Annotated in this window: 52 protein-coding genes (1 of these 52 only partly in view); 22 read left to right on the top strand and 30 right to left on the bottom strand. The window is 74.0% G+C overall.

The genetic code is table 11. The features are described from left to right. The first annotated feature begins 363 nt into the window (after positions 1–363). Complete coding sequence (locus tag AB0O11_RS18895) at positions 364–1,977, top strand: ABC-F family ATP-binding cassette domain-containing protein (protein ID WP_363387879.1); 1,614 nt, start codon at positions 364–366, stop codon at positions 1,975–1,977. Positions 1,978–1,989: 12 nt separating this feature from the next. Here the strand turns inward: AB0O11_RS18895 and AB0O11_RS18890 are convergent, their stop codons facing one another. After that, positions 1,990–3,462: a S41 family peptidase gene (locus AB0O11_RS18890; RefSeq protein ID WP_363387876.1), complete on the bottom strand. Its 1,473-nt coding sequence runs from the start codon at positions 3,460–3,462 to the stop codon at positions 1,990–1,992. Between the two features lie 242 nt (positions 3,463–3,704). Here AB0O11_RS18890 and AB0O11_RS18885 point away from each other — a divergent pair, with 242 nt between their 5' ends. Together AB0O11_RS18885 and AB0O11_RS18880 are read left to right on the top strand one after the other, a co-directional pair. Next, positions 3,705–3,917: a hypothetical protein gene (locus AB0O11_RS18885; RefSeq protein WP_363387873.1), complete on the top strand. Its 213-nt coding sequence runs from the start codon at positions 3,705–3,707 to the stop codon at positions 3,915–3,917. 34 nt (positions 3,918–3,951) lie between these two features. Then, a complete protein-coding gene (locus AB0O11_RS18880) occupies positions 3,952–4,326 on the top strand; it encodes a toxin Doc (protein WP_224280449.1) in 375 nt (124 codons plus the stop codon). 187 nt (positions 4,327–4,513) lie between these two features. Here the strand turns inward: AB0O11_RS18880 and AB0O11_RS18875 are convergent, their stop codons facing one another. The 7 genes from AB0O11_RS18875 to AB0O11_RS18845 all read right to left on the bottom strand — a co-directional run bounded on the left by AB0O11_RS18875 (position 4,514) and on the right by AB0O11_RS18845 (position 11,901). Beyond that, positions 4,514–5,194 carry a response regulator transcription factor gene (locus AB0O11_RS18875; protein WP_363388080.1) on the bottom strand — a complete coding sequence of 227 codons (681 nt, stop codon included), beginning with the start codon at positions 5,192–5,194 and terminating at the stop codon, positions 4,514–4,516. 95 nt (positions 5,195–5,289) lie between these two features. Continuing rightward, on the bottom strand, positions 5,290–6,558 hold the full coding sequence (locus AB0O11_RS18870; RefSeq protein WP_363387870.1) for a histidine kinase: 1,269 nt from the start codon (positions 6,556–6,558) through the stop codon (positions 5,290–5,292). Next, entirely contained in the window at positions 6,555–7,532 is a 978-nt protein-coding gene (locus AB0O11_RS18865; RefSeq protein WP_363387868.1) for a hypothetical protein, read from the bottom strand. The genes AB0O11_RS18870 and AB0O11_RS18865 overlap by 4 nt, the downstream gene beginning before the upstream one ends. Positions 7,533–7,613: 81 nt before the next feature. Continuing rightward, the gene (locus AB0O11_RS18860) at positions 7,614–8,165 is read right to left on the bottom strand and encodes a GNAT family N-acetyltransferase (protein ID WP_363387865.1); all 552 of its coding nucleotides are present in this window, start codon (positions 8,163–8,165) and stop codon (positions 7,614–7,616) included. An 81-nt stretch (positions 8,166–8,246) separates the two neighbouring features. Continuing rightward, positions 8,247–9,275 (bottom strand): hypothetical protein, encoded by a 1,029-nt coding sequence (locus tag AB0O11_RS18855; protein ID WP_363387862.1) that lies wholly within the window; start codon positions 9,273–9,275, stop codon positions 8,247–8,249. Between the two features lie 37 nt (positions 9,276–9,312). Then, the gene (locus AB0O11_RS18850; protein WP_363387859.1) at positions 9,313–11,424 is read right to left on the bottom strand and encodes a hypothetical protein; all 2,112 of its coding nucleotides are present in this window, start codon (positions 11,422–11,424) and stop codon (positions 9,313–9,315) included. Positions 11,425–11,445: 21 nt separating this feature from the next. Beyond that, on the bottom strand, positions 11,446–11,901 hold the full coding sequence (locus tag AB0O11_RS18845; RefSeq protein WP_363387856.1) for a hypothetical protein: 456 nt from the start codon (positions 11,899–11,901) through the stop codon (positions 11,446–11,448). A gap of 262 nt (positions 11,902–12,163) precedes the next feature. Here AB0O11_RS18845 and AB0O11_RS18840 point away from each other — a divergent pair, with 262 nt between their 5' ends. The 4 genes from AB0O11_RS18840 to AB0O11_RS18825 all read left to right on the top strand — a co-directional run bounded on the left by AB0O11_RS18840 (position 12,164) and on the right by AB0O11_RS18825 (position 18,007). Further along, positions 12,164–13,324 carry a CaiB/BaiF CoA-transferase family protein gene (locus AB0O11_RS18840; RefSeq protein ID WP_363387853.1) on the top strand — a complete coding sequence of 387 codons (1,161 nt, stop codon included), beginning with the start codon at positions 12,164–12,166 and terminating at the stop codon, positions 13,322–13,324. 2 nt (positions 13,325–13,326) lie between these two features. After that, positions 13,327–14,469 carry an acyl-CoA dehydrogenase family protein gene (locus AB0O11_RS18835; protein WP_363387850.1) on the top strand — a complete coding sequence of 381 codons (1,143 nt, stop codon included), beginning with the start codon at positions 13,327–13,329 and terminating at the stop codon, positions 14,467–14,469. A gap of 42 nt (positions 14,470–14,511) precedes the next feature. Further along, positions 14,512–15,726 carry an acetyl-CoA C-acetyltransferase gene (locus AB0O11_RS18830; RefSeq protein ID WP_224279338.1) on the top strand — a complete coding sequence of 405 codons (1,215 nt, stop codon included), beginning with the start codon at positions 14,512–14,514 and terminating at the stop codon, positions 15,724–15,726. A 109-nt stretch (positions 15,727–15,835) separates the two neighbouring features. Next, the gene (locus AB0O11_RS18825; RefSeq protein ID WP_363387848.1) at positions 15,836–18,007 is read left to right on the top strand and encodes a 3-hydroxyacyl-CoA dehydrogenase NAD-binding domain-containing protein; all 2,172 of its coding nucleotides are present in this window, start codon (positions 15,836–15,838) and stop codon (positions 18,005–18,007) included. A 9-nt stretch (positions 18,008–18,016) separates the two neighbouring features. Here the strand turns inward: AB0O11_RS18825 and AB0O11_RS18820 are convergent, their stop codons facing one another. The 4 genes from AB0O11_RS18820 to AB0O11_RS18805 all read right to left on the bottom strand — a co-directional run bounded on the left by AB0O11_RS18820 (position 18,017) and on the right by AB0O11_RS18805 (position 22,571). Next, positions 18,017–18,847 (bottom strand): MerR family transcriptional regulator, encoded by an 831-nt coding sequence (locus AB0O11_RS18820; RefSeq protein ID WP_363387845.1) that lies wholly within the window; start codon positions 18,845–18,847, stop codon positions 18,017–18,019. A 224-nt stretch (positions 18,848–19,071) separates the two neighbouring features. Continuing rightward, positions 19,072–20,115 carry a 2-oxoglutarate and iron-dependent oxygenase domain-containing protein gene (locus AB0O11_RS18815; RefSeq protein ID WP_363387842.1) on the bottom strand — a complete coding sequence of 348 codons (1,044 nt, stop codon included), beginning with the start codon at positions 20,113–20,115 and terminating at the stop codon, positions 19,072–19,074. Between the two features lie 408 nt (positions 20,116–20,523). After that, the gene (locus tag AB0O11_RS18810; protein WP_363387839.1) at positions 20,524–21,171 is read right to left on the bottom strand and encodes a response regulator transcription factor; all 648 of its coding nucleotides are present in this window, start codon (positions 21,169–21,171) and stop codon (positions 20,524–20,526) included. Continuing rightward, positions 21,123–22,571, bottom strand: coding sequence for a histidine kinase (locus tag AB0O11_RS18805; RefSeq protein ID WP_363387836.1), 1,449 nt, complete (start codon positions 22,569–22,571; stop codon positions 21,123–21,125). The genes AB0O11_RS18810 and AB0O11_RS18805 overlap by 49 nt, the downstream gene beginning before the upstream one ends. A 305-nt stretch (positions 22,572–22,876) precedes the next feature. Here AB0O11_RS18805 and AB0O11_RS18800 point away from each other — a divergent pair, with 305 nt between their 5' ends. Together AB0O11_RS18800 and AB0O11_RS18795 are read left to right on the top strand one after the other, a co-directional pair. Next, positions 22,877–23,590 carry an ABC transporter ATP-binding protein gene (locus tag AB0O11_RS18800; protein WP_363387833.1) on the top strand — a complete coding sequence of 238 codons (714 nt, stop codon included), beginning with the start codon at positions 22,877–22,879 and terminating at the stop codon, positions 23,588–23,590. Next, entirely contained in the window at positions 23,587–25,980 is a 2,394-nt protein-coding gene (locus AB0O11_RS18795) for an FtsX-like permease family protein (RefSeq protein WP_363387830.1), read from the top strand. The genes AB0O11_RS18800 and AB0O11_RS18795 overlap by 4 nt, the downstream gene beginning before the upstream one ends. A gap of 205 nt (positions 25,981–26,185) precedes the next feature. Here the strand turns inward: AB0O11_RS18795 and AB0O11_RS18790 are convergent, their stop codons facing one another. From AB0O11_RS18790 to AB0O11_RS18775, 4 genes are all read right to left on the bottom strand, one after another. Continuing rightward, on the bottom strand, positions 26,186–26,944 hold the full coding sequence (locus AB0O11_RS18790) for a MerR family transcriptional regulator (protein ID WP_363387827.1): 759 nt from the start codon (positions 26,942–26,944) through the stop codon (positions 26,186–26,188). Between the two features lie 143 nt (positions 26,945–27,087). Next, positions 27,088–28,137 (bottom strand): DUF2332 domain-containing protein, encoded by a 1,050-nt coding sequence (locus tag AB0O11_RS18785; protein ID WP_363387824.1) that lies wholly within the window; start codon positions 28,135–28,137, stop codon positions 27,088–27,090. A 447-nt stretch (positions 28,138–28,584) separates the two neighbouring features. Next, complete coding sequence (locus AB0O11_RS18780; protein ID WP_363387821.1) at positions 28,585–29,721, bottom strand: SUKH-4 family immunity protein; 1,137 nt, start codon at positions 29,719–29,721, stop codon at positions 28,585–28,587. A gap of 284 nt (positions 29,722–30,005) precedes the next feature. Beyond that, the gene (locus AB0O11_RS18775; RefSeq protein ID WP_363387818.1) at positions 30,006–30,596 is read right to left on the bottom strand and encodes a DinB family protein; all 591 of its coding nucleotides are present in this window, start codon (positions 30,594–30,596) and stop codon (positions 30,006–30,008) included. Positions 30,597–30,722: 126 nt separating this feature from the next. On the opposite strand from AB0O11_RS18775, the gene AB0O11_RS18770 reads away from it, so the two are divergent. Beyond that, a complete protein-coding gene (locus AB0O11_RS18770) occupies positions 30,723–31,562 on the top strand; it encodes a class I SAM-dependent methyltransferase (protein WP_363387815.1) in 840 nt (279 codons plus the stop codon). Positions 31,563–31,622: 60 nt separating this feature from the next. On the opposite strand, the gene AB0O11_RS18765 is transcribed toward AB0O11_RS18770, so the two are convergent. From AB0O11_RS18765 to AB0O11_RS18755, 3 genes are all read right to left on the bottom strand, one after another. Further along, entirely contained in the window at positions 31,623–32,195 is a 573-nt protein-coding gene (locus AB0O11_RS18765) for a dihydrofolate reductase family protein (protein WP_363387813.1), read from the bottom strand. A gap of 158 nt (positions 32,196–32,353) precedes the next feature. Next, positions 32,354–33,091 (bottom strand): SRPBCC domain-containing protein, encoded by a 738-nt coding sequence (locus AB0O11_RS18760; RefSeq protein WP_363387810.1) that lies wholly within the window; start codon positions 33,089–33,091, stop codon positions 32,354–32,356. Beyond that, positions 33,088–33,795 carry a helix-turn-helix domain-containing protein gene (locus AB0O11_RS18755; protein WP_363387807.1) on the bottom strand — a complete coding sequence of 236 codons (708 nt, stop codon included), beginning with the start codon at positions 33,793–33,795 and terminating at the stop codon, positions 33,088–33,090. The genes AB0O11_RS18760 and AB0O11_RS18755 overlap by 4 nt, the downstream gene beginning before the upstream one ends. A 220-nt stretch (positions 33,796–34,015) precedes the next feature. Here AB0O11_RS18755 and AB0O11_RS18750 point away from each other — a divergent pair, with 220 nt between their 5' ends. The 3 genes from AB0O11_RS18750 (at position 34,016) to AB0O11_RS18740 (ending at position 39,778) form a co-directional block, all read left to right on the top strand. Further along, positions 34,016–34,783 carry a hypothetical protein gene (locus AB0O11_RS18750; protein WP_363387804.1) on the top strand — a complete coding sequence of 256 codons (768 nt, stop codon included), beginning with the start codon at positions 34,016–34,018 and terminating at the stop codon, positions 34,781–34,783. Between the two features lies 1 nt (position 34,784). Then, positions 34,785–36,455, top strand: a complete 1,671-nt coding sequence (locus AB0O11_RS18745) for a DNA polymerase Y family protein (RefSeq protein WP_363387801.1) — start codon at positions 34,785–34,787, stop codon at positions 36,453–36,455. 77 nt (positions 36,456–36,532) lie between these two features. Next, positions 36,533–39,778 carry an error-prone DNA polymerase gene (locus AB0O11_RS18740; RefSeq protein ID WP_363387798.1) on the top strand — a complete coding sequence of 1,082 codons (3,246 nt, stop codon included), beginning with the start codon at positions 36,533–36,535 and terminating at the stop codon, positions 39,776–39,778. Between the two features lie 118 nt (positions 39,779–39,896). Here AB0O11_RS18740 and AB0O11_RS18735 read toward each other — a convergent pair whose 3' ends face one another. Together AB0O11_RS18735 and AB0O11_RS18730 are read right to left on the bottom strand one after the other, a co-directional pair. Beyond that, complete coding sequence (locus AB0O11_RS18735) at positions 39,897–40,508, bottom strand: hypothetical protein (RefSeq protein WP_363387796.1); 612 nt, start codon at positions 40,506–40,508, stop codon at positions 39,897–39,899. A gap of 57 nt (positions 40,509–40,565) precedes the next feature. After that, positions 40,566–41,384, bottom strand: coding sequence for a TIGR03084 family metal-binding protein (locus AB0O11_RS18730; protein ID WP_363387793.1), 819 nt, complete (start codon positions 41,382–41,384; stop codon positions 40,566–40,568). A gap of 161 nt (positions 41,385–41,545) precedes the next feature. On the opposite strand from AB0O11_RS18730, the gene AB0O11_RS18725 reads away from it, so the two are divergent. Next, on the top strand, positions 41,546–42,322 hold the full coding sequence (locus AB0O11_RS18725; RefSeq protein ID WP_363387790.1) for a LuxR C-terminal-related transcriptional regulator: 777 nt from the start codon (positions 41,546–41,548) through the stop codon (positions 42,320–42,322). On the opposite strand, the gene AB0O11_RS18720 is transcribed toward AB0O11_RS18725, so the two are convergent. Beyond that, entirely contained in the window at positions 42,315–43,850 is a 1,536-nt protein-coding gene (locus AB0O11_RS18720; RefSeq protein WP_363387787.1) for an AMP-binding protein, read from the bottom strand. The two genes, AB0O11_RS18725 and AB0O11_RS18720, sit on opposite strands and share 8 nt — an antisense overlap. Positions 43,851–44,125: 275 nt before the next feature. Between AB0O11_RS18720 and AB0O11_RS18715 the strand changes: the two genes are divergently transcribed. The 3 genes from AB0O11_RS18715 to AB0O11_RS18705 are packed head-to-tail and all read left to right on the top strand — an operon-like array spanning position 44,126 to position 45,223. After that, positions 44,126–44,266, top strand: a complete 141-nt coding sequence (locus tag AB0O11_RS18715) for a hypothetical protein (protein ID WP_363387784.1) — start codon at positions 44,126–44,128, stop codon at positions 44,264–44,266. Continuing rightward, positions 44,263–44,811 carry a GNAT family N-acetyltransferase gene (locus AB0O11_RS18710; RefSeq protein ID WP_363387781.1) on the top strand — a complete coding sequence of 183 codons (549 nt, stop codon included), beginning with the start codon at positions 44,263–44,265 and terminating at the stop codon, positions 44,809–44,811. Before AB0O11_RS18715 ends, AB0O11_RS18710 begins: the two co-directional genes overlap by 4 nt. Before the next feature lie 10 nt (positions 44,812–44,821). After that, entirely contained in the window at positions 44,822–45,223 is a 402-nt protein-coding gene (locus AB0O11_RS18705; protein ID WP_363387778.1) for a VOC family protein, read from the top strand. A gap of 9 nt (positions 45,224–45,232) precedes the next feature. Here AB0O11_RS18705 and AB0O11_RS18700 read toward each other — a convergent pair whose 3' ends face one another. Then, complete coding sequence (locus AB0O11_RS18700) at positions 45,233–45,826, bottom strand: maleylpyruvate isomerase N-terminal domain-containing protein (protein ID WP_363387775.1); 594 nt, start codon at positions 45,824–45,826, stop codon at positions 45,233–45,235. Positions 45,827–45,934: 108 nt separating this feature from the next. Next, on the bottom strand, positions 45,935–46,717 hold the full coding sequence (locus tag AB0O11_RS18695) for a class III extradiol ring-cleavage dioxygenase (protein WP_363387772.1): 783 nt from the start codon (positions 46,715–46,717) through the stop codon (positions 45,935–45,937). A gap of 119 nt (positions 46,718–46,836) precedes the next feature. Here AB0O11_RS18695 and AB0O11_RS18690 point away from each other — a divergent pair, with 119 nt between their 5' ends. Then, positions 46,837–47,301 (top strand): MarR family transcriptional regulator, encoded by a 465-nt coding sequence (locus tag AB0O11_RS18690; protein ID WP_363388077.1) that lies wholly within the window; start codon positions 46,837–46,839, stop codon positions 47,299–47,301. Here AB0O11_RS18690 and AB0O11_RS18685 read toward each other — a convergent pair. Together AB0O11_RS18685 and AB0O11_RS18680 are read right to left on the bottom strand one after the other, a co-directional pair. Then, on the bottom strand, positions 47,270–48,562 hold the full coding sequence (locus AB0O11_RS18685) for an RNA polymerase sigma factor (RefSeq protein ID WP_363388074.1): 1,293 nt from the start codon (positions 48,560–48,562) through the stop codon (positions 47,270–47,272). The two genes, AB0O11_RS18690 and AB0O11_RS18685, sit on opposite strands and share 32 nt — an antisense overlap. Before the next feature lie 52 nt (positions 48,563–48,614). Next, on the bottom strand, positions 48,615–48,986 hold the full coding sequence (locus tag AB0O11_RS18680) for a YciI family protein (RefSeq protein ID WP_363387769.1): 372 nt from the start codon (positions 48,984–48,986) through the stop codon (positions 48,615–48,617). A 201-nt stretch (positions 48,987–49,187) separates the two neighbouring features. Between AB0O11_RS18680 and AB0O11_RS18675 the strand changes: the two genes are divergently transcribed. The 3 genes from AB0O11_RS18675 to AB0O11_RS18665 all read left to right on the top strand — a co-directional run bounded on the left by AB0O11_RS18675 (position 49,188) and on the right by AB0O11_RS18665 (position 50,852). Beyond that, a complete protein-coding gene (locus tag AB0O11_RS18675) occupies positions 49,188–49,598 on the top strand; it encodes a hypothetical protein (protein ID WP_363387766.1) in 411 nt (136 codons plus the stop codon). Positions 49,599–49,744: 146 nt separating this feature from the next. Then, positions 49,745–50,206, top strand: a complete 462-nt coding sequence (locus AB0O11_RS18670; RefSeq protein ID WP_363387763.1) for a molybdopterin-dependent oxidoreductase — start codon at positions 49,745–49,747, stop codon at positions 50,204–50,206. A 127-nt stretch (positions 50,207–50,333) separates the two neighbouring features. Further along, a complete protein-coding gene (locus tag AB0O11_RS18665) occupies positions 50,334–50,852 on the top strand; it encodes a GNAT family protein (protein ID WP_363387760.1) in 519 nt (172 codons plus the stop codon). A 34-nt stretch (positions 50,853–50,886) separates the two neighbouring features. Here AB0O11_RS18665 and AB0O11_RS18660 read toward each other — a convergent pair whose 3' ends face one another. Together AB0O11_RS18660 and AB0O11_RS18655 are read right to left on the bottom strand one after the other, a co-directional pair. After that, positions 50,887–51,915 carry a LacI family DNA-binding transcriptional regulator gene (locus AB0O11_RS18660; RefSeq protein ID WP_363387757.1) on the bottom strand — a complete coding sequence of 343 codons (1,029 nt, stop codon included), beginning with the start codon at positions 51,913–51,915 and terminating at the stop codon, positions 50,887–50,889. Between the two features lie 323 nt (positions 51,916–52,238). Further along, positions 52,239–53,105 (bottom strand): MurR/RpiR family transcriptional regulator, encoded by an 867-nt coding sequence (locus tag AB0O11_RS18655; protein ID WP_363387754.1) that lies wholly within the window; start codon positions 53,103–53,105, stop codon positions 52,239–52,241. Positions 53,106–53,176: 71 nt separating this feature from the next. Here AB0O11_RS18655 and AB0O11_RS18650 point away from each other — a divergent pair, with 71 nt between their 5' ends. Next, on the top strand, positions 53,177–54,034 hold the full coding sequence (locus tag AB0O11_RS18650; protein ID WP_363388071.1) for a DMT family transporter: 858 nt from the start codon (positions 53,177–53,179) through the stop codon (positions 54,032–54,034). Between the two features lie 35 nt (positions 54,035–54,069). Here the strand turns inward: AB0O11_RS18650 and AB0O11_RS18645 are convergent, their stop codons facing one another. Continuing rightward, a complete protein-coding gene (locus tag AB0O11_RS18645; protein ID WP_363387751.1) occupies positions 54,070–54,822 on the bottom strand; it encodes a GNAT family N-acetyltransferase in 753 nt (250 codons plus the stop codon). 77 nt (positions 54,823–54,899) lie between these two features. After that, a protein-coding gene (locus AB0O11_RS18640) for an exo-alpha-sialidase (RefSeq protein WP_363387748.1) crosses the window boundary here: on the bottom strand, positions 54,900–55,619 show its 3' portion. The gene runs 375 nt beyond the window's last position; only the last 720 of its 1,095 coding nucleotides appear in the window; its start codon lies beyond the right edge, outside the window; its stop codon occupies positions 54,900–54,902.

Genomic DNA, 55,619 nt, shown 5'->3' with positions numbered 1-55,619 from the left:
ACGGGATCGGCACCGGGCCTGCGCCGGGCCTGCGTCGGGCCTGCGTCGGGGCGGCCGGGGGGTTCGGCGGGGCCGGTGGCCGGTAAATCGGTTGCAGGCCTCGTACGGGCTGCCTACCGTGGTCCGGGTCATCAGCCAGACAAGGAGAAGGCCGTTGCTCTACTGAGGTCCCGGGACACCGCCCCCGCCGCGCAGGCCCTGCTGCCGTTGCGCGGTGCGCGAGTGTGCGACCTCAGTCACGGCCCGTGGCGCTCCTCTGTGTGACGCCACCCCTTCGTTCCCTCCGGCCGTCCCCGGTTCCGCACCCGCGGTGTCTCCCCGTGTTGCTCACCACCCCTTCGGCAACCACCCCGGGAGGCCTGTATGGCACACCAACCCACCACCACCGCCGTCCTCTGCACCGAGCTCTCGTTCGAGTGGCCCGACGGCAAGCCCGTCCTGGACGGCTTCCAGCTCGCCGTCGGCCCCGGCCGCACCGGCCTGATCGGGCTCAACGGCGCCGGCAAGTCCACCCTGATGCGGCTGATCGCCGGCGAGCTCACCCCCACCGGCGGCACCATCCGGGTCGACGGCGAACTCGGCTACCTTCCACAGGGATTGACACTCGACACGACCCTGCGGGTGGACGAGGCGCTCGGCATCCGCGGCGCCCGCGAGGCCCTGCACGCCATCGAGTCCGGCGACACCGACCAGCGCCACTTCGACGCGATCGGCGACGACTGGGACGTCGAGGAGCGCGCCCGCGCCACCCTCGACCGGCTCGGCCTGCACCGCCTCGGCCTCGACCGCACCACCGGCGAACTCTCCGGAGGCGAGGCGGTGCTGCTGCGGCTGGCCGCCCTGCTGATGGCCCGCCCCGACGTCCTGCTGCTCGACGAGCCCACCAACAACCTCGACCGGGCCGCCCGCGAGCGGCTCTACGAGACGGTGGCCGGCTGGAGCGGCGTGATGCTGATCGTCAGCCACGACCGCGAGCTGCTCCGGCACGTCGACCAGATCGCCGACCTCAGGGGCGGCGAAGTCACCTGGTACGGCGGCAACTTCGAGGACTACGAACGCACCCTCGCGGCCCAGCAGGAGACGGCCGAGCGGTTGCTGCGCAACGCCGAGGCCGACGTCCAGCGCCAGAAGCGGGACTTGGCCGACGCCCGTGTCCGGCTGGACCGCAGCGCCGCGTACGGCAAGAAGCGCTCGGTCACCCGCAACGACCCGCACATCTTCGCCGGGATGCTCAAGCGCAAGGGCCAGGAGACGGCCGGCCGTCTCCAGGGCATGCACACCGAGCGCCTGGAGGAGGCCAAGGCGCGGCTCAGCGCGGCCGAGGAGGCGGTGCGGGACGACGCCGAGATCCGGATCGACCTGCCGCGCACCGCCGTTCCGGCCGGCCGCACGGTGCTCACCCTGGACAAGGTCCGGCTGCCCTACGGCACCACCGCCGACCTCGACCTGCGCGGGCCCGAGCGGATCGCCCTGGTCGGCCGCAACGGCGCCGGCAAGTCCACCTTGCTGCGCACCATCGCGGGCGAACTCGCCCCGCTGGAAGGGGAGGTCATCACCCCGGTGCCGCTGCGGCACCTCCCGCAGCGGCTCGACCTGCTGGACGACGAGCGCTCCGTCGTGGAGAACGTCAAGCTGTTCGCCCCCGCCGCCGGGGACAACGCGGTCCGTGCCCGGCTCGCCCGCTTCCTGTTCCGCGGCGCCCGGGCCGACCAGCCCGCCGCCACCCTCTCCGGCGGCGAGCGGTTCCGCGCGACGCTGGCCGCCCTGCTGCTGGCCGACCCGCCGCCGCAGCTGCTGCTGCTCGACGAGCCGACCAACAACCTGGACCTCGCCAGCGTCCGCCAGCTCACCCAGGCGCTCGCCGCCTACCGGGGCGCGCTGATCGTGGCCAGCCACGACCTGCCGTTCCTGCGCGGCCTGGGCCTCACCCGGTGGCTGGAGCTGGACGGCGAACTGCGGGCGGTGGAGCCGATGTAGCCGATGTAGCGCCTACCGCTGCTGATCCTGCTGACTCTGCCGGTCCTGCTCGCCCCGGGCATCCCGCTCGCCCCGCTCGCCCCGGGCGCCCTCGACGAGCATCCGGCGGGCCGTGCTCAGGGCCGAGTCCCTGAGCGCGGCCAGCTCGTCGGCGGTGAACACCGGGGTGCGGACGTTCGGCGGGATGCCCGGTCCGTCGAAGGTGCTGCCGTCCCGGGTGAGGTACTTCTCGTTCGGCAGGACGACCATGAAGTCCGGCGAGAGCGTCTTGATCAGGATGTCGGAGAAGACGCCCTGGGTGTTCTCGCCGACCCGGAGCACCTGCGGGGACCGGCCCATCATGGCCTGGGTGAAGGTTTCGGCCGCGCTGGTCGAGATCGAGGAGGTGAGCACCGCCACCGGCCCGGTGAAGTGCCGGCCCGTCGAGGGCCGTACGACGACCGGCTCGGGCCGGGTGAACTTCGTCGGATCGGCCGGGTCGTTGCGTGCCACCTTCCGGTAGGCGACGTAGGGGCGATCGGTGAGCCGGGCGGCGATGTGCAGCCCGAGCGAGTCCGAGCCGCCGCCGTTCAGCCGCACGTCGACGACCAGGCCGGTGGGCCGACTCCGGTCGGCCAGCAGGGCGTCCAGCGCCCGGTCCAGTTCGTCGACCTGGCTCTGCTGGTCGCCGTCGGTGTACTCGTCGAAGCTGCTCACCCGGAGGTAGCCGACGCCGTCGGGGAGCCGGCCCACGCCGAGCCGGCCTCCGGCGAAGAGCTGCTCCGGGCCGGTGAGCTGGGCGGCCGAGGCCTGCCGGGCCCGCGTGGTCAGTTCCTCGGTCGGCACGGTCGACCCGGGCCGCTGCCCGCCGAAGACCTCCTTGGGCTGCCCGTCGACCACCCGGGCCAGTCCGGTGTGCGCGTCGCCGAGCGGGCGGAGCATGTCCACGAGGACGGCCTGCAACTGGTCGGCGGTCGTCGTCGGGGTGATCGTACGGCGCTTCTCGTCCCGGACGGCGTGCCAGTCGATCCCCTTGGCGGCGAAGAAGGGGTAGTTCTCCTCGAAGTTCTCCCAGAACCGGTCGAAGACCGCGAGCGGGTCGTTCGGAGCCGGCGTGGTGCACAGCGGCGGCAGGGCGTCCAGACGGTTGAGCGTCTTGCTGCCGGCCCCGCTCTCCTCGCGCTCCACGGCCCGGTTCCGGCCCTTGGGGGTGAGCGTCAGGGCGAGGTTGCCCACGCCGTAGCGGGTGGTGCCGTCCGGGCCGGGCGCCGCGGTCCGCGTCCCGGTCACCCACCCGGGCACGCAGCTGTGCGCCGTCACGTCGTAGGTGGTGAGCCGGTCCCCGGAGACCGCGATCAGCAGGCCGTAGCCCTCCACCCGCCAGACCCCCTCCAGCGGGTTCGCCCGCCCTCCCTGGGCCGCGGCCGCCCCCGGTGCCGCCAGCCCCGCCGCCGTCGCGAGCGCCACCGCCGCGGCCGCCGCCCTGCCGATGCTCCTCTGTGTCATCTCCGGCCTCCGCCGAACCCCGGTCTCCCCCGCGGAACCCCTCCGCCACCGCTCCCTCCCGACGTTACGGCCGGCCCCGTCGACCGGGCGTCATCCCCCGTGCCGCACCCGCTTCCTCCTCCGGGCCCATCCGGAGCCGGGCGGAATGGTCCCTGGCGCTCTCGACAGCAACCGTTTTGACGGTGGGTGAAAATCCGTCACCCGTGGCCCCAACTGTCCATGGCTCCAGTAGCATCGGCAGCATGCCTGCGCTCAACATCGAGTACACGGAGCACGAACTCGCCGCGATCCGCGAGGCCGCCGCCGCGGACGGCAAGACCGTGAAGGCCTACGTCCACGACCTGAGCGTGCGGGAGCACCAGCGGCGGGTCTTCGTGGACCACGCGGTGGCGTTCTGGAAGGCGCACCGGGCCGAGTTCGACGCCGCGTTCCCCGAGGACGCACCCGCGGCGTGAGGGGCGGGTGCGCAACGCGATGAGGGGCGGGGGAGTGGCGCTGCTCCACGTCGACCTGCGCTGGCTGCTCGACGTCCAGGAGCTGGCCTCCCCGGAGGACCTCAGCGTGCGGGACTACTCGGCGCTGCAGGCCGCCGTCGCCCGGCACCGGGTGAACACCGCGCAGCTCGGCCACGACGCGGACCCGGCCTGGTGCGCGGCCACCCTGATGCACACCATCGTGCTGCTGCGCCCGCTGCCGGTGCGCAACAACCTGTACGCCTGTATGACGACGGCCGCGTACATGCACGCTGCCGGGGAGGGGATCGACCCGCCGTACGGGGCGCTGGTGGAGCTGGCCCGCGGCATAGCGGAGGGCCGGGCGGACGTGTACGCGGCGGCCGACCGGATCCGCGACTGGCGGATCTGAGGCCGACCGCCGGGGCGGTCCCCTGCGGGGCTGTTCCTGCGGCGCCGGCCGCAGCCGCCCGCGATCCGCATCCGGAGCCGGTCCGGCCCGCCCGCGATCCGCATCCGGAGCCGGTCCAGCCCGCCCGCGATCCGGGTCCGGAGCCGGTCCGGCCCGTCGGGGAGCCACGGCGGGGCGGGTGCGGCTGTCAGCCCGGCAGCACGAAGCCCGACTCGTACGCGGCGATGACCGCCTGGGTGCGGTCCCGCGCGCCCAGCTTGGCCAGCACGCTGCCGACGTGCGTCTTCACCGTCTCCTGGCTCACCACCAGCTGCCGCGCGATCTCGCCGTTGTTGAGTCCGGTGGCCATCAGCCGCAGCACCTGCCCCTCCCGTTCGGTCAGCCGCCCGATCGGCCCCCGGCCCGCCGACCCGCTCTCCCGGCGTCGGTCCGCGCCGTGGCGCAGGGCGAGTTCGCGGACGGCCGCCGGGAACAGCAGCGAGTCGCCGCGCGCGACCAGCCGCACCGCCTGCACCATCTCCTCCGCCCGGGCCCGCTTCAGCAGGAACCCGGCGGCGCCGGCGCGCAGCGCGTCGTACACGTGGTCGTCGTGCTCGAAGGTGGTGACCACCAGGATGCGCGGCGGCGCGGCCATCCCGTTGACCAGCTGTTCGGTGGCCCGGATGCCGTCGATGCCGGGCATCCGGACGTCCATCAGCACCACGTCCGGGCGCAGTTCGCGCACCAGCGGGACGACCTCGGCGCCGTCGGCGGCCTCGCCGACCACGGTGAGGTCCGGTTCGCTGTCGATCACCACCCGCAGGCCCAGTCGGACCAGCCGCTCGTCGTCCGCGATCACCACCCGGATGCCGTCGGCACCTCGCTGCACGCCGCCCTGGTCCACGCCTTCGTTCACGCCCTGGCTCACATCCCGGTTCACGCCTCGGCCCGCACCTTCGTTCACGCCTGGGCTCACGTCCTCGTTCACGTCGTCCCTCCCACCGGCAGCCAGACGGCCAGCCGCCACGTCGTTCCGTCCTCGCCGGGCCCCGCCGTGCTGCCGCCGTGCAGCGCCGCCGCCCGCTCCCCGATCCCGCGCAGCCCGCGCCCGCCGCCGGGGCGGCTCGGCCGGCCGGGGCCGAGCGGATTGGTCAGTTCGATCTCCAGCCGGCCGTCGGCCAGCCCGACCCGCAGCCCGGCCGGGGCGGGCCCGGCGTGGCGCAGCACATTGGTCAGGCCCTCCTGCACGATCCGGTACGCCTCGCGGGAGACCGCCTCGGGCAGGCCGGCCAGCCCGGGTGCCAGCTCGGCGTCCACCGCCACCCCGGCGCGACCGAGCTGGCGCAGCAGGTCGTCCAGCCCGGCGAGGGTGGGGCCGGCCGGTTCGGCGGCCTCCGGGTCCTCCTCGCGCAACACCCCGAGCACGGCGTCGAGTTCGGCGACGGCCGCCCGGGCGGTCTCCTCGATCGCCGCGAGCGCCTCGGCGGCGAAGTCCGGGTTGCTGCGCAGCACCCGGGCGGCGGCCGAGGCCTGGATGCCGACGGCGCTGAGCGCGTGCCCGACGGAGTCGTGCAGCTCGCGGGCCAGCCGGTTGCGCTGGGCGAGCACGGTGGCCCGGCGTTCGGCGGCGGCCACCCGCTCCTCCGGGGTCGGGCCGAGCAGGGCGGGCGCCCAACGGGCGAGCAGCGCGCCGCAGACGGCGTTGATGCCGACGAGCAGCAGCAGCACGCCGAGGCCGAGGACGGGGCCGGTGGCCAGCCAGGAGGGGAAGTGCCGCTCCCACATCCGGACGAACTCCTCGGTCCCGGAGAAGCCGAGGACCAGCACCACCGCGAACGGGGTGCCGGCGAGTGTCATCCCGGCGACCACCCCGCCGAACAGGACGTGCAGCACGTACCAGAGCGCGGTGCGCCACCTGGCCGCCCAGGAGCGGGCCGGTCCGGTGGCCAGTTCCTCCGGCCGGGCCACCGTGCACAGGGCCCGCGCCGCCGCGCCCTCCAGCCCCCGCGCCATCGGCACCAGCGCGGTGACGGCGGCCATCGGCAGCGAGGTGAGCAGCGACAGGACGCACAGGAGCAGTTGGCGGCCGGGCGGCTGGTTCGGGTCGAGCGCCCCGAAGAGCACCACCGACAGCATCCAGTACGGCATCAGCAGCGCGCCGCCCAGCACCAGGTGCACCCAGCGCAGCCGGGCCCGCCGTCCGACCGATGCCCCCGCCGCGCGCCGCAGTAGCCTGCCCACCCCCGTGATCACCCGCGCGACTCTACGGCAGCGGCGGGCCGGCGGGCGCCCCACTCGGTCAGCGCGATCGCTCCGACCGCCAGGACCAGCATCGCCGCCACCACCTGGGCGGTCTGCACCAGAGGCGTCAGCCCGGGCACGGCCGTCCGCAGTTCGGTCACCCGGGTCGTCGTCGCCCCGAAGGCCACCAGCTGCCAGCCGCCCCAGCCGAACAGCGACCCGGCCGCCGTCCAGACCACCAGCAGCGGCACGAGCAGCCGCCGCCCCGGACCGATCCGGAAGACGAGGACCAGCAGCGCCGCCGCCGCGGCCACGGCCATCACCGCGGCCACCCCGTCCATCACCGCCACGCCCCGGTTCCGGTCCTCCACCATGCTCTGCGGCAGTCCGGCGGTGCCGCCGAGCGCCCAGTAGGCCCGGCCCACTGCGACGCCCGCGGCGAGCAGCGCGGCGACGCAGGCGAGGACGCGCTGCACGGTCAGGGTGGGGGAGTCGGGCAGGCCGCCGGTCCGCTCCCGCAGCAGCCCGGCCCAGCGCCGGCGGGCGTACAGCGCGAAGGCGGTGAGCAGCGCGAGGCCCTGGACGGCGAAGCCGCCGTACACGACGAGGAAGACCCAGTTGCCGAGGCCCTTGTCGTCCGGGTTGCCGTGCTCCGGACCGAGCACCAGGAGGCTCAGCAGGTACAGCGGCAGCGCGACCAGGATCGTGCCGAGCAGCCCGGTCGCCACCCACATCGGGAACGCCACCAGCCCGGCCGGCGCCCGCCGCCCCCACGGCCGGACGAACGCGAGCGCCAGCGCCACGGCGATCGCGTCCATGCCGAAGGTCAGCAGGTTCACCAGCCACAGCCGGTCCATCTCGCCGGGGTCGTCCGATCCCACCGGATGCCCGGTCAGCCACAGCAGCTTCAGCGTCAGGTACGGCCCGGTCGCCGCCACCGCCGTCCACGCGGCCCCGGCCCGCACCACCTGCTCGTTGATCCTCATGCCCCCACGGTCCCGCCGGGCCCCGCCCCGGGTCCTCCGCCCGGGGCGCGATCCCCCTCCCCCTGCCGGGGGATCTCCGGCTCAGGCCGACGCGGTGGCCGGGGCCATCCGGTGGATCACCCGCTCCTCCTCGTCGGCGCGGCCGTCCGGGTCGGCGACCAGCCCGAGCCGCTCGGCGAGCCGGCGCGAGGGCAGGTTGTCGGCCCGGATCAGGGCGGTCACCGGGATGCCGGGGAAGCGCGGCAGCGCCTCGGCCATCGCGGCCCGGGCCGCCTCCGCCGCGTACCCCTTCCCCCAGGCGGACGGCCGGAAGCGGTAGTAGAGGTTGAACACCCGCTCCCCGTCCAGGGTGTGCAGGCACAGCCCGGCGAACCCGATGACCGTCCCCGGCTCCTCCCTGGCGGCGACGGCGCAGTACCCCACCCCGTCCCGCACCCAGTCGGTGACGAACCCGTCCAGCATCGCCTGCGCCTGGGCGATCTCCCGCTGCGGCCCGTGCGGGTTGTACCGGTTGGTCTCCGGATCCCCGTGGATCGCGAACACCGCCTCCACGTCGCTCTCCTGCGGCCGCGTCAGCACCAGTCGTTGGGAGGCGGCGACGATCGTGCGGGCGTGCTGGGTGGTGGTGGTCATGGCGTATCTCCGTGTCTCGCGTAATAGATCTACCGCAAGGTAGGCCATTACCCTGACACCTGCTCGCCCACTTTCCGCCTGCTACAGGATCGGCTCGCAGCCGATCGCCGCGGCGCCGACGGTGAGGAACTGCTTCCACGTCTCGGCCGTGCCGGGGAACGGCCCTTGGACGGTGATGTCGGAGTCCATCCGGAAGTAGGTCGGCTTGCCCTGGCAGGTCGCCACCACTTCCCTGTTCGTGATGGGGGATCCGGCCCAGCGTGATCGACCGAATGCGGGCGATGCGTCTTTCTCGGACAGCGGGCCGCGAACCCGGGGCTCGGTTCCGATGGAGAAGGTATGGGCGACACGGTCCTGGTCCGTGCTGATCCGGCAGACCCACAACGGGTCGAACGCGGTGTTCGTGATCTCCTTGTAGCCCTTGCCCGCGGCAGCCCCGGACGCGGTGAACCCGGGCAAGCCGCAGACCGAGGCGGGGTTCAGCTCATGGGCCTGCCCGGCCTGCGACAGCTCGTGCGGAGCGGGAAGCGGCGACTTCCCGCATCCCTTGTCCGCTGCGACGCCGTTCGCCGCTGCCACTGCGAGGCGGGCGAGCTTTTCGGTGCCGGGTCCGCCGTGGCCACCCGACTTGACCTCGACCCGCAACCCGTTGCCGCACTCCTCGGGGAGGAGCGCCCAGGCCCGGCCGTCGCGGGCCGCCCCGGTCGCACCGCCGTTCGCCGAGGCGGCGAACAGCCGGCCTCCCGAGTCGGCCAGGTAAGGGCCGAGGTCGTCGGCCTGAAGCACCTGCACGAAGATGGACCGGCTGTCGCCGAACATCCCGGGGCTCACTGTTGCCGTACAGAACGCTCCGCCACTGGGGGACTGCCAGGCACCGTTCTTCTCACTGCCGACGGGGCCGGACCCCAGCGCGTCGTTCAGGGCAGCCGCGCTCACCGCACCGTCGCACACGCTGTCCGGTCCGAACACGTTGCTCAGGTTGCTCGCGAGGAACGCCCCCACTCCAGCCACGACCACCGTCACCGCTGTTGCGGCGACCACCGCCCGCACCCGCAGCGGCCAGGTGGTGAACCCGCGCCGGTCGAGCGCCGCGTCGACCTTGCCGACCACTCCTTCGGAGGTCTTCTGCTGTCGTCCAGCCACGGGATCAGCCCTTCCCGAAGGCCGCGGTATGGGCCTGCGTGATCGACGTCTGGTAGCGGACGTTGGCCGCGTCCGCCAGTTGACCGAGGACGGGGTCGCGATCCGGCACGCCGTACTGGTGAGCCTTCTCCAGGAGCATGGCCTGCACCTGGGACTGGCCCATGGTGTAGAGCTTGCTCAGGTCTCCCTGAGCCTTGGTGTCGATCTGCGCGTTGACCTTGGCCGCCCATTCGGACGTGGCGACGTCGACGTAGCGCTGGGCTATGTCCCCCACCGGCAGCCAGCTGGCACCCGGCAGCATGTTCGCCACCGTGCCGACGTAGTGGTAGTCCATCTTGGCTTTCCAGTTGACCTTGAACTGCTCGTCGGACTTGTGGTCGGTGATGGTGTCCGCCTGGACGGCGTCGAGGGCGCCGAGCGCCTTGCCGGCCTGGTCGACGAGAGTTTCGAACTGTGCGTCCGGCCGGCCGTTGACCCCCTTGAACGCCTCCGGACCGAAATCGGCCATCCGCCGGGCCACCTCCTGGGTCTCGGCCAGGTGGATCAGGGAGTACGACTCCGGGTCCTCGGCGGTGCCGCGGATCACCCGGAGCAACTGCTCGCGGGTGGTGTGCAGTCCACCGGGTTCGGACGGGCCGGGGAGGTCCTTGCTGAGGATGTCGTGGGTGTCGGCGATGTACTCGCTGACCATGTTGGCCATCGGGCGGCGGAGTCCGGCGTACATGGCGTTCTCGTTGCCCGCCTTGTCCCCGCCCAGGGTGGAGAGCGCGGTGTCCATGATCCGGGTCATCGTCGCGTCGTGCGGGTGCACAGGCGCCTGGCCGGGGCCGTGGCCGGTCGCGGCGGACTCCAGCATCTCCGCGAACATCCGGTGGGAGGTGTCGCGCAGGACGCTCTCGGGGAGCTTGCCCTCCTGGCCCTCGTCGAGCCAGGTGCGGTCCTTGAGCAGGTGGACGAGGTTCTGGTTCTTGCTCGGGTCGAGGAATTCCTGGGTCGTCGCCACGTCGCCCTTCATCATCCTCAACAGCGGGGCCAGCGGGTCGCCCTTCTGGGGGTCGTTGATCCAGTTCGGACCCCACAGCTCCTCGCCCTTGACCTTGCTGGAGGCCTCGAAGTCGAGCAGGTCGGTGCCGACCCTGCGCACGAAGGCCTTGTCGAAGTTCCCCTTCGCCTCCATCAGCGCGGTGAGTGCGGGGTAGTTGTCATTCCACCCGGCCGCCGAGCCGCCGGGGCGCCGGGCCGCCGCGAAGAGCCTGTCCTCCCACTCCTTGCCCATTCCGCCGTCGCGGGTGGCGGTGGCCAACGCGACGGACAGGCTGCCGTAGACGTCCTGGTAGCCCTTGGCGTTGTGGTTGCCGTGGGCGAGGTTGTCGTAGACCTTGCTGTACTCCAGCAGGGCTTCGGGGCCGGTCTTTCCGCCGGCGTTGAGGCCGTTGAGCAGGGTGGTGGAGAAGTCCTTGTTCTCCGCGTTGGCGGCCATGAGCGCGTTCAGCTGATTGAGCTGGTCGTCGGAGAGGCTTCCGGCCTTGGACATCAGGTCCGTGGCCCGCTTGGCGTCGGCGACCGGGCCGGCGCCGTACGGGGCGGCGTTGAAGGAGGTGGTGCTGGTGCCTATGTCGCCCTGGAGGGCCACGGTGGCTTTCTGGTCGGCGGCGGTGGCCTTGGCGACAGCCTTGTTGAGCCGGTCCGACAGCGCCTGGGCGTTGGCCCGGATGGTGGGCTCGGCCTCGGGGTCGTTCCTCGACTCCTTCGGTACGGTCCACTTGACCGTCCCGTCCGCGGTGACGCTGAGGGTGCTGTCGCCCTGCGCGTCGTGGAGCGCCGTATCGAGGTCGCGGCGGGCGGCGGCGAAGTCCTCGGCGGCGGTCTTCATGATCGCGGCGAGGGCGGTGGCGACGGCCGAGGCCTGCTTGAAGTCGCCGTCGACGCCCTGCAGGGCCTTGGTCGCCTGATCGGCGGCCGTGCCCTTCCAGCCGGCCCGCTGCGCCGTGCTGGTGAGGTCCTTGGCGACCCGGCCGTCCAGGGAGGTGAGGGCCTTGGCGACACCGGACCACGCCTCGGCGGCGTCGTTGATCGCGGCGAAGTCGGCCTCGTGCAGTTCCTTGAAGGACACCATCTGTTTGTTCCCCTCCCTTTGTTACTGGCGCCCGCAGAGGTCTGCGGCGGTCCTGGTCTCGTTGGCGTGGTAGTTCTGCTGGGTCTTGTCGAGGTTTCCGGCGATGGTGCCGAGCTTGTCGTGCAGCGTCTTGCACTGCTGCATCCACCGCTCGGTGCTGCCGGTGAGGGCGCCGCCGAAGGAGAAACCGCGGATCTTGGTCGACGCGGTGCTCGCGTACTCGGTGAGGCTGTGCGCACCGGGGCCGGCCTTGCCGTTGGCGCTGTCGAGGTCGGTCGCGATCTGCCGGGCCATCCCGGCCGAGGCGGCGAGCTCGTACGGAGTGTCGAGCTGGGTGGTCCCTGCGCCGGGCGAGGAGGCGGACGGGCTTCCGGCGCCTGCGAGGACGAGCCTGGCGTACGACGGCGTCGCGGCGTCGCTCGGCGTCGAGTCCAGGACCGGGGCGACCGGCCCCGTGGTGAACCCCTGGTTGCCCATGTGTGTGCAATCCTCCCCATTCGGCAGGGCGGCCGTTCTCCCCCTGCGGCATGACGACCGTACAGGTGGCCACTGTCGGCACACCGACCCACCCTCCGTGGTGCGGGGCGTGCGAGGAGTGGGCGGATTCACCAAGGCTTGGTCAAGGGGGAATTGGCGGCTCGGCGCAAGAGCGGAGGTCTTGTTACCGGCGGGTCGCTTGCCTATCATCCCGAGTGTTACAGCTTTACTGTCAAACCCGTCGGGAAGGGTTCAGCAGCCAGTGGGTGACACGAGCAGGGCGCCGGAGGCCGGGGGGCCGCTGGCGGGTGTGCGGGTGGTGGAGCTCGCCGGGATCGGGCCGGGGCCGTTCGCGGCGATGCTTCTGGGGGACCTCGGGGCGGACGTGGTGCGGGTGGACCGGCCGGAGCCGTCGCCGCTCGGCACGGACCCGGCGTACGACCTCAGCAACCGCAACAAGCGCTCGGTGCTGATCGACCTGAAGTCCCCCGAGGGCCCCGGGCGGGTACTGGACCTGGTCGAGCGGGCGGACCTGCTGATCGAGGGCTACCGGCCGGGCGTCGCGGAGCGGCTCGGGGTCGGGCCCGCGGCGTGCCTGGCGCGCAACCCCGCCCTGGTGTACGGGCGGATGACCGGCTGGGGGCAGCACGGCCCCCGGGCGGCGACCGCCGGGCACGACCTCGGGTACGCGGCGGTCGCCGGGGTGCTCGGGATGGTGGCGGCGCCGGGCGGGGCCGAGGAGGCGCCCGGCATCCCGGCCAACCTGCTGGGCGACTACGCGGGCGGCTCGCTCTACCTGGTCGTCGGACTGCTCGCCGGGCTGCACCACGCCCGGGCCACCGGCGCCGGCCAGGTGGTCGACGCCGCGATCGTGGACGGCGCGGCGCACCTCGGCAGCATGCTGTGGGGCCTGCTCGCGGCCGGCCACTGGCAGGACCGCCGCGGCGGCAACCTGCTGGACGGCGGCGCACCGTTCTACGCGGTGTACCGGGCGGCCGACGGCGGGCACCTGGCCGTCGGCGCGCTGGAGCCGCGCTTCTACGCGGAGTTCGCCCGGCTGCTGGAGCTGGGCCCGGACGCGCCCGGTCAGTACGACCCGGCCCGCTGGCCCGAGCTGCGCACCCTGATCGCGGCCCGCTTCGCCACCCGGACCAGGGCCGAGTGGGAGGACGTCTTCGCCGGCTCCGACGCCTGCGTGGAACCGGTGCTGACGATGCGTCAGGCCGCTGCGGACGCCCACCTGTCGGCGCGCGGGACGTACGTCGAGGCGGGCGGCGTCACCCAGCCCGCCCCGGCTCCGCGCTTCTCCGCCACCCCGGGCGCCCTGCGCCGCCCGCCGGCCCGGCCGGGCGCGGACACCGCCGAGGTGGCCCGGGACTGGGGCGTCCCCTCCCTCAACCCTTCGGCAGAGCAAGGAGAGTAGCTTTGCAGCGCGAGATCTTCACCGAGCAGCACGACGACTTCCGGGCCACCGTGCGGGCCTTCCTGGCCAAGGAGGTGCTGCCGCACTACGACCGCTGGGAGAAGGCCGGAATCGTCGACCGCTCCGTCTGGCTCGCGGCCGGTCGGCAGGGCCTGCTCGGCCTCGCCGTCCCTGAGGAGTACGGCGGCGGCGGCACCCCGGACTTCCGCTACGCCGCCGTGCTGGCCGAGGAGTTCGCCCGGGCCGGCGCCTCCGGCCTGGCGATCGGCCTGCACAACGACATCATCGGCCCGTACCTCACCTCGCTCGCCACCGAGGAGCAGAAGCGCCGCTGGCTGCCCGGCTTCTGTTCGGGCGAGCTGATCACCGCGATCGCGATGACCGAGCCCGGCACCGGCTCCGACCTCCAGGGCATCCGCACCCAGGCGGTCGACCGGGGCGACCACTACCTGCTCAACGGCGCCAAGACCTTCATCTCCAACGGCATCCTCGCCGACCTGGTGATCGTGGTCGCCCGTACCACCCCGGAGGGCGGCGCGCACGGCCTGAGCCTGCTGGCCGTCGAACGCGGCACGCCCGGCTTCGAGCGCGGCCGCAACCTCGACAAGATCGGCCAGAAGGCCCAGGACACCGCCGAGCTGTTCTTCGAGGACGTCCGGGTGCCGAAGGAGAACCTGATCGGCGAGCTCAACGGCGGCTTCGTCCACCTGATGCAGAACCTCGCCCAGGAGCGGCTCACCATCGCCGCCGCGGCGATCGCCGGCGCCGAGTACCTGGTCGAGATCACCACCGACTACGTCAAGCAGCGCGAGGCCTTCGGCCGTCCGCTCGCCAAGCTCCAGCACGTCCGCTTCGAGATCGCCGAACTGGCCACCGAGTGCGCCGTCACCCGTGCCTTCGTGGACCGCTGCATCACCGAGCACAACCGCTGGGCGCTCACCCCGGCGGACGCCTCGATGGCCAAGTGGTGGGCCACCGAGCTGCAGAAGCGCACCGCCGACCGCTGCCTCCAACTGCATGGCGGCTACGGCTACATGAGCGAGTTCCCGGTCGCCCGGGCGTTCACCGACGGCCGCATCCAGACCATCTACGGCGGCACCACCGAGATCATGAAGGAGATCGTCGGCCGCTCCATCCTCGGCTGAGCGTTCCCCCTCAAGCCCCCTGCCCTGAAAGGCGTTCCCACCGTGACCACCGAAGCGTACGTCTACGACGCGATCCGCACCCCGCGCGGCCGGGGCAAGGCCTCCGGCTCGCTGCACGGCACCAAGCCGATCGACCTGGTCGTCGGACTGATCCACGAACTGCGCAACCGCTACCCCGGGTTGGACCCGGCGGCGATCGACGACATCGTGCTCGGCGTGGTCAGCCCGGTCGGCGACCAGGGCTCCGACATCGCCCGGATCGCCGCCATCGCGGCGGGCCTGCCCGACACCGTCGCCGGCGTCCAGGAGAACCGCTTCTGCGCCTCCGGGCTGGAAGCCGTCAACCTGGCTGCCGCCAAGGTCCGCTCCGGCTGGGAGGACCTGGTCCTGGCCGGCGGCGTGGAGTCGATGTCCCGGGTGAAGATGGCCTCCGACGGCGGCGCCTGGTTCGCCGACCCGATGACCGCCTACGAGACCAACTTCGCCCCGCAGGGCATCGGCGCCGACCTCATCGCCACCATCGAGGGCTTCTCCCGCACCGACGTGGACGCCTTCGCCGCCGAGTCCCAGGCCCGCGCCGCCAAGGCCCAGGCGGACGGCCTGTTCGACCGCTCGGTCGTCCCGGTGCGCGACCGCAACGGCCTGGTCGTGCTGGAGCGCGACGAGTTCATCCGCCCCGGCACCACCGTCGAGACCCTGGCCGGCCTCAAGCCCTCCTTCGCCGCCATCGGCGAGGCCGGCGGCTTCGATGCCGTCGCCCTCCAGAAGTACCACTGGGTCGAGGCCATCGACCACGTCCACCACGCGGGCAACTCCTCCGGCATCGTGGACGGCGCCGCGCTGGTGGCCATCGGCAACCGCGAGGTCGGCGAGCGGTACGGGCTGCGCCCGCGCGCCCGGATCGTCTCCGCCGCCGTCTCCGGCTCCGAGCCGACCATCATGCTCACCGGCCCCGCCCCGGCCACCCACAAGGCGCTCGCCAAGGCCGGGCTCACCGCCGCCGACATCGACCTGGTCGAGATCAACGAGGCCTTCGCCGCGGTCGCCCTCCGCTTCATCCGCGAACTCGGCTTCCGCCACGACCAGGTGAACGTCAACGGCGGCGCGATCGCGCTCGGCCACCCGCTCGGCGCCACCGGGGCGATGCTGCTCGGCACCGTGATCGACGAACTGGAGCGGCGCGACCTGCGCTACGGCCTGATCACCCTCTGCGTGGGCGGCGGCATGGGCATCGCCACCATCGTCGAGCGCATCTGAGCCCGCCCGTCGCCCATCGCCACCCTTCTTGCGACACTCCCCCAGGCTTCGCCCGGGGGTACCCCCATCGCGTGGCACCTCCTTTTGCAGATCTGGAGACCGTGAACCCATGAGCGACACCACCACCATCCGCTGGGAGCAGGACCAGGACGGCGTGGTCACGCTCGTCCTCGACGACCCCACCCAGTCCGTCAACACCATGAACGAGGCCTTCACCGCCGACTTCGAGACCGTCGTCGAGCGGCTGGCGAACCTGGGGGACGCGCTGCGCGGCGTGGTCGTCACCTCCGGCAAGAAGACCTTCTTCGCCGGGGGAGACCTCCGGATGCTCTCCGCCGCCCGACCCGAGGACGCCGAGGCCGTCTTCGAGAAGTCGCTGCGGATCAAGCGTGCGCTGCGCACCCTGGAGACCCTCGGCAAGCCCGTCGTCGCCGCCGTCAACGGCAGCGCGCTCGGCGGCGGCCTGGAGATCGCCCTCGCCTGCCACCACCGGATCGCGCTCGACACCCCGGCCAGCCGGATCGGCCTGCCCGAGGTCACCCTCGGCCTGCTGCCGGGCGGCGGCGGAGTGGTCCGTACGGTCCGGCTGTTCGGCATCACCGACGCCCTGCTGAAGTTCCTGCTCCAAGGCCGCCAGTACCGCCCGGCGCAGGCGCTGGAGAACGGACTGGTGCACGAACTGGTCGACACCCCCGAGGAACTGGCCGCCCGGGCACGCGCCTGGATCGAGGCCAACCCGACCGCCGTCCAGCCCTGGGACGTCAAGGGCTACAAGATCCCCGGCGGCACCCCGGCCACCCCGGCCTTCGCGGCCAACCTCCCCGCCTTCCCGGCCAACCTGCGCAAGCAGCTGAACGGCGCGCCCTACCCGGCCCCGCGCAACATCCTGGCCGCCGCCGTGGAGAGCGCCCAGGTGGACGTCGACACCGCGATGACGATCGAGGCCCGCTACTTCACCGAGCTCGCCTGCGGGCAGACCAGCAAGAACATGATCCAGGCGCTGTTCTTCGACATGCAGGCGGTCAACTCCGGCGCCGGGCGCCCGAAGGACGTCGAGAAGCGGCTGGTCCGCAAGGTCGCGGTGCTCGGCGCCGGGATGATGGGCGCGGGCATCGCCTACGCCTGTGCCAAGGCCGGCATCGAGGTCGTGCTCAAGGACGTCGGCGTCGAGGCCGCCGAGCGCGGAAAGGCCTACTCCGAGGGGCTGCTGAACAAGGCAATCGCGCGCGGGCGTTCCACCGAGGCCAAGCGCGACGAGCTGCTGGCCCGGATCACCCCCACCGCCGAGGCCGCCGACCTGGCCGGCTGCGACGCGGTGATCGAGGCGGTCTTCGAGAACACCGAGCTCAAGCACAAGGTGTTCCAGGAGATCGAGGGCGTGGTCGGCCCCGACGCGCTGCTCTGCTCCAACACCTCCACCCTGCCGATCGGCCTGCTCGCCGAAGGCGTCGAGCGCCAGGACGACTTCATCGGGCTGCACTTCTTCTCGCCGGTCGACAAGATGCGCCTGGTCGAGATCATCCGCGGCCCGCGGACCGGGGACGCCGCGCTGGCCCGCGCCTTCGACCTGGTCCGGCAGATCGACCGGACCCCGATCGTGGTCAACGACTCGCGCGGCTTCTTCACCTCGCGGGTGATCGGCCAGTTCCTCAACGAGGGCGTCGCCATGGTCGGCGAGGGCGTCCACCCGGCCAGCATCGAGCAGGCCGCCGCCCAGGCCGGCTACCCCGCCAAGGTGCTCTCCCTGATGGACGAGCTCACCCTCACCCTGCCGCGCAAGATCCGCGACGAGCACCGGCGCTCGGTGGAGGCCGCCGGCGGCACTTGGACGCCGCACCCGGCGGACACGGTGGTCGACCGGATGGTCGACGAGTTCGGCCGCCCGGGACGCAGCGGCGGCGCGGGCTTCTACGAGTACGGCGAGGACGGCAAGCGCGGGCGGCTCTGGCCGGGGCTGCTGGAGCACTTCGGCGGTGGCGTCTCCGAGGTGCCGTTCGAGGACCTCAAGGAGCGGATGCTGTTCAGCGAGGCGCTGGACTCGGTGCGCTGCCTGGAGGAGGGCGTGCTGACCTCGGTCGCCGACGCCAACGTGGGCTCGATCCTCGGCATCGGCTTCCCGGCCTGGACGGGCGGCGTGTTCCAGTACATCAACGGGTACCAGGGCGGCCCGGCCGGCTTCGTCGCCCGGGCCCGCGAACTCGCCGCCGCGTACGGCGAGCGGTTCGCGCCGCCGGCGCTGCTGGAGCGGGTGGCGGCCGAGGGGCGGACGTTCACGGACTGACCCGCGGACCTACTCGGACCCGGGTGAGGCGGTGTCCCGCACGGCCTCACCCGGGTCCTGGCTCGGGCTTCGGCCCGGGTCCTGGTGCGGCTCCCGACCCGGTGGTTCCTGGCGCAGCTCCTCGCCCAGTTCCTCCCGCAGGGACCGCTGGAAGGCCGTGACCAGGGCCTGCGCCACCATCGGCTGGATGTGGTCCGTGAGCGCCTTCATCCGGGCCAGCTCCGCCGGCGCGGGCTCGCTCTCCCGGTACGGCTTCCACACCGTCTCGCGGAACAGCCGCTGCAACTCCCTTGCCGTCGCCCGGCTGTGCGCCAGCACCACCGTCCGGGCGGCCAGCAGCGTCTCCAACGGGATCGGCACGTCCAGGATCCGCACACCCAGCGGCAGCAGCCCCGGATCCACCCGGAACACCTCCGGATCCTCCGTCCGTTCCACCGCCCCCATCGCGGTGAGCCGTTCGACCTGTTCCTCCGTCAACCCCCGTCCGGCCCGCCGCTCCAACTGCGCCCTGGTGGCCTCCTCCGGGCTCTCCGGCGTCCAGGACGCCACCAGCGCACGGTGGATCGCCAGGTCCAGCGGGGTGCTGTCCTCCGGCAACCGTGCCAGGTACCGCTCGATCGCGGCCAACGTCAGCCCCTGCCGCTGCAGTTCCTCGATCAGCCCCAGCCGGTCCAGGTGTGCCGCCCCGTACAGCCCCACCCGCCGCGGCCCCAGCTCCGGCGGCGGCAACAGGCCCTTCGTCCCGTAGAACCGCACCGTCCGTACCGTCACCCCGGCCCGCGCCGCCAGCTCGTCGACCGTCAGCCGCAGCCCGGCCCCCGCGCCGCCGTGCTCCCCCATCTGCCGCCTCCCGCACTGGCACACTCCTGCTGTGACAGCAGCAGTGTGCCAGTGCCGCCCGTGCCGGTCCACCGATGGGCGGCGGGTGTGTGGGCGGTGAGGGGTTTCGTCGGCGGTGGTGACTGCGCGGCGTGTGCGGGTGGGGCTGTGCCGGCACGCCGACGCCCCTGCCGTCCACCGGGCGCGGTTTCGGGCAGGGGCGTCGGGACGCCGCTGGCGTGAGGTCAGGCGAGGGCGGCGTGGTGGCGGCGGGTGACCTCGGGATGGGCGCGGGTGTAGCCCTTCCACTCGTTGAGGCCGAAGTCGGCGAAGAGCGGGTTGTCCGGGTCCTCGGTGGCGCCGGGGGCGTGGTGGGCGAGCGGGAAGTCCAGCGGCTCGATGTGGGCGTCGAGGCGGGGGTTGTAGAAGAACGGCACCGAGAAGCGCTCGTGGGCGCCGGGCGGGCTGACCACACGGTGATTGGTGGCCTTGAGGTAACCGTCCGTGGCCACCTCCAGCAGCTCGCCGAGGTTGACGACGAAGGCGCCGTCGAGCGGCGGGACGTCCAGGAAGGTGCCGTCCGCGCGCTCGACCTGGAGGCCGCCGACGGTGTCCTGCAGCAGCAGGGTGATGAAGCCGTAGTCCTTGTGGACGCCGACGCCCTGGCCGGCGCCGTCCGGGGCGGTGCCGGGGTAACGGACCAGCTTGAGGCGCAGATGGGGGTGGTCCGCGAAGGCCTCGTCGTAGAAGTCGGGGCGGGCGCCGATCGCGCTGAGGAGCTCGTGCAGCAGACGGCGGGCGACCTCGCCGAGGTGGTCGATCCAGCCGAGCGCGGCGGTGCGCAGCTCGGGGAGCGCCTCGGGCCACTGGTTGGGCCCCTCCAGCCACCAGTACGGGGGCTCGTCGGCGCCGGGGACGTGCGGGGGCAGCTCGGCACCGATGTCCAGCTGGTCGCGCCAGTCCTGGCTGCCGCCGGTGCGCTCGTCACCGGTGTGGGTGTAGCCCCGGTAGTGGGGGGAGTTGAGGTTGCTCACGGCCAGCCGGTCGGACTCGGGGAGCGCGAAGAAGGCGCGCATGGCCCGGGCGAGCGCGGCGGTTTCCCCCGGGGTGACGCCGTGGCCGACGAGCTGGAAGAAGCCGACGCCGGTGGCCGCGGTGCGGAGCTCGTCGTGCAGGCGGCGACGGTCCTCCGGGCTGCCGTCGGCGAGCGAGAGGTCGATCACCGGGAGGGCGTCCGCCGGCGTGGAGTCGGTGCCGGTTTCGGATATGGGTGTGTACTGCTGCGTCATGTGTGACATCCGCTGGGTCTCGTCCCGGCTGGTCCCGGTGGTCGACCGGGGACGGCCGGAGCAGCGTCTGGTGCGGCGGGTGCTCCGGGGGCCGGGAGGTGGTGGCGGCATGGCAGGGCCGCCGTTGAGGGTGGGTGGCGCGAGGTTCAGCCGGAGCGTCGACAGGACATGGTCGTCACGCGGAGCAGGTCCACGTGGCGGCGGCGAACAAGGATGAGCACCTCATCAGCCTAATTGACCCGCTCCGTGGCAGGCGAGACCCCTGCAGCGGAGGGACACTCGCCACTTGTCGGTGATCCATCAAGGCATGGGGTGGTGGTGCCGGAGTGCGGCGGCTCCTTTCGTGAGTTGCGGCTTCGAGGGGTTACGGCTTCGGGAGTCGCGGCTTCGAGGGGGTTACGGCCACTTTCAGGAGTTGTTGAGGTAGGCCAGGACGGCCAGGACGCGGCGGTTGTCGTCGTCGGAGGGCTGGAGGTCGAGCCGGACGAAGATCGACGCGGTGTGCTTGGCGACCGCCCGCTCGGTGATCACCAGCTGCTGGGCGATCGCCGCGTTGGACCGGCCCTCCGCCATGAGCGCCAGCACCTGCCGCTCGCGCGGGGAGAGGGTGGAGACCGGGCCGGCCGAGGAGTTGTGGGTGAGCAGCCGGGTGATCACCTCCGGATCCATCGCGGTGCCGCCCTGGGCGACCCGCCGGACGGCGTCGATGAACTGGCTGCCGTCCATCACCCGGTCCTTGAGCAGGTATCCGATCCCACCGGTGCTGCCGGCCAGCAGCTCGCGCGCGTACAGCTGCTCCACGAACTGTGACAGCACCAGGACGGGCAGACCCGGGTGGGCCTGACGGGCCGCCAGTGCGGCCCGCAGCCCCTCGTCGGTGAAGCTCGGCGGCAGCCGGACGTCGACCACGGCGATGTCGGGCAGGTCCGCGGCCACCGCGGCGAGCAGTTGCTCGCCGTTCTCCACCGCCGCGGTGACCTTCATGCCGTTGGCCTCCAGCAGCCGGGTCAGGCCGTCCCGGAGGAGGAAGAGGTCTTCGGCGAGGACAACGCGCACGGGATCTCCAGGTTCACAATGGTCGGCCCACCGGACGGGCTGCTGATCGCGAGCACCCCGTCGAAGGCGGCCAGTCGGCGTTCGGTTCCGCTGAGGCCGGTTCCCCGGGACGGGTCGGCGCCGCCGCGCCCGTCGTCGGTCACCGATATCCGCAGCAGCCCGCCACTGTGCCCTATCTCGATCCACACGTGCGAGGCCCCGGCGTGCTTCACCACGTTGGCCAGCAGTTCCGTCACCGCGAAGTAGGCGGCCGACTCCACCGGAGCGGGGGCCCGGCCCGGCAGGCCGCCGGTGAAGCTGACCGGCAGGGGCAGGTCCAGTGCCGTTGCCTGCACCGCGTCGGCCAGGCCGCGGTCGGCCAGAACCGGCGGGTGGATGCCCCGGACCAGGTCCCGCAGCTCGCTCAGCGCCTTCACCGAGGACGTCCGGGCTTCGGCCAGCAGCGGCCCGAGGGCGTCCGGGTCGTGCTTCAGCTGCTCGGCCACGGTCAGCAGCATGCCCAGTGCCACCAGCCGGGCCTGCGCCCCGTCGTGCAGGTCCCGCTCGATCCGGCGCAACTCGGCGGCCCCGGCGTCGATGGTGTCCGCCCTGGTCCGGGCCAGGTGGCTGACCTGGCGGGCGAGTTCGGCCCGCCGGGAGGGCCCGAGCAGGGCCCGGGCGGCCTTCTCGTGGATCCGCAGGGCCGGTGGGGCGGCCCACAGGACGGCCAGCGGGGCGACGGTCAGGCCCATCGCGTAGACGATGCCCAGCGCGAAGAACCGTCCGTTCCGGCCGAAGACCTCCAGGGTGACCGGGGCCAGCAGGACGATTGCGGCGGTGAGCAGCACGGCCGTGCCGGTGAGCAGCGTCCAGGCGACGTCCCGCCAGGCCGCCGGGTCGGTGAGCCAGCCGCCGGCGCGCAGCCGCCGCCAGGGCCCGGCGCCGACCGGTCGGCGGTACGGCACCGCGATCGGCCGCCCGCTCCACTTCCCGACCGTCCGCCTGCTCTCCGTTGCGATCCAGCGGGCCCCGAACAGCCCGAGCACCAGCAGCGAGGGCGCCAGCCAGAGCGAGCCGGACCGGCCGCCGGGTGCGGCACCGCCGTAGAGGTGCGTCGCCATCAGCGCTATCGCCCCCGGGGCGAACAGCGCGGCGCCGACCGCCCGGCCGCCGCCCCCGGTGGCCCAGCAGAGCATCCAGAGGGCGACCGGCGCCATCGGCACCGCCAGGATCAGCGGCCCGCCCGGGTGGAAGTCCCGGGGCTCGTCCGGACCGAACAGTGCGGTGGCCAGCAGGACCGGCCCGGCCAGCAGCGCGAGGAAGCCCGTCACGGCCAGCGTCGCCGCGTACCAGGCACGCACCCCGTCCGTGCAGGCCCGGCCGACCCGCAAGGCCAGTCCGTTCAGCACTCCCGCGTTCATGACGCGCCCCCTTCCCTTCCGTGGCCCCCGTCGGGAGGCCCGGAGCCGCGGCCTCGGAGCCGCGGCCTCGGAGCCGCGGCTCCGAAGCCCGCTGCGGACCCCGGTTCCGATCTTTCGAGGGGTCAGTCTGCCCGGCCGGGGCGTCCGGCGCTCTAGGCCTGAACACCCAGTTCGGGGTGTATCTGGATACACCTCCGAGAGGCCGTCCAGACGGCTGTCCGCACCCCGCCTCCGATTCGTAGCGTCGTGTCCCGTCAGCCGGCCCGGGTCCTTCCCGGTGCCGGATCCAGAACAGTGGAGGGCCCGTGAACGCGCCGATCATCCGGATCCGCGGCGTCGACAAGACGTACGACCGATCCGACGACGCCCGTCCCGCCCTGGCCGGGCTCGACCTGGAGGTCCGGGCCGGCGAGGCGCTGGCCGTGCTCGGCCGCTCGGGCAGCGGCAAGTCCACCCTGCTGAACCTGATCGCCGGCCTCGACCGCCCGAGCGGGGGCGAGGTGGAGGTGGACGGCGTGGCCGTGCACCGGCTCGGCGAGGCCGCGCTGGCCGAGTACCGGCGGACGCGGATCGGCATGGTGTTCCAGTTCTTCAACCTGCTGGACGACCTGAACGTGGAGGACAACGTGCTGCTCCCGGCCCAGCTGGCCGGGATGCGGCGGGAGCAGGCCCGGGCCCGGGCCGGGGAGCTGCTGGAGCGGCTGGGGGTGGCCCGGCACGCCAGGGCCTTCCCCGGTCGGCTCTCCGGCGGCGAGCGGCAAAGGGTCGCGGTGGCCAGGGCGCTGATGAACCGTCCGCCGCTGCTGCTGGCCGACGAGCCCACCGGGGCGCTGGACACCGCCTCGGCCGCCGACGTCCGCGACCTGCTGCGCGGGCTCAACGCGGAGGGCCAGACGATCCTGCTGGTCACTCACGACACCGCGCTCGCCGAGGCCTGCGCCGACCGGACGATCGAGCTGCTCGACGGCCGGCTGGTCCGGGACACGGCGGCCGTGCCGGCGCCGGGCGGTGGCCGATGAGCGCGCTCGGCAAGGTGGTGCGCGCCGGGGTCGGCCGCAGGCGGGTGCAGACCCTGGTCATGGTGCTCACCACGATGATGTCCGTGACGGCGTGCATCCTCGCGCTCGGGCTGCTGGTCGCCGCCCAGGGCCCGTACCAGCGCTCCTTCGCCGACCAGCACGGCGCGCACCTCAATGTGCTGTACGACCCGGCCAAGGCGAGCCCCGCCCAGCTCGCGGCGACGGCGCACGCGTCCGGCGTGACGGCCTCGGCCGGCCCCTACCAGGCGGTCACCGTCCAGCCGCGCTCCGGCTCCGGCTCCCGGATCCCCCCGGCCGGGAGTCTGCTGCCGCCGATGACGCTGGTGGGCCGTGCCGAGAGCGGCCCACTGGACGACCTGCGGGTCACCAACGGCCGCTGGATCGAGGGTCCCGGCGAGGTGGTGTTCCTGGACGGGCACTCCCCGCTGGCGGTCGGCGACAGCATGGAGTTCCCGGACCTGCCGGGGCACCCGTCGCTCAAGGTCGTCGGCCTGGCGGCCTCGGTCTCCTGGAGCGCGGACGGCTGGGTCGCCCCGGAGCAGGTGGCCGGGCTGACGGCGCCCGGCGCCGCGCCCGCCGCGCAGTACCTCTACCGCTTCGCCCACGCCGGCAGCGACGCGGAGGTGGAGGCGGACCGCGCCGCGCTGGCCGCCGCGGTCCCGGGCGGGGCGCTCGCCAAGGCCACCTCCTACCGGCCCGCCCGGGAGGAGGCGAACCGGACGGCCTCGACCTTCGTCCCGTTCGTCACGGCCTTCGGGGTGCTCGGTCTGGCCATGTCGGTGCTGATCATCGGCGTCGTGGTCAGCGGCGCCGTCAGTGCCGCCACCCGGCGGATCGGCATCCTCAAGTCCCTCGGCTTCACCCCGGCCCAGGTGGCGCGCGCTTACGTCGGCCAGGCGCTGATCCCCGCCGGGGTCGGCACGGCGCTCGGCGTGCTCGTCGGCAACCTGCTGTCCGTACCGGTCCTCGGGCTGGCCCACAAGGCCCTGCGCGGCGGACTGCTCGGCATCCCGGTCTGGGTGGACGCCGTGGTCGCGGTGGTGGCCCTGGGCGCCGTGGCGGGCACCGCGCTGGTACCGGCGTTGCGGGCCGGGCGGCTGCGGACGGTGGAGGCGCTCGCGGTCGGCCGGACGGCGCCGGGCGCCGAACGGGCGGCCGCCCGAGGTGCGGCCGACGGGGCAGGGGCGGTGGGCCCGCTGACCCGGGCGCAGGACCTGATCGGCCGACTGCCGGTGCCACGGGCGCTCAGCCTGGGGCTGGCCTCCCCGCTCAACCGGCCGGGCCGCTCGGCGACCACCGGCGCCGCCGTGGTGCTCGGCACGGTCGGGGTCACCCTCTGCGTCGGCCTGACGCTCTCGTTGAGCTCCCTCCAGGAGGGCCTGACGGCCGATCGCGCGGGCAAGGTGGTGGTCCAGGCCCCGATGGAGGGCTCCGCGCAGCCCGTCGATCACGTGGACGAGGCGGCCGTGGCCAAGGCCATCGACTCCCGCCCGGGCACCCGGGCCTGGTACAGCAGCGTCCCCACCCCGGTCACCCTGGCCGGGAACACCGGTCGCTCCGAGGTGGTCGCGTTCAGCGGCGACGCCTCCTGGAGCGGCTTCCAGCTGGTCTCCGGCCGCTGGTTCCACGGCCCCGGCGAGGTCGTGGTGGCCGCGGCCTACCTGCGGGCCAACCAGGCGAAGGTCAGTGACACCGTCACCCTCACCGACCACGGGCGGAGCACCCCGGCGAAGATCACCGGCGAGGTCCTGACCACCAGCGACCTGGTGTTCACGGACCGGGCCGCGCTGGCGCCGCTCGGCGGCACGATCCACGCCGAGGCGCTCTCCTTCCACGTCGACCTCACTCCCGGCACCGACGCGCAGGCCTACGCCGACGGGCTGGACCAGGCCGTCAAGCCGTTGGGCCTGGGCGCCGAACCCGGTGGGGAGCACCTCAACATCGTGGTGCTGGCGATGAACACCCTGGCGGGCACACTCACGCTGCTGCTCTCCGTGGTGGCAGGGCTCGGGGTGCTCAACACCGTGCTGTTGGACACCCGGGAGCGGGTGCACGACCTCGGGGTGCTCAAGGCGCTCGGGATGTCACCACGGCAGACCGTCGGCATGGTGCTCACCTCGGTCTGCGGCAGCGGGCTGGCGGCCGGGCTGGTCGGGGTTCCGATCGGCATCCTGGTGCACCACCAGGTGATGCCAGCGATGGCCGAGGCCGCAGGGATCGGAGTGCCGGACGCCGACCTCGCCGTGTTCGCCCCGCCGGTGGCGGGGCCGCTGATACTCGGCGGCCTGGTGCTGGCCCTGCTCGGCGCCGTCCTCCCCGCCACTTGGGCGGCCCGCACCCGGACGGTCACGGCGCTGCGGACGGAGTGACGACGGGGGAGAGCCGGGAGAGGGGCACGCCCGGCGCCGCCCGGCTCTGCCCGGGAGCCCCCCGTAAGGCTCCCAGGCAGAGGTCAGGGAGGGGCCGGACGGGGCCGACCCGGCGCAGCCCGGCTCGGGGCCCAGCCCGGCTCGGGCCAGCCCAGGCCGGGTCAGCCCAGGCCAGCCCGACCCCGGTCATCCGACCGGGCCCGGATCAGGACAGCCGCGCCGCCGCGTACGCCTCCATGGCGGCACGCTGGTACGCGGCCAGACCCTGGGCGATGGCCTCGTACGCGGCGCTCCACTGCTCGTTCTCGGTGCAGGAACGGGCGATCGCCAGGTACTCCTCGGTCGGGACCGACCGGATGGTGCCGAGCAGCCGGTACTCCTCGTCGATCGTGCTCTGCACGGGCTCGGCGTCGGCCGGGTGGCCGGCCGCCATCAGCTCCGCCAGGCGGATCATGCGGGCGGTCCGCTCGCGCTGTCCGGCCTCGATCTCGGCCGGGGCCATCGCGGCGGTCGCTCGCCGGGCGGCCTCGGCGTGCTCAGGGAAGTCGCGCAGGCTCGCGTCGACGTCATCGGGCTGGATGCCCTCGAACAGGTTCTCGGGGCGGTTGATGGTCATGGGCGTGCCGTCCTTCCGGGAGAGTTCCAGGTCGGCGATCGTGCGGGAAACGGTGGCGGCCAGGGCATCGAGCCGGTCGCGCTCGGCGACCAGTCGCCGGCGGTGGCCCCGCAGGGCCTCCAGCTCGTCCACCTGATCGCCCAGGATCCGGGCGATCTCGGTCAGTCCCACGCCCAGGGCCCGCAGTACCAGGATCTGTTGCAGCTGGAGCAACTGCCGCTCCTCGTAGTAGCGGTGGCCGTTGGAGCCGATCCAGGCCGGTGGCAGCAGCCCGATCTCGTCGTAGTGCCGGAGGGTTCGGGCCGTCACACCGGACATCCGGGCTACTTCAGCGATGGGCCAGGCCATGGCCGCCTCCCTCGTTTCCACGTCCCCACGTTCGCGCGGACCGGGCCGGTTCTCCGGCCCTGGTCACGACGGTAGAAGCTGCCGCTGCGGCAGCTTCAAGCCCGAGGTCCCGGTCCGTTGCCGGTCGCCGCCCGCCTTGCCGCCTACGCCTCGGCGAACCAGTCCAGGGACTGCCCGTGCGGCCCGGTGAAGGCCACCGGCCGCTCGTCCAGGGCGAGCGTGAACAGTCCGGAGCCGGCCGGGGCCGGGCGCGGGAGGCGCCGGGCGACGGCCGCCAGTACGGAGACCGCCTCGTTGGAGATCCAGTGCCCGGGCAGCTCGCGCATGGTCGCCGCGAACTCCTCCCGCCCCTCCGGCGGCAGGTACGCGAGCACCGCGCTGTGGAACACCACCGGCGTCGCCCCCGCCGGGGCCTGCGCCACCAACTCCCGTACCGTTGCGTTGAGATCGCCGCGCACCAGCAGCGGCGGTTCGGCCCGGGCGACCCGGACGGCACCGCGCAGCCGGTCCAACCGGTGGGTCTGCTCGGGCCAGACCAGGGACTCCAGCCAGCGCACGTCCTCCTCGGCCCGTACGTCCAGCGGATTGAGGTCGATCCCGGCCCGCCACACCACCTCGGGCAACCGTTCCCGCAGGGAGCCGGGGAGCGGTACCGGCCCGCTCACCGCGCAGTCCAGCGTCACCGGGCTCGACTTGGCGCCGAACTCGACGCCGGACTCGACGCCGGAGTCGGCGACCGGGCTACCGGTCCCACGCTCGCATCCGTCCTCCCCGACCAGGTACCGGTACCGGTACCGATACCGGTCCGGGTACAGGCAGAGCCCGGCCGAGGCGCCCACCTCGATCAGGGCGAGCGGCTGCGGCAGCGCGGCCAGCAGCGGCAGCAGGGTGGCGCAGCGGCCCGCCTCGTTGGTCTGCGTCCGCCGCTCCAGCATCGTCGCCGAGACCTCGGCCCAGTGCTCCGCCGCCCAGTCGCGGAAGGCCGGCCAGCCCTCCGTCACCGGCCCGCCCAGGTGCCTGACCGCACCGAACAGCAGGTTCGGCTGCCGCTTCGCGGCCGGCAGCCGGTCCAGCAGCGCACACGACTGCTCGTCCTCGGCGACGTGTTCGGCCAGTTCCTGGTAGATCGGCGAGTTGCCGCGCGCCTCCCGCTCTGCGAACGCCCGGTAGAGCTCCCCCGTGTCGCTGCGCATCCCCCGCATGTCCTTTCGACGCCTTCTCGAGTGATCGAATCGGCCCAGCCTACGCCCGCCCGGCGCGCCTGCCGTCGCCCGCAGTGCGCCGACCAGCGCGCCGACCAGCACGCCGAGGACCGGCTGACGCCGAGCGTCCTCCCGGACAGCGGCGTGCAGTGTGCGCACCGGCTCCGGACCGTTCAACCGCTGCCCCAGCGACGCCCGGACGGCGCTGGGGCAGGCGGTCAGGCCGGCCCGGCCCGAGCCCCGGCCGCTGCTCCGGCCCCAGGTGCGGGCGCGGCCGGACGTGCCCGCACCGGCCCGGCCACCGATCGCACAGGCACCGTCAGCAGGCCGTAGGACAACAGCACCACCGGGAACCAGGACGCGCCCGCCTCCAGCCGCCGCCCGCCGCCCGCCGCCCGCCGCCCGCCGCCCGTCACCGGTGCGGTTCGGCCGAGCGGCTCAGCCGAGCAGGCCGCCCATGTGACCGTCCTCGGCGAGCAGCCGCCAGGAGCAGCCGGGCGAGGCGAACGCCTCCGGGTCGACCGCCTCCACCAGCCGGTCCACCACCGCGCTCAGCAGTGCCTGCGGGTCGAACACCGCCCAGGTGCCCCGGGCCCGGCCGTAGTCCCAGCGGTCCCACTCGGCGCGCAGCCGCTCGTACGTCCAGAGGGCGTAGAGCAGGGCGGACAGGTCGCGGTTCAGGTAGGCCTCGGGGTGGCCGTCGTCGTACCAGTCCGGCAGTTCCAGCCGGCCGGTGGCGCCGTCCAGGGCGATCGTGAGGTCGGTCGGCCAGTCCCCGAGGGCGAGGAAGTCCCGCTGGTACGGGCGTTCCTCCTCGCCGTCGAAGTACTCGGGGTACGCCTCGCCCATGCTGACCAGCGGCTCCTCGCACACTCCGAACATCGCCCCGCCCAGCGGCAGGCCGACCTCGGTCAGCAGCTGCCGGGTCGGCCCGTGCACCAGGGCGGCGGGCAGGTCCTCGGGCCGGAACCGGTGCACCCGGCCAGGGCCGCCGTCCTGGTCCGTCAGCGCCGCGAGCTCCGCCACCAGCTCCGGGGCTATCTCGTACGCGGGCCCGCCCGGACCACCCGGCAGTGCACCCCAGCCCAGCGCCCGCACCAGCAGCGCGGTGCCCCAGTGTGGGGGCGGCGCGGACCCGTCGTCGAACAGCCCGGGATCGATCTCCCGCATCCGCCGCTCGGCCCCCGCCAACACCTCGGCCGTCACGGTCGGCCCGCGCCGCCCGCCCAGTGCCTCCGGCCGCCGGGCTGCCGCGGCCACCGCATCCACCTCGCGGACCAGGCCCGCCAGCGCGGCCAGGCCGGAGGCCAGCAGGTCGCGCCGCGGGCCGCCGTTGTCCAGGAACACCTCCCCGGTCACCCCGTCCAGCAGCACCAGGCTGCCGGTGGCGGCGAACGGCGTGCAGTACTCCGTCTCCCCGAGGACGAACAGCCGCTCCGCCTCCGCCGGGAACGCCGTCAGCTCCCCGTCCCCGAGCGCCTCGAAGTCCAGGAACGCCCCGGCCGTCGGCAGCCCCTCCCGCACCAGGAACTCCCGACTTCCCGCGTGCACCACCCCACCCGGCAGCTCCGCCACCCGCTCGCACCCCACGTGCCCCACCCTCTCCCGGCCTACCCCGTGACCCACAGACCCTAGCGGCCGGGCCCGACACCGCCGAGGCGCTCCCCGAGCGGGAAGGGGCGTGGCAGCCGTCGGTCGGGGTGGTGTGGCAGCCGGGCCCGAAGCTGCGAGGCGCCTCCCCGGGTGCGAGCGCGAGGAGGGGCGCGTCCCGATCGCCCCGGGGCCCCTCGACGACCGGGCGGCCGCTGTCGTCCGGCACGTCGGTGCGGCCGCCCGGCACGGAGGCTGACGTCTGCGGCTCAGGCGAGTCCGCCGGCCTCCCGGGCCGCCTGCTCCACACGGTCGTGGTGGGCCCGCCACCAGTCGGCGTCGCCGGGGGCGGTGTTGGCGCCGTCGGAGCGCTGGCCGGTGGCGCCGTCCACGAGCTCGCGGACCAGGTCGGCGTGGCCGACGTGGCGGTGGGTCTCGGCGATCATGTGGACGAGCACCCGGTGCAGGGTCTGCTCGTGGCGGGCGCCGAACGGGATCTTGCCGACGGCGTCCAGCGGCAGGGCCTCGATGGTGGCGTCGGAGTGTGCCCAGACCCGCCGGTAGCGCCCGATGATCTCCTCGGTGCTCTCGTCCGCCCGTGCCCACATGTCGCCGTTGGGCTCGGTCTGGCCGGTGATCCACACCGGGGCGGGTTCGGGGAAGGGGCGTCCGAAGGCGTCGCCGAAGTAGAGGGCCTCGGCGCCGGTGACGTGCTTGACCAGGCCCAGCAGGTTGGTTCCGGTGGGTGTGAGCGGGCGGCGCAGGTCGTACTCGGAGAGGCCTTCGAGCTTCCAGAGCAGAGCGTCGCGGGCGTCCTGGATGTAGATCCGGAGGTCGGTCTTGTCATCTGTCACTGTCATGGGATCAGTCTGTTGGTCACAGGGTGCCTGTCCATTGATTTCCAATCCCGCCAGGACGTGACCAACCGTCAATCCATGCCATGATCGGCTCCGTTCGCCCGACAGCGGAACCCCGAGGGAGCGGCCATGACCGACGACGCCTGGACGTGGGACGAGACGCTGTTCGCCGGAACGGCCGCCCACTACACCCGCGGCAGGCTCCCGTACGCCCCCGGGCTGGCGGAGGCGCTGGCCGGAGCGCTGGGGCTCGACGGGCGGGGGCGGCTGCTCGACGTGGGGTGTGGTCCGGGCACGCTGGCGCTGGGTCTGGCGCACCTGTTCGGCGAGGTCGTCGGGGTGGACCCGGACGCCGGGATGATCGCCGAGGCGCGCCGGGCGGGCGCCGCGGAGCCCAAGGCCACCTGGGTGCGGGCCCGGGCCGAGGAACTCCCGTCGGGCCTCGGCACCTTCACGCTGGCGACCTTCGGCCAGTCCTTCCACTGGATGGACCGCGACCTGGTGGCGGCGACCGTGCGGCGCCTGCTGCGGCCCGGCGGCGCCCTGGCGCACATCTCGGACCTGAAGGGCGAACCGCGCCCCACCGAGGGGCTGCCGCACCCGCCGGTCCCGTACGCCGCGATCGGCGAACTGGTCCGGCGCTACCTCGGCCCGGTCCGCCGCGCCGGGCAGGGGCTGCTGCCGCACGGCACTCCGGGCGACGAGGCCACGGTCCTCGCCCGGGCGGGCTTCGCCGGTCCGCGGCGGATCGTCGTCCCGGGCGGGCAGCCGCTGGAGCGTACGGCCGACGACGCGGTCGCGGGCGTCTTCGCGCTCTCCTCCTCGGCCCCGCACCTCTTCGCCGAGCGCCGCCCGGCCTTCGAATCGGACCTCCGCCGCCTCCTCGCCCGGACCTCGCCGTCGGGGCTCTTCTCTGAGCGGCAGCCGAGCAGTGAGGTGTTCATCTGGCACCCCGCAGAAGGCCGTTGACGTCCCGGGGTGGGGCGGGCAGACCGCCCCGCCCGCGCTCTCGCCGGAGAAGGGGGACGGTCAGCGGACGACGTCGAAGACCTGCTTCTGGATGCCGTTCCCGTAGGCCTCGTACTCGACCAGCTTCAGCTTCTGGGAGTCCTTGTCCGTCGCGCTGAACAGGCGCTTGCCGGCGCCGAGCAGCAGTGGGAAGACGAGCAGGTGGTAGCGGTCGATCAGGCCGGCGTCCGAGAGGGCGTGGTTCAGGGTGGCGCTGCCGTGGACGATGATCGGGCCGCCCTCGGTCTCCTTCAGCGCGGCGACCTCGTCGAGCGAGCGCAGGATGGTGGTCTCTCCCCAGTTCGACACCAGGTCGTCCTCGGCGAGGGTGGTGGAGACGACGTACTTCGGCAGCGTCTTGTAGCGGGCGAACTCCGCCATGTCCGGCCACACCGGGCTGAACGCCTGGTAGCTGACCCGGCCGAACAGCATCGCGGTGGCCTCCTCCTGCTCCCGCCCCTTGATCTCGAACGCCTCGGGGAGGAACTCGATGTCCTTGAAGGTCCAGCCGGAGTTGCGGTAGCCGGGTTCGCCGCCGGGGCCCTCGACGACGCCGTCGAGCGAGATGAAGGCGGTGCTGATCAGGGTGCGCATGGGTGGCTCCTCGGTTCTCGTGCGGGTCTGTGTCTGTCGGGTCTGTCGGGTCTGCCAGGTCTGGTGGCGGGTCCGTCTGAATGGATTTGAAAGGCCTGAAGGGTCTGAAGGGTTCGAAAGGCCTGGGGGGACGCCCAAGGGCCTGAAGGCCCGAAAGGTCAGGCGAGGACCCCGGCCAGCCACTGCTGCCAGGCGGCCTCGGCCCCGTCCGGAGCCGGGCCGAAGAGGTGGTGGAACATCAGCACCAGGCCGGAGCCGTGGTGGAAGGTGTAGAGCCCGTCGGCGGTGCGGACCTCGAAGCGCTCGTCGTCCGCCCAGACCACCTCGCCGTCCAGCGGCGGCAGGCCCGCCGGTTCGCCGTGGACCCGCGTGCCCGCGGCGACCGGGAGCGGCAGCGACAGGGCGCGGGCGAGGAGGGCCCGGACCTCCGGTTCCGGTCGGCCGGCCGACGGAGCGGCGGCGAAGACGGGGACGGCGGTGCGTCCCGGGAAGTGGGTGAGGTACTCGCGGAGCGTGTGGAGGTGGAAGGGCCAGCCGCGGCGCAGCGCGTCGTACTCGTCCTGCCAGTCGTCGCCGAGCAGGCCGCTGTGGACGACGCGCAGCACGGTGGCGGCGCCGTCCCGGCCCTCGATCAGGTACTCGAAGGCCATGAACCGGCCGTCCTCGCCGGTGGCCGTACGGGTGGCCAGGCGCTTGCCGGGCTCGTAGGTGGTGACGACCGCCTCCGCGCGGTGGCCCCCGGTCTCCATGACGGCGGTGCCGCCCTCGCGCGGGTCCAGTTCGTTGCGGCCCATGAACCAGGAGTCGATCCCCGGCCCGGTGGCGATCGCCTCCCAGACCTGTTCCGGGCTCGCCGGCAGGGAGGTCTCCAGCTCGATCTCGAACGGGTGGGTCATCGTGGTTTCTCCTGGTCTGCCCGGGTGCCGGCCTGTTCCGTGCCGGGTTCGTTCCGATCCCTGCCGGCTTCGTCCTGTTCCTCGGCTTCGTCCTGCTCCGCTCCGGCTCCGGGCTGCGCGGCGGGGAGGGCGGGGATCTGGTGGAGTCCGACGACCACCCGGTGGCTGCGGCCCCCGGGGGCGGACTCGTCGTGGTAGCGGCTGACGAGGGTGGCCACGGACTGGGCCAGCTCCTCGGCGAAGGCGGCCCGGTCGGCCGCGGAGGCGAACCGCACCTGTGCGTCGATGCCGAAGGTGGCGACCCGCCGGCGGGCCCGGGAGGCACCGGTCAGCAGGGCCCCGACCTCCTGCACCAGCCGGGAGCCGAGCGCCAGCAGCCAGCGGGCGGAGAGCTGGTCGGGGGAGCGGGCGGGGTCCGGGCTCACGCCGGCGAGGGCACTGGGGGAGATCACGTAGGAGGCCGCGGTGGCGCGGTACACCCGTTCGGTGACGTTGCCCTTGCGGCGTTCCTCGGCGAGTTCGACGAGGCCGTGCCGCTCCAGCTCCTTCAGGTGGTAGTTGACCTTCTGCCGGGGCAGCCCCAGCCGGGCGGCCAGCATGGCGGCCGAGCCGGGCTCGGTCAGGGCGGCGAGGAGGCGAGACCGCATCGGGTCCAGCGAGGCCTCGGCCGCGGCGGGTTCTTCGATCACGGCGACTTCCAGCACCGTTCCAGCATCCAACCGACAAAAAATTTTGTCAAGGAAAAAATGCCTGTCGGTAACCCGGTCGGGCGAACGCCGTCGCCCGTTCGGCGTCGGACCTCCCGAGAACGTGTGCGCCGCCTGCGCCGCCCGGCCTGCGCGGTGGCGGGGTGCACGGAGAGCGACGGGTGGGGTGACCAGGTCGGACTTGAATCTTTGCGAACGAATGTTCGATCCTGGGTCTGTGCCCATTTTCGAATCTGTTTTCGAATCCACCGCCGAGCAGCTCGCACGCCCCGTGCTCCGCCCGGTGGCGTCCCCGGCTGCCGTGCCGGGGGAGCGGGGGGAACGAGTGGGGCGGGCGGCGGAGTCCAGGGGACTGCTGCCGGTGCCGTCCGCGCTGCGGGAGGTGCTGCCCGACGCCGGGCTGCGCCGGGGGACGGCGGTGTCGGTGGCGGGTGGGGACACCGGGCTGCTGCTGGCACTCGCCGCCGGGGTGAAGGAGACCGAGGGCGGCTGGGCCGCGGCGGTCGGACTGCCGGACCTGGGGCTGGCCGCCGCCGAGGGGTACGGGCTGGACCTGCGACGGCTGCTGGTCGCGGACGACCCGGGGCCGCACTGGGCCGAGGTGGTGTCGGTGCTGGCCGGCGCGGTCGAGCTGATCATGCTGCGCCCGGACGGTCCGGTGCCGTCGAAGCTGGCCGCCCGGCTGGCGGCGGTGCTGCGGCGCAGCGGCTGCGTGCTGCTGGTCGCCGGACCGTGGCCGGGCGCGGCACTGCGGCTGGGTGTGCGCTCCGGGCGCTGGTTCGGGCTGGGCGACGGCCACGGGCAGCTCGTCGGCCGGCAGGTGGAGGTGGTGGCCGAGGGCCGCGGCTCGGCGGTGCGCGGTCGGACGGCCCGGCTCTGGCTGCCGGACGAGCACGGCGCGGTGCGCCCGCTCCAGGAGCAGCCGCAGCCGGTGGCGGAACCGGTGGCCGAGCCGATGGCGCTCCGCGTGGCGGCGGTGGTCTGAGATGGCGGACGACAGGACCCCCCGGGTGCTGGTGGTCTGGTGCCCGGACTGGCCGGTGGCGGCCGTCACCGGCGACGACCCGGTCGCGGTGACCGAGGGCGGGCGGATCCTCGCCTGCTCGGCGGGAGCCCGGGCGGCCGGGGTGCGGCAGGGGCAACGGCTCAAGCTGGCCCAGCGGCTCTGCCCGGAGCTGGAGCTGCGCGACCGCGACCCGGAGACGGAGGTCCGCCGCTTCGAACCGGTGGTCGCGGCGGTGGAGGGGTTCACGCCCCGGGTGGAGGTGATCCGCCCGGGCCTGTGCGCGATTCCGGTGAAGGGCCCGGGCCGCTACTTCGGCGGTGAGGAGGCGCTGGCCGGCAAGGTCGCCAGGGCGGTGGCGGACGCCCTCGGACAGCCGCTCGTCCCGGACGCCGTCCCGGGCGCGGTGGTTGTCGAAGAACGGCGGGCAGCCGTTCCACCGGCCCAGGGCGCAGCCGTTCCACCGGCCCAGGACACAGCCGCCCCGCAGGCCGAGGGCACAGCCGCCCCGCAGGCCCAGGTCGGCGTCGCCGACGGCCTGTTCGCCGCCGTGCTCGCCGCCCGGGCCGGGGTGCTGGTCCCGGCCGGCCGGACGGCGGAGTTCCTCGCCCCGTACCCGGTGGGTGCGCTGGGCGACGAGGCGCTGGCCGAACTGCTCGGACGGCTCGGCCTGCCCACCGTCGGGGCCTTCGCCGCGCTGCCGGCCGAGTCGGTCGCGGACCGCTTCGGCCCGTCCGGGACGGTCGCGCACCGGCTGGCCCGCGGCCTGCAGCCGCGCCCGCTGGTGCCGCGCGACGAAGAGCCGGACCTCGCCGTCGAGCAGCGCTTCGACCCGCCGGAGCCACTGGCCGAGCCGTTGGTGTTCGTCGCCCGCACGCTGGCCGAGCAGTTGCACCAGCGGCTGGCCGGGGCCGGGCTGACCTGCCGCCGGGTGGCCGTCGAGGTGGCCTGTGCGGACGGCCGGACGGCCTCCCGGCTGTGGCGGCACGAGGGCCGGCTGTCCGCGACGGCGCTGGCCGAGCGGGTCCGCTGGCAGCTCCAGGCCTGGCAGGGCGCGGGCACCTTCGCGAGCAGCGACCCGGGCGGCCGGGAAGGCTTCACCCTGCTGCGGCTGGCCCCCGACGGCCTCTCCCCGGACCAGGGCCGCCAGCTCGCACTGTGGGGCCAGGCCGTCGCGGACGACCGGGTGGAGCGCGCGGTCGCCCGGGTGCAGGCGGTGCTCGGGCACGCCGGGCTGCGCCGGATCGAGCCGGCCGGCGGGCGCGGCCCGGGCGAGCAGGTGGTCAAGGTGCCGTGGGGCGAGCCGTACGAGGCGGCGGTGCCGGCCGACGCGCCCTGGCCGGGGCGGCTGCCGGAGGTGTGGCCCGCCGTGGTGCTGCGGGAGCCGGCGCCGGTACGGGTGCTGGACGGGGCCGGGCGGCCGGTCACGGTGGACGGCCGGGCGGGGGTGTCGGCCCGGCTGGCCCTGGTCGTGGTCCGGGGCCGGGAGGAGCGGGTGGACGGCTGGACCGGGCCCTGGCCTGCGGTCGAGTACTGGTGGGACCAGTCGCTGGCCCGGCGCCGGGCGCGGTTCCAGGTCGTGGTGGGCGGCGGCCGGGCGCTGCTGCTCACCGTGGAGGGAGGTGCCTGGTACCTGGAGGCCGGCTACGACTAGCGGTCCCGGGACCCGGAAGGAGGGGGCAGAAGGAGGGGGGAGCAGGACGAGCACGAGAACGACGAAGGCAACCCCCGATGGGCTTCACCAGCCACCCCACCCTCCCCTGGAGCGAGCTGCACCGCCGGCTGACCGGCGCGGCGCCGGACCGTACGGTGGTCCCGCTGCGCCGCCCCGCCCCGGAGCAGCCCCCGGCCCCGGCAGCGGAGCCCGAGTCCGAGTCCGAGTGCGGGTCCGGGAAGGCCGAACCCTGGGCCGAACTGCACGTCCACTCCGCCTTCAGCTTCCTGGACGGCGCCAGCGCCCCGGAGGACCTGGTCGCCGAGGCGGTCCGGCTGGGCGTGGAGACCCTCGCGATCACCGACCACGACGGCCTGTACGGCGCCGTCCGGCTCGCCGAGGCGGCCCGGGGCACGGGCCTGGCCACCGTGTTCGGCGCCGAGCTGACCCTCCGCCACGAATCGGGCGACCCCGAGCACCTGCTGCTCCTCGCCCGCGACCCGGCCGGCTACCGGCGCCTCTCCGCCGCGATCGCCGCCGCCCAGCTGGCCGGCGGCGCCAAGGGCAACCCGGTGTACGACCTCGCGACGCTCGCCGGGGCGCACGACGGCCACTGGGCGGTGCTCACCGGCTGCCGGCTCGGCCGGGTCCCGGCAGGCCTCGGAGACGGCAGCGCCGAGCACCGACTCCGCACCCTCACCGAGGCGTTCGGCCGCGAGAACGTCCACGTCGAGCTGATCGACCAGTGGCTGCCCGGCGACGACCGGCGCAACGACGCCCTCGCCGCGCTCGCCGCCCGCTTCGAACTCCCCGTCGTCGCCTCCACCAACGCCCACCACGCCGGCCCCGCCCAGGGCCGCCTCGCGCAGAGCCTCGCCGCGCTGCACGAGCGCCGCACCCTCCAGGACGCGGCCGGCTGGACCCGGGTGGCCGGCACCGCGCACCTGCGCTCGGGCCGCGAGATGGCGGCCCGGCTGGCCCGTTTCCCCGGGGTGCAGCGGGCCACCGCCGAGCTCGGCCGGGCCTGCGCCTTCGACTTCGCCGGGCTGGACCCGGAGCTGCCCGGCTTCCCCGTCCCCGCGGGCGAGACCGAGATCGGCCACCTGCGCGCCCTGGTCGCGGCCGGCGGCCCGGCCCGCTTCGGCTCCGGCAACGCCGCCGCCCGCCGCCAGCTCGCCAAGGAGCTGGACGTGATCGAGGACCTCGCCCTGGCCGGCTACTTCCTGATCGTGCACGACATCGTGGACTTCTGCCGGAGCCGGGACATCTGGTGCCAGGGCCGCGGCTCAGCCGCCAACTCGGCGGTCTGCTACGCCCTCGGGATCACCGCCGTCGACCCGGTCCACTACGAGCTGCTGTTCGAACGCTTCCTCTCCACCGCCCGGGACGGGCCGCCCGACATCGACCTGGACATCGAGAACCGCCGCCGCGAGGAGGTCATCCAGTACGTCTACGGCCGCTACGGGCGCGAGCACGCCGCCCAGGTCGCCAATGTGATCACCTACCGGCCCCGGCTGGCGATCCGCGACGCCGCCCGGGTGCTCGGCTACCCGCAGGGGCAGGTGGACGCGTTCAGCCGGCAGACCGACTTCCGTTCCGCCCCCGGCGCGGACGCCGTCATCCCCGCCGACGTGCTCCAGCTCGCCGCCCAGCTCCACGGCCTGCCCCGCCACCTGGGCATCCACTCGGGCGGCATGGTGCTCACCCGGGAACCGATCGGCGAGATCTGCCCCACCGAGTGGGCCCGGATGCCCGGGCGCTCCGTGCTCCAGTGGGACAAGGAGTCCACCGCCGGTGCCGGCCTGGTGAAGATCGACCTGCTCGGTCTCGGCATGCTCGCCGCCCTGCACGATGCCTGCGACCTGGTCGCGGAGCACCACGGCCTGCGCTACGACCTGGCCACCATCCCGGACGACGACCCGGACGTGTACGCGATGCTGCGCCGGGCCGACACCGTCGGCGTGTTCCAGGTCGAGTCCCGGGCGCAGATGGCGACCCTGCCCCGGCTCAAGCCGGACCACTTCTACGACCTGGTGGTCGAGGTCGCGCTGATCCGCCCCGGCCCGATCCAGGGCGGCTCCGTCCACCCGTACCTGCGCCGCCGCGCCGGGGCGGAGCCGGCCGGCTGCCCGCACCCGCTGATGGAGAACGCGCTCGGCAAGACCCTGGGGGTGCCGCTGTTCCAGGAGCAGATGATGCAACTCGCCATCGACTGTGCCGGGTTCACCCCCGCGGAGGCCGACCGGCTGCGGCAGGCGATGGGTGCCAAGCGCTCGCACGAGCGGGTCGCCCGGCTGCGTGAGCGGCTGCTGGGCGGGATGGCCGAGCGCGGCATCCCGCCCGAGGTGGCCGAGGACGTCTACGGCAAGATCGAGGCCTTCTCCAACTACGGCTTCCCGGAGAGCCACGCGATCAGCTTCGCCTACCTGGTGTACGCCAGCGCCTGGCTGAAGCACCACTTCCCGGCGGCCTTCACCTGCGCCCTGCTGGCCAACCAGCCGATGGGCTTCTACTCGCCGCTCAGCCTGGTCGCGGACGTCCGGCGGCACGGCGTGCGGGTGCGCGGGGTGGACGTCAACGCCAGCGGGGCGCGGCCCACCCTGGAGCCGTACCGGGGGCCGACCCCGAAACCGCCGCTGACCGCCGGACGCCCGCAGCCGGCGATCCGGCTCGGTCTGGAGACGGTGCGCGGCATCGGCACCCCGCAGGCCGAGGCGATCGTGGCCGGGCAGCCGTACGCCGACCTGGAGGACTTCGCCCGCCGCACCGGCCTGCCCGGGCCCGTCCTGGAGGCGCTGGCGACGGCGGGCGCCTTCGACTGCTTCGGGATGACCAGGCGTCAGGCGCTGTGGGCCGCAGGGGCGTTCGCCGGGATATCGGCCGAGCTGATCCCCGGTACCACCCCCGGCACCGAGGCGCCGGAACTGCCCGGCATGAGCCCGGTCGAGGAGACCATCGCCGACCTGTGGGCCACCGGCACCTCCGCCACCAGTCACCCGCTCCAGCACCTGCGCACCCAGCTGGAGCGCGGCGGCGCCCTCTGTGCTGCCCAGCTCGCGGACGTCCCGCCGGGCGCGGCGGTGGTGGTCGGCGGCCTGGTCACCCACCGGCAGCGGCCGCCGACGGCCGGCGGGGTGCTCTTCCTCAGCCTGGAGGACGAGACCGGGCTGATCAACGTGATCTGCAACCGCCCGGTCTGGGAGTCGCAGCGCCGCACCGCCCTGGACCGGGCCGGGCTGCTGGTCCACGGCCACATCGAGCGCGACCGGGGCGCCACCAACCTGATCGCCACCCGGCTCACCCCGCTCCGGATCGGCCTCTGAGCGGGGCCCGCCGGGACGTTCTGCACGCGGAACGCCGGGTCGGCGTCGTGCTGCTGCGCCCGGGCGTCTCACCGGAGCGAGCGGCCCGGCCGTACTGTCAAAAAGATTTGACGATGCATCAGTTCGGGTAGCCGATCTCCGCGAGGTCCTCGGAGAGTTCCTTGAGGTCGGTGTCCGGATTGAGCGCCGCCACCACGGCCGGGGTGAGTGGGCGCAGTGCCAGGACGTGCTCGATCGCGGCGAGGTCCAGCTCGTGCTCCGGCTCGAAGTATTCCTCGGCCCACACACGGTAGGCCTCGGCCGAGCCGTCCAGCAGCAGTTCGAAGAGTCCCTCCGCGCCTCGCTCGGCGGCCGCACCGCGCCAGGCGCCGTCCCCCGGCGCGCGCCAGAAGCAGACCGTCACGATCGGCCCGTCCTCGTCCTGGAAGGCGGGCTCCTCGGCGAAGCGGCGGAACTCCTCGGGCACGGCCGTGAGCAGTTCCGGACTGTTCTCGGCCTCGTGGCCGAAGCCGCGCCCGTACGCGCCGACGGGGGAGAACACCACGAACCAGTCGGCCCCCTCGCCGTCGCGCATCGAGGCCATCTCCTCGCCCTCGTCCCAGGAGGCGTCGAAGGAGTGGTACCGCGACTCCCAGTCGTCCGGGCTGAGGATCGCGTCGAGGGCGGCCAGCGCGCGGCAGCGGTCGCGCAGGTCGGGGATGGCGGGCAGGCGGCTGAGCAGGTCGTTCATGCCCGCCATTCAACCCCGGGGGTCCGACAGTGCCGCGCCCGGGGCCGATGGCGTGCCCTACGCCCCGGGCTGCCGCCCCTTGCCCGGCGCCCCGGCGAAGACCTGGGCGATCGGCAGCCAGGCGGTGGCGACCGGCCCGGTGGCGGTGAGGGCGAGGTCGTCCCGGTGGCGGCGCTGGGTCACCAGCAGGCAGAAGTCCAGGGCCGGGCCGGCCACGACATCCTCCGCCCCGGCCGGGCCGATGGACCAGGTCCCGCCGTCGGGCGCGGTCAGTTCGAGCCGGACCGGGCGCTCGGGCGCGGGCAGTCCGTGCAGGCCGAAGGCGAAGCCGAGGGTGCGCAGCCCCAGGTGGGCGATGTGCCGCAGCCGGTCGGTGGGCTTGCGGGTGACGCCGAGCGCGTCCGCGACGTCCTGGCCGTGCGCCCAGGTCTCCATCAGCCGGGCGGTCGCCATCGAGACGGGCTTCATCGGCGGGCCGAACCAGGGCAGCCGGACGTCGGCCGGGGCGGCGGAGAGCGCGGCCGACACCTCCGCCCGCCCGGCCCGCCAGCGGGCGAGCAGCGCCGCGGGCTCGGCGGCCGCGCCCGCGCGGGCACCCTCCTCGACCGGGCCCGCGCCGACCGCCGACGGCTCGGTGAAGCGCCCGCCGAGCGACGCGCCGAAGCCCTCCGGGTCGCGTGCGGCCAGCACCGTCCAGTCGTCGGTCCAGGCCAGGTGGGCGATCTGGTGTGCCACCGTCCAGCCCTCGGCGGGCGTCGGGCGGGCCCAGCCCTCGGGCGGCAGCCCGGCGACCAGGTCGTCCAGCACCGCGCTCTCGGCCCGCAGGTCGGCCAGCAGCCCGCCCAGGACGTCACCCGGGGCGTTCGGGTCGGTCATCGCTTCCCCTTCCGGTCAAGGCAGTTGCCGGCGGGCGGTTGCTACCCGCCGGTAGCGCACGGCCGCACCTTACGTCCGGCCGCCCGCCGGTGTCCGCGACTCCACGGAACACGCATGTCAGGACTCTCGTCACCGGCTCCACCGCGTGTGACAATTCCGCGATGACCAGGGCTGCGGACCCCCACCTTGCGCAACCCGTCGACGGCGCTGCGCAACCCGACGACCCCGAACTCGCCGTGCGCGCCGCCGAGCTGGTGCGGGACGCCGTGCTCGGCGACCTCGCCCGCCGGGTGGTGGCCGAGTGCGGCGCCGACGTCGGCCTGGTCGGCGTGCCCGAGCCGCTGCCCGGGAGCCGCCCCGGCAGCGAGGGCATGGTGCTGCGCCACTGGGCCGGCACCCGGGCCGACCTGCTGCACGACGTACCCGTCCCGGCCGGCCTCGGCCTCGGCGGCCGGGCACTCGCCGAGCGCGCGCCCACCTGGGTGCCCGACTACCGTGCGGCGACGACCATTTCGCACCACTACGACGCGGCCGTGGCCGCCGAGGACCTGTACGCGATGCTCACCGTCCCGCTGATGGACGGCGGTACCGTGCACGGCGTGGTCTACGCCTCGCTGCGCGCCGTCGTCCCGTTCGGGGACGTACGGATCTCCGCGGTCGGCACGCTGGCGAAGGCGGCGGCCCGGGCGCTCGCCGGGGCCGCCGCCTGGAGCCGCGAACGGCCCCGGCGGGCCGCCCCCGCACCGCCGTTGACCCCGCGCGAGCACGAGGTGCTGCGGTGGGCGGCGACCGGCCGGACCAACCCGGAGATCGCCGCCCGACTGGGCCTGACCTGCAACACGGTGACGGGCTACCTCAAGTCCGCGATGCACAAGCTCGGTGTCCGCAACCGGACCGAACTCGCCCTCGCGGCAAGGGAGTCGGGGCTGGTCAGTTGACCTGGCGATCCCGCCCGGTCCAGTACGGCTCGCGCAGCCGGAACTTCTGCAGCTTCCCGGTGGCGGTGCGCGGCAGGGCGTCCCGGAACTCCACCGTGGTGGGCGACTTGTAGCCGGCCAGCCGCTGCTTGCAGTGCGCGATCAACTCGGCCTCGGTGACCGCCCCGTGGCCCTCCCGGAGAACCACCAGCGCCTTCACCGTCTCGCCCCACTTCTCGTGCGGCACCCCGATCACCGCCGTCTCGGCCACCGCCGGGTGGTCGTACAGGCAGTCCTCCACCTCGATCGAGGAGACGTTCTCCCCGCCGCTGATGATGACGTCCTTCTTGCGGTCGGAGATGGTCAGCTGGCCGTCCGTGAGGGTGCCGCCGTCGCCGGTGTGGAACCAGCCGTCCCGCAGCGCCTCGGCGCTCGCCTCGGGCTGCTGCCAGTAGCCGTCCAGCACGGTGTTGGAGCGCACCAGCACCTCGCCCTGGGCGTCGACCCGCAGCTGGGTGCCGAGCGCCGGGGCGCCCGCCTGCACCAGCTTCTCGGCCCGCTCGGCAGCCGGCAGCACGTCCCACTCGGCCCGCGAGCGGTTGACCGTGACCACCGGGGAGGTCTCGGTCAGGCCGTAGAGCTGCATGAACTCCCAGCCCAGCTGCTCCTCGACCTGCTGCACCACCGAGGTCGGCGGCGGGGCGCCGGCCACGATCATCCGCACCCGGTCCCGGCCGGGCACCGGGCCGTCCCAGTCGGCGGCCGCGTCCAGCACCATCTGGACCACGGCGGGAGCGCCGGACAGGAAGGTCACCCCGTGCCGCTCGACCCGGCGCAGGATCTCCGCGCCGTCCACCTTGCGCAGCACGATGTGCCGGGCGCCCAGGCCGGTCAGCGAGAACGGCAGGCCCCAGCCGTTGGCGTGGAACATCGGCAGGGTGTGCAGGTAGACGTCCCGGTCGCTCGCGCCGTAGTGCAGGCCCATCAGGGTCGCGTTCAGCCAGACGTTGCGGTGGGTGAGCTGAACGCCCTTGGGGCGGGCGGTGGTTCCGCTGGTGTAGTTGATGGTGGCGGTGTCGTTCTCGTCCACCGCGTACCGCCGCGGGGTGCCGTCGGAGTCGTACAGTACGGCGTCGCTGTCCGCGCCGAGCACGAACTTGTGCTTGGCCACCACCCCGCTCAGGGCGTCGGCGACCTCGGGATCGACCAGCAGCACGGAGGCGCCGCTCTGCTCGACGATGTACGACACCTCCTCGGCCTTCAGCCGGAAGTTCACCGGCACCAGCACCCGGCCGTACCCGCTCACCCCGAAGAACGAGGTCAGCAGCCGGGCCGAGTTGTGGGAGACGACCGCGACCCGCTCGCCCGGCCCGACGCCGAGCCGGTCCAGCCCGGCGGCCTGGGCCCGGGCCAGCTCGGCGACCCTGTGGTAGCTCAGCTCGCCCCAGGATTCGGCCGGCTGCACCGGCTCGTCGACGATGCCGACCCGGTCGCCGTAGACCAGCTCGGCCCGGTCGAGGAAGTCCATCACGGAGAGTGGAATCTGCATGGGGCCCACTGTCCTCTCCGGTCCGACCCCTGCACACCCCCGATCGGGGGTGTCACCCGTCCGTGTGCACCCCGTCCCCGGCCGCCGCCAATGCCGCCACCAGCCGGTCCCGGGCCTCGGGCGGAGTGTCGGAGGCGACTGCCGGGACGTCGGGCAGGAGCCCGCCCCTCCGCTTGCTGAGCCCGGCGCGAACAACCGGTCCGCAGTGCCGGAAGTGCCGCTGCCGCCTGCTAGGAAGGTCGCAACGCACGGTTCACTCACGGGGGAGTACATCCATGAACGACCAACCGTCCGGCACACTCCACGAGGCCGTCGGCGGCATCGACGTCCTGCGCCGGCTCAGCCACACCTTCTACCGGGGCGTCCTCGCCGAGCCCGGCCCGACCCCGCGCTGGGGCTGGGAGGGCCTCAAGTGACCGTCACCGCGCCGCCCCTGACCGCCGACGGCCTGCTGCTGCGCCCCTTCGAGGACGCCGACGCGCCCGCCCTGATCGAGGCCTACCGGGACGAGACCCTGCGCCACTTCACCCGTACCCCGGTGGACGACGCCGAGCAGGCCGCACACTGGCTGCGTCTCCAGTACGAGGGCCGGGCGGCCGGCACCCGGTACAGCTTCGCCGTCCTGGACGGCGGCGAGCTCGTCGCCAACGTCGCGCTCAAGTACCCCACCCCCGGCGGGGAGAGCGCCGAGGTGGGCTACTGGACGGCGGCCCCGGCCCGGGGGCAAGGGGTGGCCCCGCGCGCGGTGGAGGCCCTCACCCGCTGGGCCTTCGCCACCTTCGCCGAGGGCGGCCTGCGCCGGATCGACCTGTTGCACCAGGTGGACAACCTCGCCTCCTGTCGGGTCGCGGAGAAGGCCGGTTACCCGTTCGAGGAAGTGCTCCCGGCCTTCCCGCCGTTCCCGCTGGACGGCCACCGACACTCCCGGAAATGGCTGGACGGATCCGAACGGCGCAAGTGAGAGTGGGCGCATGGCATCTCTGGTACGGCACGTGACGATCGACTGCGCGGACGCGCACGCCCTGGCCACCTTCTGGGCGCAGGCGCTGGACGGCACCATGGGCGAGGACGACAACCCGGGCGACGAGGAGGCGGTGGTGAACTCTGCCGGCGCCTCGCTGCTCTTCATCCGGGTGCCCGAGGGCAAGTCGGTGAAGAACCGGACCCACCTCGACCTCCAGCCGCAGGACCGCAGCCGGGACGAGGAGGTGGAGCGCCTGGTCGCCCTGGGCGCCACGGTGCTGGCCGACCACCGCACCCCGGACGGCAAGGGCTGGGTCACCCTGGCCGACCCGGAGGGCAACGAGTTCTGCGTCGAGCGCAGCCAGGCCGAGCGCACCGCCACCGAGCGCACCGCCACCGAGAGCGCCTGACCGGCCGGATCAGTCCGGCCACTCGCCCATGGCCGCCCGCCAGGTCCACGAGGACTTGCGCGGGCGGCCGTTCAGTTCCCCGCGCCCGGTGCACCAGAGCAGGACTTCCGCGGGGTGGGCGGCCGGCTCCTGCGGTGCGTGCGGAAAGAGCCGGTCGAGCACGAAGCGGCACAGCTCGGCGGGCGGCTGCCAGGGCAGGCCGAGGCCGCTGGTGATGTCGTGGGTGTGCAGCAGGGTTTCGGCGACGCCCATGGCGGCGAAGCCGAGCGGATCGCAGGGCCCGTGGTGGTAGGCGCGCAGCTCGGCAGGGGCGGCGTCCAGGGCGGTGGCGAGGAGCCGCCCGGCGGCGGTGACCACGGTGAGCACCTGGGCCGGGTCCGCCTCGGGCCGCACGGTGAGGTCCAGCGGCAGGTAGCGGTCCCGGGGGCGGGCGGCGAGCTGGCCGGCGTAGGCGAGCAGGTCGTGGGCGATGTGGGCGGCGGTGTCGCGGCAGCTCCACTCCAGGAGCCCGGCGGGCACGTCCCAGTCGCGGTCCCCGGTGTGCGGGGTGAGGACCGCCAGCGACACGTCCAGGGCGGTTCGTACGGCATCGCCGTTGCGCATGATCACTCCTTCGACGGAGCGTCACACGATAGGCCCAGCACCCGGACCCGCGCAGGGAGTCCGCCCGACGACCGGCGAGCGCTTCACGCGATGTTCCGCGCGAGGGGTTCAGCCCAGCTGGATCGAGCGCTTGGCCAGGCCCATCCAGAACCCGTCGATGACACTGCGCTGGCTGTCCAGATCGGCCTCGCCGGCGCCGAGGGTGACGAACAGCGGGGCGAAGTGCTCGGTGCGCGGGTGGGCCAGGCGCCCGGCCGGGGCCTTGTGCTCGAAGTCGAGCAGCGCGTCCAGGTCGTGGGTCTCCAGGGCGCGCCGGCCCCAGTCGTCGAACTCGGCCATCACCGAGGTGATCCGGCCGTCGCTGCTGAGCGCCCGCAGGTTGTGGGTGAAGAAGCCGCTGCCGACGATCAGCACGCCCTCGTCGCGCAGCGGGGCGAGCTTGCGGCCGATCTCCATCAGCCGCTGCGGGTCGAGGGTGGGCAGCGAGACCTGGAGCACCGGGATGTCGGCGTCCGGGTACATCTCGACCAGCGGGACGTAGGCGCCGTGGTCGAGCCCGCGGTCGGGGATGTCCTGGACGGGCGTGCCGGGGGCGCGCAGCAGCTTGCGCACGCGCTCGGCGAGTTCCGGCGCGCCGGGGGCGGCGTACTGGACCCGGTAGTAGTGCTCGGGGAAGCCCCAGAAGTCGTACACCAGCGGGATGGTCGTCACGGCGCCGAGGGCGAGCGGGGCCTCCTCCCAGTGGGCGGAGACCATGAGGACGGCCCTGGGCCGGGGCAGGTCGGCGGACCAGGCGGCCAGCTCGCCCGGCCAGATCGGGTCGTCGGCCAGCGGCGGCGCGCCGTGCGACAGGTACAGGGCGGGCATGCGCTCGGGGGCCGCGGTGCTCATGGCGTCCTCCTCGGGACCGTTGACCGAATAGGTAGTTCAAATTTGAACGTCTACCTTCGTCGACGGTACACCCTCGTTCGAATTTGAACAACAGGAGTAGGCTTCGTCCCATGTCCCCACTGAACGAACCCCGCTGGCTGGACCCGGACGAGGCGGCCGCCTGGCGGGGCTTCGTCACCGCGAGCAACCTGCTGAACCGGCGGCTGGAGCGCCAGCTCAAGGAGGACTCCGGACTCTCCCATCAGCAGTACGAGATCCTGGTGCACCTGTCCGCCGCCCCCGGCGACTCCCTGCGGATGACCGAACTCGCCGAGAAGCTGGTCACCTCCAAGAGCGGCCTGACCTACCAGGTCACCCAGCTGGAGCGGGCGGGCCTGGTCGCCCGTCGCTCCTGCCCCAGCGACGTGCGCGGCGTCATCGCCGAACTCACCGACCGGGGCCGGGAGGCGCTGCGCCAGGCCGCGCCCGGACACGTCGCCCTGGTGCGTGAGCTGCTGATCGACGTGCTCACCCGCGAGCAGCTCGCGGTGCTCGCCGAGGGACTCGGCGCGGTCAGCGCCCGGTTGCGCCTGGAGGACGCCTGAGGCCTGCCTGCCGACTGCCGTCGAGCGAGGCCGCCCGCTCCGACAGCAGCTCCCGCTCCCGCTCGTTGCGGGTCAGCCCCGCCGCCCGCTCGAACTCCGCCCTGGCCTCCGCGGACCGTCCCAACCGGGCCAGCAGGTCGCCCCGCACGCTCGGCAGCAGGTGGTAGCCGCGCAGCGCCGGCTCCGCCGCCAGCTCGTCCACCAGCTCCAGCGCCGCGGCCGGGCCCCGGGCCATCGAGACCGCCACCGCCCGGTTCAGCGCCACCACCGGGGACGGTGACAGTGCCAGCAGCCGCTCGTACAGCGCGGCGATGGTCTCCCAGTCGGTGTCCGCGTAGTGCCGCGCCTTGGCGTGGCAGGCGGCGATCGCGGCCTGCACCGAGTACGGCCCGGTGCCCGCCCGCTGCAGGGCGTCGAAGCCGCGCCGGATCAGCAGCCCGTCCCAGCGGGACCGGTTCTGCTCGGCCAGCAGCACCGGCCTCCCGTCCGGCCCGGTCCGGGCGGCCGTGCGCGAGGCCTGGAACTCCAGCAGCGCGGCCAGCCCGTGCGTCTCCGGCTCGGCCGGCATCAGCGCGGCCAGCACCCGGGCCAGCCGCAGCGCGTCCTCGCACAGCCGGGGGCGGAGCAGGTCGTCCCCCGCGGTCGCCGAGTAGCCCTCGTTGAAGATCAGGTAGATGACCTCCAGCACCGAGGAGAGCCGCTGCGCCCGGTCCTCCCCGTACGGCACCTCGAACGGCACCGCCGCCTTCGCCAGCGTCCGCTTCGCCCGGACGATCCGTTGTGCCACCGTCGGCTCGGGCACCAGGAAGGCGCGGGCGATCTCCGGCGTGGCCAGCCCGCCGAGCAGCCGGAGGGTGAGCGCGATCCGCGCCTCCGCCGACAGCACCGGGTGGCAGGCGGTGAAGATCAGCCGCAGCAGGTCGTCGTCGATGCCGTCCGGCTCGGCCGGCTCCGGGGGCGGCACCTCCTGCGCCGACCGCCCGACCTCGGCGAGCTTGCGGGCGTAGACCTCCCGGCGGCGGACCAGGTCGACCGCGCGGTGCTTGGCGGTGGCCGTCAGCCAGGCGCCCGGATTGTCCGGGACGCCCTCCCGCGGCCACCGCTCCAGCGCGGCCACCAGCGCGTCCTGCGCCAGCTCCTCGGCGATGCCGACGTCCCGGACGATCCGGGCGGCCCCGGCGATGATCCGCGCGGACTCGATCCGGAACACCGTCTCGACGGCCGTCGCCGCGGTCCCGTGGGTAGTAGCCCTCTCCGTCACGGTCACCCATCAGAGCAGCCGGCGGAGAGGGAGGCAAACACTGCCACGGCTGCTACTTCGGCGGCTCCGGCATCTCCTCGATCTGCCGGACCTCCGCCTCGACCGGCCAGTGCGCGGGGTGGGTCCGGAGGAAGCGCCGGGTCCACTCCAGGGCCTCGGCGTGGTCCTTGCACTGGAGGATGGCGTAGCCGCCGACGACCTCCTTGGTCTCGGTGAACGGCCCGTCGGTGCAGCCGATCCTCCCGTCCTTCCAGGTCAGCCGGGTGCCCTGGGAGGTCGGGGTGAGACCGGCGGTCTCCAGCATCACGCCGGCCTTGGTGATCTCCTCGAACAGGGCCCCCATCCGCTGCTCGAAGCCCGGGTCCGGCTCCCACCCGGCGCGGGACTGCTCGTCGATGCGGATCAGCGTCATGAAGCGCGGCATGGTGACTCCTCGGTCGTGCGGGCGGGGCCTCTCCCCGCCTCTCACCCCTGCGTCGAACGGGCCGGCGCCGGATCGACACCCGCCGCGAAGAATATTTCCGGCTCTTCCCGATCCGTGCCCGGGGCGCGGGCCGGGGGCGTGGCATCCGGGTCGCCCGTGGTCGAATGGTGCGTACGAACGAGCGGTGGAGGGGAGACACGGATGCTCGTGGACATTCTCAGTGCGGTCGTCGATGTGCTGGGGGTGGCGATCGGCGAGCCGGGGGCGGAGGAGCGGAAGGAACGCGACGCCTTCGCCGAGGGGCGGGTGGTGGTCTTCGACGGCTGCGTCGCCGGCGCCCGGCCGTACTGCCGTCCGACCGCGGAGTTCCTGCACGCCTCGGCCACCGCGCTCGCGATCTCGCCACTGCGCGGGACCAGCGCGCGGGCCCGCTACCTGCCGGGCGACCTGGTGCTGGTCGAGGTCCGGAAGCGGCGCGAGGACGACCCGAAGACCATCGAGAAGCACTGGACCGTATTCGAGTGCCGGGACGGGGAGGCCGTGGTCCTGATCGGCTGTGCCTCGGGCCACGCCCGCTACGTCCGCCGGGCGCTGCAGTTCGAGGTGGACTGATTGCAGATTCCAGCTGAACATGAGACCTGCCATCGCAGTTGCGGATGGATGGCGCTTTCAGCCTGGCAGTTGCGAATGCCCGAGCGGTCCCTCGGGTAGTCCTCCTCGCGGGCCACGGCGCCGTGGCCCGCGAGGAGGGAGTTCCCATGACCCCGGCGAGACCCACCGTCCGACTCCACGGCCACCTCGACCGCCCCGCCGAGCTGACGGTGGCGGAGCTGCGCGCCCTCCCCGCCCACCGGGTCGAGGTCAGCTTCGACTGCCGGACCGCGGGCGAGCAGCGCCACGGCTACGAGGGCCCGGCGCTGCTGGACGTGCTGCGCGCCGCCCGGCCCCGGATCGACTTCTCCGGCCGCAAGCAGCGGCTGCGCTTCCTGCTCTCCGTGGTCGGCGCCGACGGCCACCGGGCGGTGGTCTCCTGGGCCGAGATCGACCCGGACTTCGGCGGCCAGGAGATCCTGCTCGCCACCAGCATGGACGGGTCCCCACTGGACGCCACCGGCCCGCAGCTCGTCGTCCCCGACGACCACTGCGGCGCCCGCTACGTCAGCGCCGTCACCGCCGTCTGGCTCGGCCCCCTCGGCGACCCGGCGCGCCCCGCCACCTGATGCCCGACCGCCCCGTCGGGCCGCCGTCCGGCCCCTGCCGTCCCGCTCCGCGGCCGCGCGCCGGAAGGGACCGGACGGCGCCCGAAAACACTCGCCGGAGCAGGGTTTCCGTGCCAACATGCCCCATATGGGGACGATTCTGCACGGCACCTTGGTCACGCTCCGCCCGGCCACCGGCGAGGACATCCCGGCGCTGGCGGCCATCCGCGGCACGCCCGAGGTGTTCGCCCGCTGGCGGGGCGGCGACGACCTCGCCGACGAGGTCGCCAACGACCTGGAATCGCCCGGAACCGAGACCTTCGCGATCGAACTCGGCGGCAAGGTGGTCGGCGCCATCCAGTGGTACGCCAACAACGACGACGAGTACCGGCACGCCGGGATGGACCTCTACCTCGACCCGACGGTGCACGGCCTGGGCCTGGGCACCGACGCCGTGCGCACGATGGCCCGGCACCTGGTGCACGACCACCACTACCACCGGCTGGTGATCGACCCGGCCGCGGACAACCTCGCCGCGATCCGCTGCTACGCCAAGGTCGGCTTCCGCACCGTCGGCACCATGCGCCAGTACGAGCGCGGCCCGGACGGCACCTGGCACGACAACCTGCTGATGGACCTGCTCGCGGACGAGCTGCTCGAAGACTGAGGGGTCCGCGCCGGCGTCCGTCCCCGGCCCGGCGTCAGCCCCGGGCCCCGGCCGGCAGGCAGCCGCAGGAGCGCCGGACCACCAGCCGGGCCGGGAAGGTGCGGGTGCCCCGGGCGCGGCGCTCCGGCCCGCCGAGGACGAGATCCAGCGCGGCGCGGGCCATCTCGTCCTGCGCCGTGGTGACGGTGGTCAGTGCCGGTCCGGCGATCACCGCCTCGGCGATGTCGTCGAAGCCGGCCACCGCGAGGTCCTCCGGCACCCGGATGCCGAGGTCGTCGGCGGCCCGCAGCAGGCCGATCGCCTGGTCGTCCGTCGTGCAGAACACGGCGGAGGGCCGGTCGGGCCGGGCGAGCAGGGTGAGGGCCTCGGCGTGTGCCCGGACCCGGTCGAACGGCGCCGGGGTGAGCCGCCCCTCGGCGGGCAGCCCGGCCTCCTCCAGCGCGGCGACCCAGCCGGCCGTCCGCCCGGTGACCGGGTCGTGAGGGCTGAGTGCGAGGGTGCCGCCGAAGCAGTGCACCTCGGCATGGCCGTGCCCGAGCAGATGGCGGACCACCTCGCGGGCGCCGCCCTCGTCGTCCGCGACCACGGCGACGCCGTCGGCGCTCTCCGCCCGGTGGTGCAGCAGCACCACCGGGGTGCCGTCGGCCACGTCGAAGCCGGTCAGCCCGGGGGTGGCCGGGTCCTGGGTGACCAGGATCAGACCGTCCACCTGCATCCCGAGGAAGGCGCGGATGTAGTGCGCCTCGCGCTCGTCCGCGTAGTCGGAGTTGCCGATCAGCAGCAGCCGGCCGTGCTCGGTGGCGGCCTGCTCGACGGCGTGCGCGAGCCCGGCGAAGAAGGGCTGGCGGGCGTCCGGCACGACCATCCCGAGCAGGTTGGTCCGTCGCCGGGCCATCGCCTGGGCGACCCGGTTCGGCCGGTAGCCGAGCTCGTCGACCGCCGCGAGCACCCGCGCCCGGGTGGCCGGCGCCACCGGCCGCGGCCCGTCGTTGATCACGTAGCTCACGACCGCCGTGGACGTCCCCGCCACCCGTGCCACATCGTCCCGCGTCACCCTCGCCATGACCGTTGAGCCTACACAGCCCCTCCGACCAGCGTGTTTGCCGAGCCTCCGGCCGCCCGATCGGCCTACTGCGGTTGCGCCCCGGCCGCAATCACGGCCGCAGCCAGTACGCGTAGTCCGCTAGGGCCCGTCTTCAAACCCCCGCCTGCGGGCCGACGCCGGGGCACGCACCTCGCCGCGTTGTCGTCGGTCGCCGATGGCCCCCAGCCTTCGGCCGGGAGGTGCCCCCACCGCATGGACTCCCTCCTCCGCCTTGCGATGCACGCACCCCAACGCCGCCCCGCCCGCCCTCCGGGCGGACGACGGGGGTTTGAAGACGGACCCTAGTACGCGTAGTCCGCGGTGACGTCCGCCGACAGGCCGAGGGCGCGTTCGGCGCGGGGGCCGCGCAGGGCCAGCAGCGTCTGGGCGAGCGCGTCCACGGCGGCCAGGTGGGCGAGCCGGCTGGCGGTGGTCTCCAGGCCGAAGACCAGGTCCTGGCCGCCCGCGACCAGGGCCAGGGTGGCCGTTTCGGTCAGCGGGGAGCGGGCGTAGCTGGTGAGCGCCAGCACCTCGGCGCCGGCTCCGCGGGCCAGTCGGGCGGCGTCCACCACGCTGCGGGTGGCGCCGGTGTGGCTGACGGCCAGGCAGACCGTGCCGGGCCCGAGTCCGGCGGCGGCCAGCTGGGCGGTGATCGGGTCGGCCGGGGCGTCCACCAGCAGGCCGAGTGCGCGCAGCCGGTACCCGAGGTCGAGCACCACCGCGCCGGACAGTCCGGCGCCGAGCAGCACCACCCGGCTCGCGCCGTCCAGCAGTCCGGCGGCCGCCCGCAGGTCGGCCGCGGAGAGGGTGGCGGTGAGGCCGTCCAGGGCGGCCCGGGCGGCGCGCAGGGTCTCGGCGAGCGCCCGGGCCGCCGGGTCGCCCTCGTCCGCGGGTGCGGGCACGGCGGCGGGGGCCTGCCGGGCGGCGGCGATCTTCAGCTCCTGGTAGCCGCGGAAGCCCAGCCGCTGGCAGGCCCGGACCACCGAGGAGGGAGCCGTGCCGGCCAGCGTCGCGACGTCGCTGACGCTCAGGTGCACCAGGTCGGCGCCCCGGTCGAGCACCACCCGGGCGACGCGGGCCTCGGTGCCGCGCAGTTCGCCGAGCCGGGCCCGGATCCGTGCCGCGAGCCGGGATTCCAGGGGCGTGAAAAATTCGGAACGCTCTTCCATGGATCTACGGTAGCGTGGAATCCGGTTCCGAGCCCGTCGGTTCCGGTGGGCCGTTCGAGGGGAGGTTCGTGATGTTCGGAGGCGCCCCGGCCGTGCCGGTGGCCGTGCTCACGGCGGCCGTGCTGCACGCCGTCTGGAACGGGCTGGCGCACCGGATCCCGGACAAGCTGGTCGGCTTCACGCTGATCAACCTGACGTACACGGCGTGCGCGCTCGTCCTGGTGGCGCTCAACCCGCTGCCGGCGGCCGCCGCCTGGCCGTACCTGCTGGCCTCGGTCGCCGTCGAGGTGACGTCGACGCTCCTGCTGCTGCGGGCCTACCAGCTGGGCGACTTCGGCCAGATGTACCCGATCGCCCGGGGTACCGCGCCGCTGCTGGTGGCGCTGATATCGGCCGTCCTGCTCGGGCAGCACCTGGGCGCGGGCGAGCTGCTGGGCGTGCTGGTGATCTCCTGCGGCCTGATCGGGCTGGCCTTCGCCCGGGGGATACCCGGGCGGGCGCAGCTGCCCGCCCTCGGGGCCGCGGCCGGAACGGGCGTGATGATCGCGGTGTACACGGTGCTGGACGGCAGCGGCGTGCGGCACGCGGGGACGGTCGGCGGCTACGTGGCCTGGCTCTTCCTGCTCCAGGGACCACTGCTGGCGCTGATCGTCCGGGTCCGGCGCGGTCCCGGGCTGCTCGCCGGGGCGGGCCGGGCGGTGCCGCTGGGCATCGCCGGCGGGGTGCTCTCGCTGACGGCGTACGGGCTGGTGGTGTGGGCGCAGGCCCGGGGCAATCTGGCGACGATCGCGGCGCTGCGCGAGACCAGCATCGTCATCGCCGCACTGATCGCCACCATGGTGTTCCGCGAGCGTCTCGGCCGGCTGCGGCTGACCGCCGCGCTCACCGTGCTGGGCGGGATCGCCGTCCTGGAACTCGCCCGGCCCTGAGCCGCCGGGGCGCGGGCGAGGTCCGGCGGCCGTTCCTAGCCGGCGTCGGGTACGACGACCGTCAGCGAGGTCTCCTGGAGCACGAAGCCCAGCGACTCGTAGACCCGGCGGGCCGGGTTGCCCTCGGTCACCACCAGGGTCACGTCGGCGAGCCCGCGCGTGGTGGCGTCCCCGATCGACCTGCGCAGCAGGTCCGCGCCGAGGCCGCGGTAGCCGCGCTCCGGGTGGCGGAAGACGTCGGCGACCCAGGGTCGGCCGTCGCGGTCGGTGAGGATCAGCCCGGCGACCACGCGGTCCTCCGCGTCCACCGCGAGCAGGCTGGACGGCAGCACCGGGCCGATGCTCTTCCCCGCGAGCAGCAGTCCGAGACGCTCGGCCAGCACCTGGGCCTTCTCGCCCGGGTAGTGGTCGACGTGGCCGGGAGGGAAGGCGGCCCGCCAGGCCTCGTACAGCTCCTCGGGCGCGCGGTCGCAGGGCACCGCCCGCAGGCCCTCGCGCAGCGGCGTCCCGGCCCAGTCGGCGGGCGGGGGATCGGCGCGCAGGTCGCGGCGGAAGGTGTGGGCGTGCCGCAGCACCCGCGCGCCGTGCGCCACCAGCTCCTGCCCGAGCCCCGGAGAGCTGGAGACCACCCAGCCGGGCAGCTCGGCCCGGATGAACCCGGGGGCGTCCACCGACTCGTCCAGGACCTCCAGCAGGTCGGCCCAGGGCCGCCCCTCCCGCTCGTCCAGCAGGTAGCGCAGCACCGGCTCGCCGTCGCTGCCCCGCCTGACCACCCAGTCCTCGGCCATGGCCCACCCCACACTCGTGCGATCGTTCGTCGGCGGCCCATGCTCACCGAGGCCCTGCCATCCGGCAACCGGTTATTTCAGGCCACCACCGCGGCCCTCACGCAGAGCACGTCCGGCAGGTGGGAGAGCAGCAGTGACCAGCTCTCTCCCTCGTCCCGGCTGCCGTACACGTCGCCGGTCCGGTTGCCGAAGTAGATCCCGGCCGGGTCGGCGTCGTCGGTGCGCAGGGCATCGCGCAGCACGATGCCGTAGTGGTCCTCGCCGGGCAGGCCTTCGGCGAGTTGCTGCCAGCTGGTACCGCCGTCGGTGGTGCGGAAGACCCGGCAGCGGCGGCCGGGCGGGATGCGGTCGTCCGAGCCGCCGAGCGGGAAGAGGTAGGCGGTGTCGGTCCGGCGCGGGTGGGCGGCCACGGCGAAGCCGAACTCGGCGGGCAGCCCGTCCACGATCGAGCGCCAGCTGCCGCCCCAGTCGTCGCTGCGGTAGACGCCGCCGTGGTTCTGGAGGTAGAGCCGGTCCGGGTTCACCGGGTCCGGGGCGATCTTGTGCACGCACTGGCCGAACTCGGGGTACTGGCTCTCCTGCGGGAAGAACTCGGCGCGCAGGCCGGTGTTGGAGGGCTCCCAGCTGTCGCCGCCGTCCTTGCTGCGGTAGACGCCGCCGCTGGAGACGGCGACCAGCAGCCGCTGCGGGTCGCGCGGGTCGGTCAGGATGGTGTGCAGGCCCTGGCCGCCGTAGCCGGCGCCCCACTGCGGCCGCTGCGGGTGGTTCCAGAGCGGCTCGACCAGGGCGAAGGTCTC

Source organism: Kitasatospora sp. NPDC093102, assembly GCF_040683915.1.
Lineage (GTDB): Bacteria > Actinomycetota > Actinomycetes > Streptomycetales > Streptomycetaceae > Kitasatospora.
This window is presented reverse-complemented; position numbering and strand designations above follow the sequence as displayed.

Coding starts and splice junctions, on each gene's coding strand:
- AB0O11_RS18865 (WP_363387868.1), bottom strand. CDS start 7,532: ATGAGGATCAACGAGCAGGTGGTGCGGGCCGGGGCCGCGTGGACGGCG.
- AB0O11_RS18795 (WP_363387830.1), top strand. CDS start 23,587: ATGAGCGCGCTCGGCAAGGTGGTGCGCGCCGGGGTCGGCCGCAGGCGG.
- AB0O11_RS18815 (WP_363387842.1), bottom strand. CDS start 20,115: ATGACGCAGCAGTACACACCCATATCCGAAACCGGCACCGACTCCACG.
- AB0O11_RS18760 (WP_363387810.1), bottom strand. CDS start 33,091: ATGACCCACCCGTTCGAGATCGAGCTGGAGACCTCCCTGCCGGCGAGC.
- AB0O11_RS18730 (WP_363387793.1), bottom strand. CDS start 41,384: ATGACCGACCCGAACGCCCCGGGTGACGTCCTGGGCGGGCTGCTGGCC.
- AB0O11_RS18650 (WP_363388071.1), top strand. CDS start 53,177: ATGTTCGGAGGCGCCCCGGCCGTGCCGGTGGCCGTGCTCACGGCGGCC.
- AB0O11_RS18860 (WP_363387865.1), bottom strand. CDS start 8,165: ATGACCACCACCACCCAGCACGCCCGCACGATCGTCGCCGCCTCCCAA.
- AB0O11_RS18735 (WP_363387796.1), bottom strand. CDS start 40,508: ATGAACGACCTGCTCAGCCGCCTGCCCGCCATCCCCGACCTGCGCGAC.
- AB0O11_RS18820 (WP_363387845.1), bottom strand. CDS start 18,847: ATGGGGGAGCACGGCGGCGCGGGGGCCGGGCTGCGGCTGACGGTCGAC.
- AB0O11_RS18665 (WP_363387760.1), top strand. CDS start 50,334: ATGGGGACGATTCTGCACGGCACCTTGGTCACGCTCCGCCCGGCCACC.
- AB0O11_RS18725 (WP_363387790.1), top strand. CDS start 41,546: ATGACCAGGGCTGCGGACCCCCACCTTGCGCAACCCGTCGACGGCGCT.
- AB0O11_RS18790 (WP_363387827.1), bottom strand. CDS start 26,944: ATGGCCTGGCCCATCGCTGAAGTAGCCCGGATGTCCGGTGTGACGGCC.
- AB0O11_RS18645 (WP_363387751.1), bottom strand. CDS start 54,822: ATGGCCGAGGACTGGGTGGTCAGGCGGGGCAGCGACGGCGAGCCGGTG.
- AB0O11_RS18720 (WP_363387787.1), bottom strand. CDS start 43,850: ATGCAGATTCCACTCTCCGTGATGGACTTCCTCGACCGGGCCGAGCTG.
- AB0O11_RS18740 (WP_363387798.1), top strand. CDS start 36,533: ATGGGCTTCACCAGCCACCCCACCCTCCCCTGGAGCGAGCTGCACCGC.
- AB0O11_RS18805 (WP_363387836.1), bottom strand. CDS start 22,571: ATGAACGCGGGAGTGCTGAACGGACTGGCCTTGCGGGTCGGCCGGGCC.
- AB0O11_RS18695 (WP_363387772.1), bottom strand. CDS start 46,717: ATGAGCACCGCGGCCCCCGAGCGCATGCCCGCCCTGTACCTGTCGCAC.
- AB0O11_RS18765 (WP_363387813.1), bottom strand. CDS start 32,195: ATGCGCACCCTGATCAGCACCGCCTTCATCTCGCTCGACGGCGTCGTC.
- AB0O11_RS18745 (WP_363387801.1), top strand. CDS start 34,785: ATGGCGGACGACAGGACCCCCCGGGTGCTGGTGGTCTGGTGCCCGGAC.
- AB0O11_RS18890 (WP_363387876.1), bottom strand. CDS start 3,462: ATGACACAGAGGAGCATCGGCAGGGCGGCGGCCGCGGCGGTGGCGCTC.
- AB0O11_RS18675 (WP_363387766.1), top strand. CDS start 49,188: ATGCTCGTGGACATTCTCAGTGCGGTCGTCGATGTGCTGGGGGTGGCG.
- AB0O11_RS18705 (WP_363387778.1), top strand. CDS start 44,822: ATGGCATCTCTGGTACGGCACGTGACGATCGACTGCGCGGACGCGCAC.
- AB0O11_RS18895 (WP_363387879.1), top strand. CDS start 364: ATGGCACACCAACCCACCACCACCGCCGTCCTCTGCACCGAGCTCTCG.
- AB0O11_RS18660 (WP_363387757.1), bottom strand. CDS start 51,915: ATGGCGAGGGTGACGCGGGACGATGTGGCACGGGTGGCGGGGACGTCC.
- AB0O11_RS18885 (WP_363387873.1), top strand. CDS start 3,705: ATGCCTGCGCTCAACATCGAGTACACGGAGCACGAACTCGCCGCGATC.
- AB0O11_RS18785 (WP_363387824.1), bottom strand. CDS start 28,137: ATGCGCAGCGACACGGGGGAGCTCTACCGGGCGTTCGCAGAGCGGGAG.
- AB0O11_RS18850 (WP_363387859.1), bottom strand. CDS start 11,424: ATGGTGTCCTTCAAGGAACTGCACGAGGCCGACTTCGCCGCGATCAAC.
- AB0O11_RS18775 (WP_363387818.1), bottom strand. CDS start 30,596: ATGACAGTGACAGATGACAAGACCGACCTCCGGATCTACATCCAGGAC.
- AB0O11_RS18700 (WP_363387775.1), bottom strand. CDS start 45,826: ATGCGCAACGGCGATGCCGTACGAACCGCCCTGGACGTGTCGCTGGCG.
- AB0O11_RS18845 (WP_363387856.1), bottom strand. CDS start 11,901: ATGGGCAACCAGGGGTTCACCACGGGGCCGGTCGCCCCGGTCCTGGAC.
- AB0O11_RS18655 (WP_363387754.1), bottom strand. CDS start 53,105: ATGGAAGAGCGTTCCGAATTTTTCACGCCCCTGGAATCCCGGCTCGCG.
- AB0O11_RS18715 (WP_363387784.1), top strand. CDS start 44,126: ATGAACGACCAACCGTCCGGCACACTCCACGAGGCCGTCGGCGGCATC.
- AB0O11_RS18670 (WP_363387763.1), top strand. CDS start 49,745: ATGACCCCGGCGAGACCCACCGTCCGACTCCACGGCCACCTCGACCGC.
- AB0O11_RS18680 (WP_363387769.1), bottom strand. CDS start 48,986: ATGCCGCGCTTCATGACGCTGATCCGCATCGACGAGCAGTCCCGCGCC.
- AB0O11_RS18770 (WP_363387815.1), top strand. CDS start 30,723: ATGACCGACGACGCCTGGACGTGGGACGAGACGCTGTTCGCCGGAACG.
- AB0O11_RS18825 (WP_363387848.1), top strand. CDS start 15,836: ATGAGCGACACCACCACCATCCGCTGGGAGCAGGACCAGGACGGCGTG.